This window comes from Pseudomonas sp. PDM22, assembly GCF_014851965.1.
Lineage (GTDB): Bacteria > Pseudomonadota > Gammaproteobacteria > Pseudomonadales > Pseudomonadaceae > Pseudomonas.
In genome coordinates this window covers 57,672-113,817 of sequence record NZ_JACVAR010000007.1, presented here as the reverse complement: position 1 = coordinate 113,817, position 56,146 = coordinate 57,672, and the positions used below count along the sequence as shown (strand labels likewise).

Annotated in this window: 52 protein-coding genes (1 of these 52 running past the window's edge); 23 read left to right on the top strand and 29 right to left on the bottom strand. The window is 66.1% G+C overall.

Annotated elements, in window-relative coordinates:
* Window positions 1-72: 72 nt before the first annotated feature.
* Together IB255_RS23860 and IB255_RS23855 are read right to left on the bottom strand one after the other, a co-directional pair.
* Window positions 73-900, bottom strand: a complete 828-nt coding sequence (locus tag IB255_RS23860) for an ABC transporter ATP-binding protein (RefSeq protein ID WP_081520534.1) — start codon at window positions 898-900, stop codon at window positions 73-75.
* Window positions 897-2,513 carry an ABC transporter permease gene (locus tag IB255_RS23855; RefSeq protein WP_412548132.1) on the bottom strand — a complete coding sequence of 539 codons (1,617 nt, stop codon included), beginning with the start codon at window positions 2,511-2,513 and terminating at the stop codon, window positions 897-899. The genes IB255_RS23860 and IB255_RS23855 overlap by 4 nt, the downstream gene beginning before the upstream one ends.
* A gap of 258 nt (window positions 2,514-2,771) precedes the next feature.
* Between IB255_RS23855 and IB255_RS23850 the strand changes: the two genes are divergently transcribed.
* On the top strand, window positions 2,772-3,833 hold the full coding sequence (locus IB255_RS23850; protein ID WP_081520536.1) for an ABC transporter substrate-binding protein: 1,062 nt from the start codon (window positions 2,772-2,774) through the stop codon (window positions 3,831-3,833).
* Between the two features lie 32 nt (window positions 3,834-3,865).
* Here the strand turns inward: IB255_RS23850 and IB255_RS23845 are convergent, their stop codons facing one another.
* Entirely contained in the window at window positions 3,866-5,245 is a 1,380-nt protein-coding gene (locus IB255_RS23845; RefSeq protein WP_192210943.1) for an ATP-binding protein, read from the bottom strand.
* A gap of 204 nt (window positions 5,246-5,449) precedes the next feature.
* Entirely contained in the window at window positions 5,450-6,406 is a 957-nt protein-coding gene (locus IB255_RS23840) for a GlxA family transcriptional regulator (protein ID WP_192210942.1), read from the bottom strand.
* 348 nt (window positions 6,407-6,754) lie between these two features.
* Here IB255_RS23840 and IB255_RS23835 point away from each other — a divergent pair, with 348 nt between their 5' ends.
* The 3 genes from IB255_RS23835 to IB255_RS23825 are packed head-to-tail and all read left to right on the top strand — an operon-like array spanning window position 6,755 to window position 9,149.
* Entirely contained in the window at window positions 6,755-7,411 is a 657-nt protein-coding gene (locus tag IB255_RS23835) for a hydrolase (RefSeq protein ID WP_151187302.1), read from the top strand.
* 59 nt (window positions 7,412-7,470) lie between these two features.
* Window positions 7,471-7,887 (top strand): DoxX family protein, encoded by a 417-nt coding sequence (locus IB255_RS23830; protein ID WP_192210941.1) that lies wholly within the window; start codon window positions 7,471-7,473, stop codon window positions 7,885-7,887.
* The gene (locus IB255_RS23825) at window positions 7,884-9,149 is read left to right on the top strand and encodes an OprD family porin (protein WP_192210940.1); all 1,266 of its coding nucleotides are present in this window, start codon (window positions 7,884-7,886) and stop codon (window positions 9,147-9,149) included. The genes IB255_RS23830 and IB255_RS23825 overlap by 4 nt, the downstream gene beginning before the upstream one ends.
* A gap of 1 nt (window position 9,150) precedes the next feature.
* Here IB255_RS23825 and IB255_RS23820 read toward each other — a convergent pair whose 3' ends face one another.
* On the bottom strand, window positions 9,151-10,359 hold the full coding sequence (locus tag IB255_RS23820) for a YbfB/YjiJ family MFS transporter (RefSeq protein ID WP_192210939.1): 1,209 nt from the start codon (window positions 10,357-10,359) through the stop codon (window positions 9,151-9,153).
* Window positions 10,360-10,493: 134 nt separating this feature from the next.
* Between IB255_RS23820 and IB255_RS23815 the strand changes: the two genes are divergently transcribed.
* The gene (locus IB255_RS23815) at window positions 10,494-11,366 is read left to right on the top strand and encodes a LysR family transcriptional regulator (RefSeq protein ID WP_081520574.1); all 873 of its coding nucleotides are present in this window, start codon (window positions 10,494-10,496) and stop codon (window positions 11,364-11,366) included.
* 479 nt (window positions 11,367-11,845) lie between these two features.
* On the opposite strand, the gene IB255_RS23810 is transcribed toward IB255_RS23815, so the two are convergent.
* The 3 genes from IB255_RS23810 to IB255_RS23800 form a co-directional block, all read right to left on the bottom strand.
* A complete protein-coding gene (locus IB255_RS23810) occupies window positions 11,846-13,684 on the bottom strand; it encodes an amidohydrolase (RefSeq protein ID WP_081520543.1) in 1,839 nt (612 codons plus the stop codon).
* A gap of 19 nt (window positions 13,685-13,703) precedes the next feature.
* Window positions 13,704-14,258, bottom strand: a complete 555-nt coding sequence (locus IB255_RS23805) for an antibiotic biosynthesis monooxygenase (protein ID WP_081520544.1) — start codon at window positions 14,256-14,258, stop codon at window positions 13,704-13,706.
* 73 nt (window positions 14,259-14,331) lie between these two features.
* Complete coding sequence (locus tag IB255_RS23800; RefSeq protein ID WP_081520545.1) at window positions 14,332-15,348, bottom strand: alpha/beta hydrolase; 1,017 nt, start codon at window positions 15,346-15,348, stop codon at window positions 14,332-14,334.
* A 432-nt stretch (window positions 15,349-15,780) separates the two neighbouring features.
* Between IB255_RS23800 and IB255_RS23795 the strand changes: the two genes are divergently transcribed.
* Window positions 15,781-17,784 carry a peptidase U32 family protein gene (locus IB255_RS23795; RefSeq protein WP_081520546.1) on the top strand — a complete coding sequence of 668 codons (2,004 nt, stop codon included), beginning with the start codon at window positions 15,781-15,783 and terminating at the stop codon, window positions 17,782-17,784.
* 156 nt (window positions 17,785-17,940) lie between these two features.
* On the top strand, window positions 17,941-18,342 hold the full coding sequence (locus IB255_RS23790; RefSeq protein WP_081520547.1) for a hypothetical protein: 402 nt from the start codon (window positions 17,941-17,943) through the stop codon (window positions 18,340-18,342).
* Here IB255_RS23790 and IB255_RS23785 read toward each other — a convergent pair whose 3' ends face one another.
* The 3 genes from IB255_RS23785 to IB255_RS23775 all read right to left on the bottom strand — a co-directional run bounded on the left by IB255_RS23785 (window position 18,343) and on the right by IB255_RS23775 (window position 21,580).
* Window positions 18,343-19,674 carry an OprD family porin gene (locus tag IB255_RS23785; RefSeq protein WP_230986171.1) on the bottom strand — a complete coding sequence of 444 codons (1,332 nt, stop codon included), beginning with the start codon at window positions 19,672-19,674 and terminating at the stop codon, window positions 18,343-18,345.
* Entirely contained in the window at window positions 19,671-20,849 is a 1,179-nt protein-coding gene (locus tag IB255_RS23780; RefSeq protein ID WP_081520548.1) for a DUF1624 domain-containing protein, read from the bottom strand. Before IB255_RS23780 ends, IB255_RS23785 begins: the two co-directional genes overlap by 4 nt.
* A gap of 110 nt (window positions 20,850-20,959) precedes the next feature.
* The gene (locus IB255_RS23775; RefSeq protein ID WP_081520549.1) at window positions 20,960-21,580 is read right to left on the bottom strand and encodes an FMN-binding negative transcriptional regulator; all 621 of its coding nucleotides are present in this window, start codon (window positions 21,578-21,580) and stop codon (window positions 20,960-20,962) included.
* 214 nt (window positions 21,581-21,794) lie between these two features.
* Here IB255_RS23775 and IB255_RS23770 point away from each other — a divergent pair, with 214 nt between their 5' ends.
* The 3 genes from IB255_RS23770 (at window position 21,795) to IB255_RS23760 (ending at window position 25,378) form a co-directional block, all read left to right on the top strand.
* Window positions 21,795-22,991 (top strand): GGDEF domain-containing protein, encoded by a 1,197-nt coding sequence (locus IB255_RS23770; protein ID WP_081520550.1) that lies wholly within the window; start codon window positions 21,795-21,797, stop codon window positions 22,989-22,991.
* Between the two features lie 108 nt (window positions 22,992-23,099).
* Complete coding sequence (locus IB255_RS23765) at window positions 23,100-24,623, top strand: sensor domain-containing diguanylate cyclase (protein WP_081520551.1); 1,524 nt, start codon at window positions 23,100-23,102, stop codon at window positions 24,621-24,623.
* The gene (locus IB255_RS23760; RefSeq protein WP_225594990.1) at window positions 24,620-25,378 is read left to right on the top strand and encodes an SIR2 family NAD-dependent protein deacylase; all 759 of its coding nucleotides are present in this window, start codon (window positions 24,620-24,622) and stop codon (window positions 25,376-25,378) included. The genes IB255_RS23765 and IB255_RS23760 overlap by 4 nt, the downstream gene beginning before the upstream one ends.
* Before the next feature lie 218 nt (window positions 25,379-25,596).
* Here IB255_RS23760 and IB255_RS23755 read toward each other — a convergent pair whose 3' ends face one another.
* Window positions 25,597-25,812: a hypothetical protein gene (locus IB255_RS23755; protein WP_139791689.1), complete on the bottom strand. Its 216-nt coding sequence runs from the start codon at window positions 25,810-25,812 to the stop codon at window positions 25,597-25,599.
* Between IB255_RS23755 and IB255_RS23750 the strand changes: the two genes are divergently transcribed.
* Genes IB255_RS23750 through IB255_RS23740 form a run of 3 tightly spaced genes read left to right on the top strand, consistent with a single transcriptional unit; the run spans window position 25,798 to window position 29,634 of the window.
* Window positions 25,798-26,523, top strand: a complete 726-nt coding sequence (locus tag IB255_RS23750) for a gluconate 2-dehydrogenase subunit 3 family protein (RefSeq protein WP_081520552.1) — start codon at window positions 25,798-25,800, stop codon at window positions 26,521-26,523. The two genes, IB255_RS23755 and IB255_RS23750, sit on opposite strands and share 15 nt — an antisense overlap.
* Window positions 26,524-26,552: 29 nt before the next feature.
* Window positions 26,553-28,325, top strand: coding sequence for a GMC family oxidoreductase (locus IB255_RS23745; RefSeq protein WP_081520553.1), 1,773 nt, complete (start codon window positions 26,553-26,555; stop codon window positions 28,323-28,325).
* Window positions 28,326-28,335: 10 nt separating this feature from the next.
* Window positions 28,336-29,634, top strand: a complete 1,299-nt coding sequence (locus IB255_RS23740; protein ID WP_081520554.1) for a cytochrome c — start codon at window positions 28,336-28,338, stop codon at window positions 29,632-29,634.
* A gap of 1 nt (window position 29,635) precedes the next feature.
* Here IB255_RS23740 and IB255_RS23735 read toward each other — a convergent pair whose 3' ends face one another.
* From IB255_RS23735 to IB255_RS23720, 4 genes are read right to left on the bottom strand one after another with little or no spacing between them, the layout of a single operon-like run.
* Entirely contained in the window at window positions 29,636-30,739 is a 1,104-nt protein-coding gene (locus IB255_RS23735) for an agmatine/peptidylarginine deiminase (protein ID WP_081520555.1), read from the bottom strand.
* Between the two features lie 10 nt (window positions 30,740-30,749).
* Window positions 30,750-31,847 carry an extracellular solute-binding protein gene (locus tag IB255_RS23730; protein ID WP_081520556.1) on the bottom strand — a complete coding sequence of 366 codons (1,098 nt, stop codon included), beginning with the start codon at window positions 31,845-31,847 and terminating at the stop codon, window positions 30,750-30,752.
* Between the two features lie 2 nt (window positions 31,848-31,849).
* On the bottom strand, window positions 31,850-32,752 hold the full coding sequence (aguB, locus tag IB255_RS23725) for an N-carbamoylputrescine amidase (RefSeq protein WP_081520557.1): 903 nt from the start codon (window positions 32,750-32,752) through the stop codon (window positions 31,850-31,852).
* On the bottom strand, window positions 32,752-33,807 hold the full coding sequence (locus IB255_RS23720) for an agmatine/peptidylarginine deiminase (RefSeq protein WP_081520558.1): 1,056 nt from the start codon (window positions 33,805-33,807) through the stop codon (window positions 32,752-32,754). The genes aguB and IB255_RS23720 overlap by 1 nt, the downstream gene beginning before the upstream one ends.
* Window positions 33,808-33,940: 133 nt before the next feature.
* Between IB255_RS23720 and IB255_RS23715 the strand changes: the two genes are divergently transcribed.
* On the top strand, window positions 33,941-34,804 hold the full coding sequence (locus tag IB255_RS23715; protein ID WP_081520559.1) for a LysR substrate-binding domain-containing protein: 864 nt from the start codon (window positions 33,941-33,943) through the stop codon (window positions 34,802-34,804).
* A gap of 206 nt (window positions 34,805-35,010) precedes the next feature.
* Here the strand turns inward: IB255_RS23715 and IB255_RS23710 are convergent, their stop codons facing one another.
* Window positions 35,011-35,448: a helix-turn-helix domain-containing protein gene (locus IB255_RS23710; RefSeq protein WP_081520560.1), complete on the bottom strand. Its 438-nt coding sequence runs from the start codon at window positions 35,446-35,448 to the stop codon at window positions 35,011-35,013.
* 108 nt (window positions 35,449-35,556) lie between these two features.
* On the opposite strand from IB255_RS23710, the gene IB255_RS23705 reads away from it, so the two are divergent.
* Entirely contained in the window at window positions 35,557-36,147 is a 591-nt protein-coding gene (locus IB255_RS23705) for a flavodoxin family protein (RefSeq protein WP_081520561.1), read from the top strand.
* Window positions 36,144-36,368 carry a DUF2798 domain-containing protein gene (locus IB255_RS23700; RefSeq protein ID WP_081520562.1) on the top strand — a complete coding sequence of 75 codons (225 nt, stop codon included), beginning with the start codon at window positions 36,144-36,146 and terminating at the stop codon, window positions 36,366-36,368. Before IB255_RS23705 ends, IB255_RS23700 begins: the two co-directional genes overlap by 4 nt.
* 182 nt (window positions 36,369-36,550) lie before the next feature.
* On the opposite strand, the gene IB255_RS23695 is transcribed toward IB255_RS23700, so the two are convergent.
* Window positions 36,551-36,967 (bottom strand): hypothetical protein, encoded by a 417-nt coding sequence (locus IB255_RS23695; protein ID WP_184596142.1) that lies wholly within the window; start codon window positions 36,965-36,967, stop codon window positions 36,551-36,553.
* 542 nt (window positions 36,968-37,509) lie between these two features.
* Between IB255_RS23695 and IB255_RS23690 the strand changes: the two genes are divergently transcribed.
* From IB255_RS23690 to IB255_RS23680, 3 genes are all read left to right on the top strand, one after another.
* Entirely contained in the window at window positions 37,510-38,127 is a 618-nt protein-coding gene (locus IB255_RS23690; protein WP_081520564.1) for a hypothetical protein, read from the top strand.
* Window positions 38,128-38,176: 49 nt separating this feature from the next.
* A complete protein-coding gene (locus IB255_RS23685) occupies window positions 38,177-38,920 on the top strand; it encodes a hypothetical protein (protein ID WP_081520565.1) in 744 nt (247 codons plus the stop codon).
* Window positions 38,921-39,272: 352 nt separating this feature from the next.
* Complete coding sequence (locus IB255_RS23680; RefSeq protein ID WP_081520566.1) at window positions 39,273-39,788, top strand: Bro-N domain-containing protein; 516 nt, start codon at window positions 39,273-39,275, stop codon at window positions 39,786-39,788.
* Between the two features lie 47 nt (window positions 39,789-39,835).
* Here IB255_RS23680 and IB255_RS23675 read toward each other — a convergent pair whose 3' ends face one another.
* The 7 genes from IB255_RS23675 to IB255_RS23645 all read right to left on the bottom strand — a co-directional run bounded on the left by IB255_RS23675 (window position 39,836) and on the right by IB255_RS23645 (window position 47,898).
* Entirely contained in the window at window positions 39,836-41,086 is a 1,251-nt protein-coding gene (locus IB255_RS23675) for an OprD family porin (protein WP_081520567.1), read from the bottom strand.
* A gap of 80 nt (window positions 41,087-41,166) precedes the next feature.
* Entirely contained in the window at window positions 41,167-42,096 is a 930-nt protein-coding gene (locus IB255_RS23670) for an electron transfer flavoprotein subunit alpha/FixB family protein (RefSeq protein WP_192210938.1), read from the bottom strand.
* Window positions 42,096-42,860 carry an electron transfer flavoprotein subunit beta/FixA family protein gene (locus tag IB255_RS23665; protein ID WP_192210937.1) on the bottom strand — a complete coding sequence of 255 codons (765 nt, stop codon included), beginning with the start codon at window positions 42,858-42,860 and terminating at the stop codon, window positions 42,096-42,098. Before IB255_RS23665 ends, IB255_RS23670 begins: the two co-directional genes overlap by 1 nt.
* Window positions 42,861-43,086: 226 nt before the next feature.
* Window positions 43,087-44,325 carry a CaiB/BaiF CoA transferase family protein gene (locus IB255_RS23660; protein ID WP_081520820.1) on the bottom strand — a complete coding sequence of 413 codons (1,239 nt, stop codon included), beginning with the start codon at window positions 44,323-44,325 and terminating at the stop codon, window positions 43,087-43,089.
* A gap of 22 nt (window positions 44,326-44,347) precedes the next feature.
* Window positions 44,348-45,550, bottom strand: a complete 1,203-nt coding sequence (locus IB255_RS23655) for a 3-oxoadipyl-CoA thiolase (RefSeq protein ID WP_192210936.1) — start codon at window positions 45,548-45,550, stop codon at window positions 44,348-44,350.
* Window positions 45,551-45,583: 33 nt separating this feature from the next.
* On the bottom strand, window positions 45,584-47,125 hold the full coding sequence (locus tag IB255_RS23650; RefSeq protein WP_192210935.1) for a 3-hydroxyacyl-CoA dehydrogenase: 1,542 nt from the start codon (window positions 47,123-47,125) through the stop codon (window positions 45,584-45,586).
* On the bottom strand, window positions 47,122-47,898 hold the full coding sequence (locus IB255_RS23645) for an enoyl-CoA hydratase (RefSeq protein ID WP_192210934.1): 777 nt from the start codon (window positions 47,896-47,898) through the stop codon (window positions 47,122-47,124). Before IB255_RS23645 ends, IB255_RS23650 begins: the two co-directional genes overlap by 4 nt.
* A gap of 243 nt (window positions 47,899-48,141) precedes the next feature.
* Between IB255_RS23645 and IB255_RS23640 the strand changes: the two genes are divergently transcribed.
* From IB255_RS23640 to IB255_RS23630, 3 genes are all read left to right on the top strand, one after another.
* On the top strand, window positions 48,142-49,008 hold the full coding sequence (locus IB255_RS23640) for an IclR family transcriptional regulator (protein WP_081520824.1): 867 nt from the start codon (window positions 48,142-48,144) through the stop codon (window positions 49,006-49,008).
* Between the two features lie 59 nt (window positions 49,009-49,067).
* A complete protein-coding gene (locus IB255_RS23635) occupies window positions 49,068-50,222 on the top strand; it encodes an acyl-CoA dehydrogenase family protein (protein ID WP_081520825.1) in 1,155 nt (384 codons plus the stop codon).
* Window positions 50,223-50,353: 131 nt separating this feature from the next.
* Entirely contained in the window at window positions 50,354-51,634 is a 1,281-nt protein-coding gene (locus IB255_RS23630; protein WP_081520826.1) for an MFS transporter, read from the top strand.
* A 155-nt stretch (window positions 51,635-51,789) separates the two neighbouring features.
* On the opposite strand, the gene IB255_RS23625 is transcribed toward IB255_RS23630, so the two are convergent.
* Window positions 51,790-51,999 carry a cold-shock protein gene (locus tag IB255_RS23625; protein WP_017518411.1) on the bottom strand — a complete coding sequence of 70 codons (210 nt, stop codon included), beginning with the start codon at window positions 51,997-51,999 and terminating at the stop codon, window positions 51,790-51,792.
* A 290-nt stretch (window positions 52,000-52,289) separates the two neighbouring features.
* Between IB255_RS23625 and IB255_RS23620 the strand changes: the two genes are divergently transcribed.
* A complete protein-coding gene (locus IB255_RS23620) occupies window positions 52,290-52,457 on the top strand; it encodes a hypothetical protein (RefSeq protein ID WP_167523180.1) in 168 nt (55 codons plus the stop codon).
* 47 nt (window positions 52,458-52,504) lie between these two features.
* Here the strand turns inward: IB255_RS23620 and otsA are convergent, their stop codons facing one another.
* The 3 genes in view from otsA to otsB are tightly spaced (each overlapping or abutting the next) and all read right to left on the bottom strand, a layout consistent with a single transcriptional unit that may run on beyond the window.
* Entirely contained in the window at window positions 52,505-53,914 is a 1,410-nt protein-coding gene (gene otsA / locus IB255_RS23615) for an alpha,alpha-trehalose-phosphate synthase (UDP-forming) (protein ID WP_192210933.1), read from the bottom strand.
* Entirely contained in the window at window positions 53,896-55,695 is a 1,800-nt protein-coding gene (locus tag IB255_RS23610) for a glycoside hydrolase family 15 protein (protein ID WP_192210932.1), read from the bottom strand. The genes otsA and IB255_RS23610 overlap by 19 nt, the downstream gene beginning before the upstream one ends.
* Window positions 55,692-56,146, bottom strand: the 3' portion of a protein-coding gene (gene otsB, locus IB255_RS23605) for a trehalose-phosphatase (protein ID WP_225594989.1). It continues 358 nt past the right edge of the window; 455 of the gene's 813 nt are visible here — the last part of the coding sequence; the start codon falls outside the window, past its right edge; its stop codon occupies window positions 55,692-55,694. Before otsB ends, IB255_RS23610 begins: the two co-directional genes overlap by 4 nt.

The window sequence follows — 56,146 nt, the reverse complement described above, 5'->3', positions numbered from 1 at the left end:
ACCGTGGTTTCAACCTGCTCCGATCAGTCCCCTCTCCCTCCGGGAGAGGGTTAGGGTGAGGGGCTCTTGTCTTCAGCAGGCAATGAACTCGAACGGCAGGTCTTCCACCCGCTTGAGCTGCGGCGCGACGTAGTCGCCCTCGCCTGTCAACTCGTGCAGCAGCGCCTCGCGCTGGCGCAGGAAGTCGTAGCCACCGCGCTCGCGCGGATGCGCCAGCGGCACCTCGACGATGCGCTTGATGCGCCCCGGACGCGGCGCCATGACCACCACGCGGTCGGCGAGGAACAGCGCCTCTTCGACGTCGTGGGTCACCAGTACGGTGGTAATGCGTTCGCGCTGGCGGATGCGCAGCAGCTCCTCCTGCAACTGCTGGCGGGTCAGCGCATCGAGCGCGCCGAAGGGCTCGTCCAGCAGCAGGATGCGCGGGCTGGCCACCAGGCCGCGGGCAATTGCCACGCGCTGCGCCATGCCGCCGGAAAGCTGATGCGGGTAGGCGCGGGCGAAGGCCGTCAGGCCTACCAGCTGCAGATAATCGGCGACCCTGGCGGCCTTGCCGGTCTCGCTCAGCGGTTCGTTGACCAGGCCGAGGGCGACGTTCTGCTCCACGCTCAGCCAGGGGAACAGCCGATGCTCCTGGAACACGATGCCGCGCTCGCCGCCAATGCCGTCGATGAGCGCGCCGTCGATGCGGATCTCGCCCTGGAATTCGCGGTCCAGCCCCACCAGCAGCCGCAGCAGCGTGGACTTGCCACAACCGCTGGCGCCGACGATGGCGATGAACTCACCGTCGGCGATCTCCAGGTCGAAGCGTTCGATGGCCTGTAGCTCGCGGCCGTCCACGGGGAAACTCTTGGCGACCTGGCGAAAGCTCACCAGTGCCTGCGATGCGAATGCGTTCATGCGTGCCTCCAGCGCGTCACCCGCGCTTCGATGCGCTGGCCGAGCGCGGCCAGCAGGGCTCCGGTGAGGCCAACCAGCAACATGCCGGCACCGACCAGGTCCATGCGGAAGAGTTGTTGCGCGCCGATCATCAGGCTGCCGATACCGCCGTCCGATGGCATGAAGTACTCGGCGCCGATGGTGCCGAGCCAGGCGTAGATCAGCGCCAGGCGCACCCCGGCGAACACCGAGGGCGCGGCGCCCGGCAGCACCAAGCGGCGCAACCGTTGCCAGGGCGAGAGGCGCAGGGCGATGGCCGCCTCGCTCAGTTGCGCCGGCAGGCTGGCGATGCCGCGCTGGGTCGCCAGCAGCAGCGGAAAGAATGCAGCCAGGCCAACGAACACCACCTTGGCCAGCTCGCCCAAACCAAACCAGGCGGTGAGCAGCGGCACCCAGGCGAAGATCGCCACCTGCCGCAGCGCGGCGAAGGACGGACCGAGCAGCCGCTCCGCCGGGCGCCACAGGCCCAGTCCCAGGCCGAGCAGGAAGCCCATCGAGCCGCCCAACAGCAGGCCGGCGAGCGTGCGTTGCAGGCTGGCCAGCAACGCGACGGTCAGGCTGCCATCCAGCAATCCATCCCACAGCGCGACAGCTACCGACGCGGGGCTGGCGAGAATGGCGGGATCGACCCACTCCGACGCGCTCGCCGCCTGCCAGATCGCCAGCAGCGCCAGCGGCAGCAGCCAGGGTTGCAGGCGTTCCCAACCCTGCCCTGCTCCGCTGCGGTGGAACGCTGCGCGGCGCAGCTCCCCTGCTGCCTGCTGTGGCCAGTGCACCAGACGCCGGTCCAGCGCCTGGATGCCGCGGTCCATCGCAGCCCCCACCAGGCCGATGACCAGGATGCAGACAAACACGATATCGAGCATGAACAGCTGGCGCGCCTGCACCATCAGGTAGCCGACGCCTTCGCTGGAGGCCAGCAACTCCACGGCCAGCAATGAGGTCCAGCCCTGCGCAAGTGCCAGGCGTACGCCGGTAAGGAACGCCGGCAGCGCCGCCGGCAGGATCAACCGCCACAGCAACAGCCGGTGCGGCAGGCGCAGCACGGCAGCGGCCTCGCGCAGGCGCGGCTGGGCATCGCGCACGCCGACCAGGGTGTGCAGCGTCACCGGCACGATGATGGCCTTGATCAGCACAACCAGCTTGAGCAGTTCGCCAATGCCGAAGAACAGCATGAACAGCGGAATCCAGGCCAGGGTCGGGACCTGCGCCAAAGCACTGAAGGTGGGCAGCACCAGACGCTCGGCGCGGCGGCTGAAGCCGAGCCAGGCGCCCAGTGCCAGCCCGCTGAGGATGCCGGCCAGCAGGCCCCAGAGCAGACGTTTCAGGCTGATGCCCAGTTGCTGCCAGAGCTCGCCGGCAAGCAGCTCGCGGCCGGCCTGCAGCACCAGTTCGGGCGTGGGCAGGATCTGCGCGGACATCCAGTGACGGTGGCTGGCGAACCACCAGAGCATGCCGATGGCCAGTGGCACCAGCCACGGCAGGATGGGTGCGAGCCCGCGCCAGCCGAAGATGGAAGGCCTCAGGCGGGGGCTGGGAAGAGCAAGGCGATACGGCTTCGTAATATTCTTCATTGGAATATAAATAGTTATATCAATGCATTTATGAGCTAACACAGGCCATTTAAGGGAAGGCCCGCACGCTCATCCAATGCATTCGCCGAATATTTTTTATGCCCGCAGGGCATCTGCCCGCAGAGGCCTGCGGCTGCTCGCTTAGCTCGAATAATTACTAAAAAATCACTTTTTATTATTTTGTTGATGAGCAGCCCCATGCCTTTAGTGCGGGCGCCGGAGCCACACGCGCTCCCCCCTCTGCAGGAGGCAGGCGCCATGAAGGCCCTCACTACTCAATTGCTGTCCCTCTTCGCTGCGCCGGTATTGGCCGGCCTGCTCGGCGCCTATCCGCTGGTCACCCAGGCCGCCGACCCGGTGAAGGAAATCCGCATCGCTGTGCCCGACGTCAGCGCCGGGCAGAACCACTCCGGCGGCGGCGTGGTGGACATCCTCTACACCCGCCAGCTGCTGGAGCAGGAATTCGCCAAGGACGGTATCCAGGTGAAATGGAGCTTCTTCAAGGGAGCCGGCCCGGTGGTCAATGAAGCCTTCGCCAATGGCCAGGTGGACTTCGCCTACCTGGGCGACCTGGCGGCGATCATCGGCAAATCCAGCGGCCTGGACAGCCGCGTGCTGGCCGCCACCGCGCGCGGCGTGAACCATTACCTGGGCGTGCAGCCGGGATCGGGGATCAAGACCCTGGCCGACCTCAAGGGCAAGCGCGTGGGCATCTTCCGCGGCACTGCCAGCCAACTCTCCTTCGACAACGCCCTGGCCAGCGCCGGCCTCACCGAGAAGGACCTGAAGGTGATCAACCTCGACTTCAGCGCAGCCCTCGCGGCGCTGGCGGCCAAGCAGATCGACGCCACCTGGGGCCTGGCCGGCCTGTTCGCCCTGCGCGACAAGGGCCTGGCAGAAATCCCGCTGAACACCCGCGACCTCGGCGGCGCCGGCACCCTGCAGGCGCTGCTGGTGGGCAACGGCGAATTCGTCGACGCCCACCCGGACATCACCGAGCGCCTGCTCAAGGTGCAGCTGCAGGCCGTGCAATGGGCCAGTGCGGAGGCCAACCGCGATGCCTATATCGAACTGGTGTCGAAGCAGGCCAGCTACCCGGCGGTGATCTTCAAGAGCGAGTACCAGGACCGGCCGCTGGTGGAAGTACTGTCGCCGAAGCTGGACGCCGACTTTCTCGGTCGCCTGGATGCGTCCATCACGGCCGCGAAGAGCTACGGCCTGATCCGCCGCGACTTCAAGGCCGCCGACTGGGCCAACCCCGCCCCGCAGGAAGCGGCAAGCCGGCAGGTAGCCGGGCAGCCGGTGGCGGCGATTCAGTAGCCGCCCGGACTCACCTGTGGGAAGGGGAACGTTTACACGGTGGTGATGGCAAGCTCCGGCAAGGTCACCTGGCGCATATAGGCACGCGCCGTATGCGGCACTCGGTAGCGCACTTCGCTCTCGCCCTGCTCCACCCACAACAAGGACTTGTCTGCCAGTTGTCGCACGGCGGCGAACACGCACTCTCGGCACCAGCGCTTGTCGTCCAGCGAGGCGACGGCGGTGTCCAGGGTGAAGCCGTCCGCCAGCTGCGCGAGCAAGCCCAGGCAGCGCTGCTCGACGGCGTCCAGCAGCGCGTAGCTCCAGTCGTAGGTCGCCCGCAGGCTCTGCTGTCGGGCTGGCGCGGTGCGGCGGCCGGGCATCAGCAGTTGCATGGGCGTGTCCAGCAGTGCCGGCAGCCCGGCGAGGCCAAGGATGCCCACCTGCCGCGCGGCCATCTCGATGGCCAGGGGAATACCGTCCAGGCGCCGACAGACGTCGATGATCGCGCGCACCTGGCCGGACTTGAGTTCGAAGCGGTCGCAGACCTCCCGCGCGCGCATCACGAACAGCTGCACCGCCGAACTGCACATGGCCAGTGCCAGTGGCGCATCGTCCTGCGCGGGCACCTCCAGCGGCGGCAGGCGCAGCACACGTTCTCCTTCCGCGCGCAGCGGCTCGCGGCTGGTGGCGAGGATGCTCAGTGCCGGGTGCAGGCGCAGCAGGTGCTCCACCGCCTCGGCGCAGCGGTCGGCGAGGTGCTCGCAGTTGTCCAGCAACAGCAGGGTCGGTTCATAGGCCGGCTCGCGCAGGAGAACGGCGAGGCTCTGGCTGAGGGAGACGCCATCCGGGTCGGCGGAGAGGTCGAGAAAGCGCACCTGGCTGAAATGCCTGCCGAGCTGCTCGGCAGCGTGGATCGCCAGGGAGGTCTTGCCCATGCCACCGGGGCCGACCAGGGTCATCAGGCGCGTGGCGGGCATCTGCTTCACCACCCGCTCGAGCAACGCCTGGCGGCCGACCAGGCCCATCAGCAGGACCGGCAGGTTGCTCGCGCGCACTTCACACGGCGGTGCCACAGCCTGCGCCGGAGCGACCACGCTCTCCACCACGCCGACGAAGCCATAGCCGCGCAACGGCACGTTGGCGATGTAGCGCTCACCCGTGCGGCCCTCGCCGAGTGCACGTCGCAGGGCGGCGATGTGCACGCGCAGGTTGATCTCCTCGACCACGGTATCGCCCCAGACCTGGGCAATGATCCTGTCCTTGCCGATGATTTCGCCGGGTTGGCGGATCAGCACCTGGAGAATATCCAGCGCCCGGCTGCCGATGCGCACCGGGCGATCCCCCTGCAGCAACTGGCGCTTGTAGGGATGGAACTGGAAGCGACCGAACTGCAGGATGGTCTCGGTGCGGTTTTCCGTGCTTGCGCTCATGTCCTGCTCACGTCTGCGGATCTGACGGATCGCTCTACAACGGGTCCTCCAGGCGATCTGGCCAGTACCGAGGTGACGCGCCCCTGATGATTGGTCAGGGTATTTTCCCGCCCTCGTTTGACAGCGCAATTCCCGCAGGGGGAAGGATTCGGCCAACTTGGGTGCGCCGGACGGTCAACCGGCCAAAAATGCGGCTTGCTGCCATCAGGCAAAGCCGAATTGCTCGCGGTACTGGCTCGGCGTCATGCCGATCCGCTCGCCGAAAACCGTGCGCATGTGCCGGGGGCTGCCAAAGCCGCTGCGGCTGGCCACCTGCTTGAGCGGCAGGTCGCTGCTTTCCAGCAGCTTGCGCGCATGGTCGATTCGCGCGCTCTGCACGTACTGCATGGGCGTCATGCTGGTCTCGCGCTGGAAGGCGCGGGCGAAGTTGCGTGGGCTCATGGCCACCAGCTCGGCCAGGCGATTCACTGTCAGCGGCTCGTCGATGTGGTCCACCACGTGGGCCTGGGCACGGGCGATCACCGAGCCGTCGCGCACCACCGAGACCAGCAGCGGGCCGAACGGCGTCTGCCCGCCCTGGCGCTTGAGCACCACCAGCAGCACCTTGGCGACTTCCAGGGCAACGTCCTTGCCGTGGTCCTCGGCGACCACCGCCAACGCCATGTCGATGCCGGCGGTGACGCCGCCGGAGGTGATCAGGTTGCGGTCGATGACGTAGATGCGCTCGGCCTGCACCTCGGCACGGGGATACAGCTGCGCCAGGCGATCCAGGTAGTTCCAGTGAGTGGTGCAGCGGTAGCCGTCGAGCAGCCCGGCCGCGCCGAGCAGGAAGGCGCCGGTACACACCGCGCCGTAGCGTTTCGCCACGCGCGCCGCCGCCGGCAACCAGGCGTTGAGCGCCTCGTTGCTGCCGTTGTAGGCACCGGGCCCGCCGGGCACCAGCAGCAGGTCCACGCCGGCGAGCAGCGCTTCCAGCGGCAGGTCGGCGCTCATCTTCAGGCCGCTGGAGGCGCGCACGCCCTCGGGCTTCGCCGCCACCGTGAGCAAACGGTAATGCCGCTCCGGCGGCAGGTAGCGGTTGGCCATGGAGAACACCTCCATCGGCCCCGTCACATCCAGCGCCAGCACATCGTCGTACAGCACCATGGCCACTGTTTTCATTCTTCTACTCGCACGCAAACGGGGCTTGGCGGTCTCGCGTGCCCCGGTATAGGAAAAAACCACTGTACCCATTCGCCGCGCCGGCGAATCGCACGTTTGCATCATTCTCCGCCAGGCGGGCCGAGCACACAGGTCCAATAAATGCCGTGGCGGCGAAACCATAGTCTGCCCATCGAAGCGCCCCGGACGCCCTTGCAGAACTGCAAAGCCACCCTGCAGGGCTGTCTGTTCCGCGCCTCGCAGCGTTCGGCAAAGATGTGTCCACGGTTTGCAGCCAAGTCCTGCAGGCCGAAAAGACACTCCAGACGCCCTCTTCCCACTCCACGCAATCCACCAGGAAATCCGACCATGACCGCCATCGCCAAAGCCGTTCCCGGCAAGACCCTGCTCAACCCCACCGACCACACCCTGATCATGATCGACCACCAGTCGCAGATGTCCTTCGCGACCAAGTCCATCGACGCGGTAACCCTGCGCAACAACGCAGCGCTGGTGTCCAAGGCGGCCAGGGAATTCGGTGTTTCCACCATCCTCACCACCGTTGCCGAGAAGAGTTTCTCCGGCCCTATCTTCGACGAGATCAAGTCGGTCTTCCCCGAACACAACGTCATCGACCGCACCAGCATGAACACCTGGGAAGACCCGCGCATCGCCGTGGAAGTGAACAAGTTCGGCAAGCAGAAGATCGTCCTGGCCGGCCTCTGGACCTCCGTGTGCATCGTCGGCCCGGCCCTGTCGGCCATCGACCAGGGCTTCGAGGTCTACGTGATCGCCGACGCCTGTGGCGACGTGTCCACCGAAGCCCACGAGATGGCCCTGCAACGAATGATCCAGCTGGGCGCGCGCCCCATGACCTCCCTGCAGTACCTGCTGGAACTGCAACGCGACTGGGCCCGCGGCGAAACCTACGATGCGACCGTGAAGACCTCCATCGAGCACGGCGGCGCCTACGGCCTCGGCCTGATCTACGCCAAGACCATGTTCAACGCCAGCGAAGGCCACTGAGCCTGAGCAGCAGAAAGGGGCGGCATTGCCGCCCCTTTTTCATTTCCGGGATACCCACCATGCCGACCCAAGACCGTTCCGGCGCCCTGCCGCTGCTGTTCATGCGCGTAGCCGCCGCCCTCCTGCTGCTCCAGGTGCATGGGCTGCCCAAGCTGCTGCACTGGCAGAACGAGCTGCAGCACATCGAAGACCCCTTCGGCCTCGGCGCCACGCCGACCCTGGCACTGGCGGTGTTCGCCGAAGTGCTCTGCCCGATCCTGCTGATCCTCGGCGTGTTCGCCCGCCTCGCCTGCCTGCCGGTAATCGCCGTGCTCCTGGTGGCACTGCTGTTCGTGCACCCTCAATGGTCGCTGGAAGAAGGCCAGTTCGCCTGGTGGATGCTGATCCTCTTCGCCGGCCTGGCGATGGCCGGCCCTGGCAGCTATCGCCTCGCCCTGCCCCGTCTGGGTGAACTTCGGACGGAGCCCCGACCGTGAAAAACGCCCTGCTCCCCTGCGCACTGGCGCTTGCCTGTGTCCAGGCCCACGCCGCCGACTGGTCGTTGTTGTCACGCAACTACTTCCTCGACAACGACTACCGCAGCCCTGGCCCCAACGGCCAGAGCCTGCGCCGTGAATGGGCGCAGGGTTTCATCGGCAAGTTCAGCAGCGACGTCACACCCGGCACCGTCGGCCTGGGTGTCGATGCCCATGCCTTCCTCGGCCTGAAGCTCGACGGCGGGCGCGGCCACGCCGGCACCGGCCTGTTGCCACTGGACAGCGACGGCCGCAGCGAGAGCGAGTATTCCGACGCCGGCGCCGCGCTGCGCCTGGTGCATGAAAAGACTTCCCTCGCCTGGGGCGAGATGGAAGTGGAGACCCCGGTGTTCGACACCGGTGACAAGCGCCTGCAACCCGAATACGCCACCGGCTGGTTCCTCGACGACCGCAGCCTGCCCAACCTGCGACTGCAGGCCGGGCGCTTCACTGCGTTCAAGAACCAGGACTCCAGCTCCAGCCACGGCGAGTTCGAAGGCTACGGCGCCAGCACCCGCTTCGGCGGCCTGAGCCTGGCCGGCGCCACCTGGAGCGCACCCGACGCCAACTGGGGCGGCGCGCTCTACGCCAGCCAGCTGGACGACGTCTGGCACCAGGCCTACGCCAACCTCAACGGCCACTTCGGACGCTGGTCGGTGGACGCCAACCTGTACAAGACCGGCGATACCGGCAGCGCCCGCGCCGGCGAGATCGACACCCTGGCCTGGAGCCTGCTGGGCAAGGTCGCCCTGGGCAGCCATGCGCTGAGTCTTGCCTACCAGAAGATCGGTGGCGACACGCCCTTCGACTTCGTCGGCGGCGACTCCATCTACCTCGCCAACTCGATCAAGTACGCCGACTTCAACGGCCCCGGCGAGCACTCCTGGCAGGCGCGCTACCAGTGGGACGGCGCCAGCGCCGGCCTCGCCGGCCTGACCTTTTCCACGCGCTACGTGCGCGGCAGCGGCATCGACGGCACTCACGCCCCGTGCGGCGGCGCCTACAACCCCATGGACGGCGGGGCCTGCCAGCCTGCCTATGGCGACGGCGGGCGCCACTGGGAGCGCGATCTCGACCTGCGCTACGTGGTGCAATCCGGCCCAGCCAAGGACCTGGCGCTGAGCTTCGCGCAGGTCTCGCACCGTGCCAACGACGCCCAGGGTGGCGCGGATATCGACCGCATCTACGTGATCGTCGAGTACCCGCTCAAGGGCATGTTCTGAGTCAGCCGCGGGCCGGCACGCCGGACTGGGGCGAGGCCTTGAACAGCAGCGCCGTCTCCATCAGCAGGGCCAGCACTATGGCTCCCGCTGCCACCGCGAAGAGCAGCGCGTAATGCCCGTGGCTTGCACTGAACAGCGCCGAGTAGGCGTAGCCGGCGATGGCCTGGAAGCTGGCGAAGGACACCGTCGCGCGGCTCCAGGTAGCGTTCTGCGCAGCATGACCGGGCACCAGCTGATGCACCCGCGCCAGCGCGAGCGGCACGATGCCCGGCGGGAACGAACCGATCACCACGCTCGCCACGCCCAGCAGGCGCAGGTCGCCGGTTTCCAGCAGCAGGCCGAGGGCAATGCATTGCGCCACCAGCACCAGGCGGATCGCCGCCCGCGCACCGAGATGGTCAGCGAGGAAGCCGTAGACCACCGGCCCGACGATGGCGCCGACACCATACAGCGTCCAGATCAGCGCGCCGCCGTGGGTACCGGCGCCCAGGCCCCGGGCCACGTAGTCCACCAGGAACATCATCGGCGCCACCAGTGCCGCGGCCATCAGCGCGTACTGGGCGAACAACACGTAGATGCCCGCCGAGGCGCGCACGCCCTCAACGCTGTGCGCCTGGGGATGAGCCTGCTCCTGTGGCCAGCCGAACCAGCTGCTCAGGCTGAGCACCAGGGCCAACAAACCGAGGCCGAGCCAGGTCTGCACCAGCCCCAGCGCCAGCAACAGCGGCACCAGGGTGCCAGAGGCGGCGATGCCCAGGCCGATGCCGAGGAAGATCGCCCCGCTCGCCAGCCCACGCCGATTGGCGGCCACGTGCGGGAGGATGGTGCTGGCGGCCAGCACCATGATCACCCCGCCGGAAATCCCCGAGACCAGCCGCCAGAAGAAGAACCACGCCTGGTTCAGCGGCCAGGCGCAGGCGAAGAACGACAGCGTGACCAGCAGCATCATGCCGCGCAGCACCGCCGTGCTCGACCAGCGCGCCGCCAGCGGGCGCCCGGCCAGCGCCCCGACGAGGTAGCCGGCAAGATTGGCGGCGCCCAGATAAACCACGGCGGAAGCCGAGAACCAGTGCGCCTCGATCAGCGCCGGGATCAGCGGCGTGTAGGCGAAACGCGCCAGGCCGATGCCGACCAGGCTGGCGCAGAGGCCCGCCCAGATCGGCAACCAGAGGGAGCCTCGGCTGGCGAGGCGGGAAGCATCGGTATTCATGACAACCCCTATCGCGCCGTCAGGGCGGCGCCGTTGAGTGGTGATGGGGGGATCATAAAGTCGCGCGAAGATGAAATAATGCAGCGAGTTTTCATCTCAGCACCGCATTTTTGCATCAAGAGGATTTCGCCATGATGAACTGGGACGACGCGCGGGTGTTCCTCGCCCTGTGCCGCGAACAGACCCTGCGCGGCGCCGCCCGCGTGCTCGCGGTGGACCAGGCGACCGTGGGCCGGCGCCTGGCGTCGCTGGAACGTTCGCTGGAGGCGACGCTGTTCCTGCGCACCTCGGCGGGCTACAGCCTGACCGCCGCCGGCGAGATCGCCCTGGCGGCAGCGCAGGCCATGGAGTCGTCCGCTGCCGAGCTGCAACGGCGGATCCTCGGCATGGACGACCGCATGAGCGGCGTGGTGCGGGTCACCACCACCGACTCCTTCGCCGCCGATTTCATCATCCCCGCGGTCGCCGCCCTGCACCGCGAGGAACCGGGCATCGAAGTGCAACTGCAGACCTCCACGCAGATGCTCAACCTGAGCAAGCGCGAAGCCGACATCGCCGTGCGTACCCACCAGCCGGAAAACCCTGACCTGATCGTACGACGCCTGGCACGCTGGGGCAGCGGACTGTTCGCCTCCGCGCAGTATGTCGAGCAACGCGGGGCTCCCGAACCGGGGAGCGCCTTCGCCGGGCACGACCTGGTGATCTATCAGCCGTATATCGACGCGGGCAAGGAAGTATTTCTCGCCTGCGAGCCGATTATCCACGGACGCATCGCCATGACCTGCACTTCCGGCTTCATGGTCCGCCGCGCCCTGGCCGCCGGCCTTGGCGTAGGGGAATTGCCGCTGCCGATGGGCGAGACGGACGGACTGGTCCGCCTGTGGCCGGAGCGCCCGCCCCAGCCCTACGACGTGTGGCTGGTGACCCACAAGGACGTGCGCCATACCGCGCGGGTACGAGCGGTGATCGACGCCATCGCGCGGGCGTTCAGCGCCGTCGCGCCGTAGCGAGCGGCCATTGCAGGAGCGGGATATGCCCGGCACTGACGCACTCCGCTGGGCGTGGACTTTGTCCGCGATCGCGGGCCTGGCCCGCACCTGCAAGGGTGCTCTGCTCAGTTCGCAGGGCGCACAACGCGCCAGCGTTGTCCGCCGCAACTGAACCGGCGGATAACCTGTTCCAGGTTATTCGCCCTACGAGCTACAAGGGTGCCTGGTAAGTCTTCAGGAGAAACACACCGTAGGAGCTGGCCATGCCTGCGACCGAGCCCGCGCCGGAACAACGCGGACGCAGTCCACTGGAGCAAACGTAGGATGGGTGGAGCGAAGCGATACCCATGCTGTCGGTGCGCGGATCGATGGGTATCGCTGCGCTCCACGCCATCCTACAAAGAGTCAGTCGGTGGAAATGCAGCGGCGGTTAGCGCGGACGTTGTCCGCAGGTCGCGGCATGGCCCGCTCCTCCAAGGAGCGGGCCATCGTTTGGGTCAGAAGGCGAAGCAGGAACAGCCGAAGGCGCCCCAGAAGCCCTGGAAATCACTCACCGGCACGCTCGACTGGCGGGCGCGTTCGTGGCTGTGGCCATGCACGCCGCAGGAGCCGACGCACTGGTGCACGGCATTCTGCAGCGGTGCCTGCGGGCGCCAGTGGCCGGGGACCTTGGCTACCGGCGACCAGTCCGGCAGTACCGGAATGGCGCTCGGCGCCTGGCGCTCGAAGTCGCCGCTGCCGAACACCACGCGGCCGTCCACCACGGTCAGCACTGACTCGATGGCCTTGATCTCTTCCTCCGGCACGTTGAAGTAGTCCGCCGAGAGCACCGCCAGGTCGGCCATCTGTCCGACCTTGAGCATTCCCTTTTTGCCCTGCTCGTTGGAGAACCACGCGCTGCCGTGGGTGTACAGCTCCAGCGCTGTGCTGCGAGGCAGTCCTTCCGGGTACAGCTCCATGCCGCCAACGGTCTTGCCGCTGACCATCCAGTACAGCGAGGTCCAGGGGTTGTAGCTGGAGACACGGGTGGCGTCGGTACCGGCGCCAACGGGCACGCCTTCGGCCAGCATGCGCTTGATCGGCGGCGTGGCTTCGGCGGCCTGTTTGCCATAGCGGTCGACGAAGTATTCGCCCTGGAACGCCATGCGGTCCTGGATGGCGATACCGCCGCCCAGCGCCCTCACCCGCTCGATGTTCTTTGGCGAGATGGTTTCACAGTGGTCGAAGAACCAGTGCAGGCCGTTGAACGGGATGTCCCGATTGACCTTCTCGAACACGTCGAGCATCCGCGAGATGGATTCGTCGTAGGTGGCGTGGAGGCGGAACGGCCAGCGCTGCTCGACGAGGTGGCGCACCACCGGCTCCAGTTCGGCTTCCATTGTGCCGGGCAGGTCCGGGCGCGGTTCGAGGAAGTCCTCGAAGTCGGCGGCGGAGAACACCAGCATCTCGCCGGCGCCGTTGTGCCGCAGGAAGTCGCTGCCCTGCCCGTACTGGACGCTGCTGGTCCAGTTCTTGAAGTCGGCCAGTTCTTCCTTGGGCTTCTGGGTGAACAGGTTGTAGGCAATGCGCACGGTGAGCTGGTTGTCTTTCTCCAGCTGTTCGATCACCTGGTAGTCGTCCGGGTAGTTCTGGAAGCCGCCGCCGGCGTCGATGGCGCTGGTGACACCCAGGCGGTTCAGCTCGCGCATGAACTGGCGGGTGGAGTTGACCTGGTAGTCGAACGGCAGCTTCGGCCCCTTGGCCAGGGTCGCATAGAGGATCATCGCGTTGGGCCGTGCCACCAGCATGCCGGTGGGCTCGCCCTTGCTGTCGCGGACGATCTCGCCGCCGGGTGGGTTCGGCGTGTCTTTCGTGTAGCCGACGACGCGCAGTGCGGCACGGTTGAGCAGCGCGCGGTCGTACAGGTGCAGGACGAACACGGGGGTGTCCGGCGCCGCCTGGTTCAGCTCCTCGATGGTCGGCATGCGCCTCTCGGCGAACTGGAATTCGTTCCAGCCGCCTACCACTCGCACCCATTGCGGCGACGGCGTGCGCAGGGCCTGCTCCTTGAGCAGGCGCAGGGCGTCGGCCAGGGACGGCACGCCTTCCCAGCGCAGTTCGAGGTTGTAGTTCAGCCCGCCACGGATCAGGTGCAGGTGCGAGTCGTTGAGGCCGGGGATCGCGGTGCGCCCCTTGAGGTCGATGACGCGGGTGGCGCCGGCGCGGAAGGCCATGGCCTCGGCTTCCGTGCCCACGGCGATGAACTTGCCGTCGGCGATGGCCACGGCGGTGGCCTCGGGTTTCTCGCGGTCGACGGTGTGGAAGCGGCCGTTGGTCAGGATCAGGTCGGCGTACATGGCGATGTTCCTCTTTCGATCAGCGGGCATTGAGCCAGGCGGAGAACAGGCGCGTGGCCCGTGGCATGAAAACGTAGACCACCAGCAGGACGATGGTCGCGACGATGAGCATGTTGGCCGGGACGAAGCCGCCCAGCAGCGGGACCTGGGCGAACAGAGGGCGCCAGAGCTGCGGCACCAGCATCACCAGCGGCAGGATCACCAGGTAGGAGATGGCCGCCTGCTTCCAGCGCGGCGGCTGCTTGTGGGGGGTGTCCGGGGTGGTGAACCAGAATTCGTGGGCGGTGTGCAGTTCCTTCTGCTCGACGTCGATCAGGTGCGGGTTGGCGCGGTCGATCAGCTCGTGGCGCTGCGGCGAGTCGAGCCAGGCCTGCAGTTCATTGGCGCTGGCGAAGCGCAGGACCGAGGTGAAATGGTCGCCCTGGCGCATCACGTCCACGCCCAGATGGCCAGGGAACTCGCTGGCGGCACGGGTCAGCTCGCGCAGGATGGCTTCATAGGCGGCGACGCTGTCGGGGCGGGCGCGGTGGCGGATGATCAGGGTGACGGATTCTTGCGGCGTGGGCTGGCTCAAGGGGGTTCCCTCCGGAGAAGTGGCCTCCCCCGCCCGGCGGCGAGGGAGGAAAGCGGCTGGTTGGATAAGCGGCTTACTGCAGGTGAACCTTCAGCTCTTCACCGGCCTGGCGCATGGCGGCCTGTACCGCGGGCACCTTGCTCACCACGTTGAGCAGACCGTAGTCGTGGATCATTCCGTTGTAGCGCACGGAAGTGACAGCCACACCGGCGGCGTCGAGTTTGCGACCGTAGGCTTCACCTTCGTCACGCAGCACGTCGGATTCGGCGGTCTGGATCAGGGTCGGCGGCAGGCCCTTGAGCTGGTCGGTGGTGGCGCGCAGGGGCGATGCGTAGATCTCGGCGCGCTGCTTCGGGTCGGTGGTGTAGCTGTCCCAAAACCACTGCATCATCGGCTTGGTGAGGAAGTGTCCCTGGGCGAACTGGTTGTACGAGCCGGTCTCGAAGCTGGCGTCGGTCACCGGCCACAGCAGCGCCTGGAAGCGCAGCTTGGGCGTGCCCTTGTCCTTGGCCATCAGCGCGACTACCGCTGCCATGTTGCCGCCGACACTGTTGCCGGCCACAGCCAGGCGCTTGCCGTCGACGTTGATCTCCTTGCCGTGTTCGGCGACCCATTGGGTCGCGGCGTAGGCCTGGTTGATCGCGACCGGGTAATGCGCCTCGGGGGACGGGGTGTAATCGACGTAGACAGCAACCGCGCCGGAGTTCACCACCAGGTCGTGGATCAGGCGGGCGTGGGTCGGGTAGTCACCCAGCACCCAGCCACCGCCGTGGAAGAACATGAACACCGGCAGAGTGCCCTTCACGCCGGCCGGGCGGACGATGGTCAGCTTCACCGGGCCGACGTCGGTCTGCACGGTCTTCTCGCTGACCTGGGTGCCGGAGAGATCGACCTTCACCGAAGCCTGGGCACCAGTCAGTACTGCGCGGGCATCTTTGGGCGAGAGGGTTTCCAGCGGCTGGCCCTTGCCGGCTTCCAGCGCTTCGAGGAAGGCCTGGGTGTTGTGTTCGACGGTGGGATTGCCGGCGGCGAAGACGTTGCCGATAGCCAGGGTGAGGGAGGCGGCGAGCAGGGATTTCTTGGCGTTCATGATTCGGTTCCTTGAAAGTGGGGAGAGGTGTTCCGAGAGGACGAACGAATCTTGATCCATGCCCGCAAAGCGCGGAATAGACAGGGTTGCAGGGTCACTTTGCAGTTCTGCAAGGGCATCTCAAGGGCCTTGCAGAATTGCCGGAGCTGGCGGTGCGACCCGTAGGAACTGGCCATGCCTGCCCGCGCCGAAACAACGCGGACATAGTCCGCTGGCACGCCATCCTACAAAGGGTTAGCCGATGGGATCGGAGCGGCAGTTGGCGCGGACGTTGTCCGCGGTTCGCGGGCATGGCCCGCTCCTGCAGGGGCAGCCGGGACGACCGGGGGTTACGCCGCCCGGCACGCCACGGGTGCCGGCGCGGCGTTTGGCCGGTACAATGCGCGATTGCCCGTGTCATACCTGACAAGCACGCCTGATAAAGAAGAAATCATGTCCTTGCCCAAACACCATCTGGAACTGCTCAGCCCTGCCCGCGATGTGCATATCGCCCGCGAGGCCATCCTGCATGGCGCCGACGCCGTCTACATCGGCGGCCCGAGCTTCGGCGCGCGGCACAATGCCTGCAACGAGGTGAGCGATATCGCCCAGCTGGTGGAGTTCGCCCACCGCTACCACGCGCGGGTGTTCACCACGATCAACACCATCCTCCACGACAACGAGCTGGAGCCGGCGCGCGCGCTGATCCACCAGCTCTACGACGCCGGCGTCGATGCGCTGATCGTGCAGGACCTGGGCATCATGGAGCTGGACATCCCGCCGATCGAGCTGCACGCCAGCACCCAGACCGACATCCGCACCCTGGAGCGGGCGAAGTTCCTCGATCAGGCCGGCTTCTCCCAGCTGGTGCTGGCCCGTGAGCTGAACCTCAAGGAAATCCGCGCCATCGCCGACGAGACCGATGCCGCCATCGAGTTCTTCATCCACGGCGCGCTGTGCGTGGCCTTCTCCGGCCAGTGCAACATCTCCCACGCCCAGACCGGCCGCAGCGCCAACCGCGGCGACTGCTCCCAGGCCTGCCGCCTGCCCTACACCCTGAAGGATGACCAGGGCCGCGTGGTGGCCTTCGAGAAGCACCTGCTGTCGATGAAGGACAACAACCAGAGCGCCAACCTCAGCGCCCTGGTGGACGCCGGCGTGCGCTCCTTCAAGATCGAAGGGCGCTACAAGGACATGGGCTACGTGAAGAACATCACCGCCTATTACCGCCAGCGCCTGGACGGCATTCTCGCCGAGCGCCCGGACCTGGCCCGCGCCTCCAGCGGCCGCACCGATCACTTCTTCGTGCCGGACCCGGACAAGACCTTCCACCGCGGCAGCACCGACTACTTCGTCAGCGACCGCAAGATCGACATCGGCGCCTTCGACTCGCCGACCTTCACCGGCCTGCCGGTGGGCACCGTGGAGAAAGTCGGCAAGCGCGACCTGCTGGTGGTGACCAAGGACCCGCTGTCCAACGGCGACGGCCTCAACGTGCTGGTCAAGCGCGAAGTGGTCGGTTTCCGCGCCAACATCGCCGAGCCGAAAGGTGAATTCGAAGAGGACGGCGAGAAGCGCTACCGCTACCGCGTCGAGCCCAACGAGATGCCCGAGGGACTCTACCGCCTGCGCCCGAACCACCCGCTGTCACGCAACCTCGACCACAACTGGCAGCAGGCGCTGCAGAAGACCTCCGCCGAGCGTCGCGTCGGCCTGTCGTGGGTCGCAAAACTGCGCGAAGAGCGCCTGGAACTGACCGCCACCAGCGAGGAAGGCGTCAGCGCCAGCGTCGCCCTGGACGGCCCGTTCGGCGCCGCCAACAAGCCGGAACAGGCGCTGGACCAGTTGCACGACCTGCTCGGCCAACTGGGCACCACCCAGTACCACGCCGACCAGATCGAGCTGGACGCCCCGCAGGCGTTCTTCATTCCCAATTCCCAGCTCAAGTCGCTGCGCCGCGAAGCCATCGAAGCGCTCACCGAAGCCCGCGTGCAGGCCCACCCGCGCGGTGGCCGCAAGGCCGAAACCAGTCCGCCGCCGGTGTACCCGGAGTCGCACCTGTCGTTCCTGTACAACGTCTACAACGAGAAGGCCCGCGAGTTTTACCACCGCCACGGCGTACAGCTGATCGACGCGGCCTACGAGGCCCACGAAGAGACAGGCGAAGTGCCGGTGATGATCACCAAGCACTGCCTGCGCTTCTCCTTCAACCTGTGCCCGAAACAGGCCAAGGGCGTCACCGGCGTGCGCACCAAGGTGCAGCCGATGCAGCTGATCCACGGCGACGAAGTGCTGACCCTGAAGTTCGACTGCAAGCCGTGCGAGATGCACGTGATCGGCAAGATCAAGGGCCACATCCTCGGCCTGCCGCAACCGGGCAGCGAAGGCGTGAGCAACATCGTCGGGCAGATCAGCCCGGAAGACCTGCTCAAGACCATTCGCAAGCCGGCGCACTGAGGCTGACCTGGACGTGTAGGAGCGAGCTTGCTCGCGAACAGCCCAGCATCTGAGGTGCCGGGAAATTCGTTCGCGAGCAAGAACCAGGCGTCACCCTCGCTCCTACAAAGAGCAATCTCCCTGCGCAATTCCCCGATCCCCCGCTATGATCGGGACATGACCGCCACTCCCCCGCTCCGCCAGCAATGCCCGCCCGGCGCCTGCAACTGCGACCGGGAACGCCTGCTGGAACAGCCCGACGCCGACCTGCGCATCCTGCTGCTCACCCGGCACGAGGAGCAGCGCCTGCTGGAGCGGCTGGAGAACCTCAAGGACCTGTCCGACCTGCAGCGCATGCAGCACAAGCTCTACGAGCAGCTTGGCATCCGCCTGCACATCGCCCCCGGCTTCAACGAAGTGCGCACCATGCGCGGCATCGAATTCGACTTCGACGAGCAGCCCGGTCTCTGTCGCAAGACCCGCCAGGCCATACCCGCCGCGATCCGCCGGGGCCTGGAGAGGAACCCGGAGATCGCCTGGCGCCTGCTCGACGCCCACGACCTGCTCGGCGGGCTCTGATCAGAAGCCGCCGTCCAGCGGGTATTCCACGGCAACCCTCAGCTGATCGGTATTGAGCTCCGCCTGCGCAGCATTGGCGCGGTGGCTGTTGTGCATCAGCACCAGCCGCAGCCCCTTGGCCGGGCCTTCCGGCACGCGGTATTGCAGCATCAGGTCGCGCTCCCAGTGCTTGCCGCCCTCGCCGTACCCCAGGTACGCGTAGCCGCCACGCGGGTCGACGTGGCTGCCATCGATGTCCGTGCCACGCACGTAGGCCGCCGCCATCGACAACCCCCGCGCGCCGAAGCAAGCCAGGTCCAGGTCATAGCGCAACTGCCAGGAGCGTTCGTTGGGCGCATTGAAGTCCGATAGCTGCACTGCGTTGGTGAGGAAGATCGCCCCACGCGTCACGTAGTCGAACGGCGTGTCGCCCTCGACCTGCTGGTAACCGACACTGAGCCGGTGTGCGCCGAAACCGTAGCCGCCGAGCAGGCTCCAGGTGGTGTTGTCGATGCGCCCGGAGAGCGCCTGACCGGTGTCTCGGGTGCGGTAGAGGTTGAGGTTCAGCGACAGGTCCTGCCCCGCGCCCAGTGGTTGGCTGAAGGTGCCGCCCAGGTAGTCCTGGCGCCAGCTGTCCTCGTAGCGCGAGGTGAAGAGGCTCAGGCTTGCCGACTTGGCTGGCGCGTAGGTGAAGCCCGCGAGATCGAAGGCATCGCCCTGGCGGGCGTTGGAGTAGTTCACCACGAAGCCTCGATCATGGCTGGAGGCATTGCGGTCGGTGCTTTCGGTGAAGTGCCCGGCCACCAGTCGCAGCCCGGAGAGCTCCTCGCTGGAGAGGAAGAAACCGGTCGCCGTTTCCGGCAGCAGGCGGCTGTCGGACGAGCTGAACACCGGCGTCTTCACCCGCTGCTCGCCCCACCAAAGGGTGGTCGAAGACATCCGCGCCTTCAACGCCGCGCCGCCGCGGGCGAAGCTGTCCTTGGGGTGGCCTTCGTTATCCAGGCCCACCAGCCGTGCCTTGCCGGCACGCCCACCGCCGCTGTCCAGCAGCACGCCCTGGTAGAGGTGGGCGTCCAACCCCAATCCGACGCTGCCCCGGGTGAAGCCTGACTGCAGGCTGCCCATCAGCCCGTATGCCCACTCCTCCGCATAGCCATTGCGCTCGCTGCGCGGCTTGTAGGCATTGCGCGCGCCACTGTTGCGATCGCCGTGGCGGTACTCGCGCTGGTCGAACACCGTGCGGTTGAGCAGGCTCCAGCGGCTGTCCTCGACGAAACCGCCGGACTCCTCCTGCGCCGCGCCGAACGCCGGCGCGGACAGCGCCAGCAGCACAGCGGAACTGCGCAGCCTCACAGGTACTTCAGCCAGGTGATATCGCGACGACGGGCCTTGAGCCCGGCGAACCAGTGCACCGGCGGGTACAGGGCGACGATCAGCACCAGCGCACCAACCCAGACCGCCCACACCGAATCGAAGCCGAAGTACTGCCCGTGGTTCAGCCCCCAGATTGCCGCGGCGGCCAGGTACAGCAGCTTCAGCACATAGAGGTGCAGCAGGTAGAAGAACATCGGCGCCGCACCGAACACCGCCAGCCAGCGCGCCAGTGCGCCCTGCCCTCGGCGCTCGAAGCACACCAGCAGGAGCAGGCCGATGCCCAGGGTCAGCGCCAGGAACAGCAGCGACGGTGGGTACTTGGTGATGTTGAAGAAGCTCATCAGCAGTTGCAGGTCGGTATCGCCATCGCCCCAGGGCTTCTCGCCATAACCGTTGTTCAGGCGCAGGGCGATGAATCCGCCCAGCGCGATGGCCGCCGCCAGCAGCAGGTTGCGGGTGCGCCGGGCAGCATCGGCAGAACGACCGAACCAGGGGCCGACGGCATACCCGAGGGCAATCACCCCGATCCACGGCAGCAACGGATAGGACGTGCGCAAGCGCAGCGCATCGCCCACCTCGATCCAGCCGCGGTCATGCAGCACCGCCCAGGGCACGTGTGCCCAGTGGCCGGGCGCGAAGTGCAGCCCATCGAGGAGGTTGTGCCCGGCCACCAGCGCCACTCCCAGCACCACCAGCGTGGCGCGCGGCAGCCAGACCAGTGCGGAAAGCGCCAGCATGCTCAGGCCGATGGCCCAGATCACCTGCAGGTAGATGACCTGCGGCGGAAACTGGAAGGTCCAGGCGAAGTTCACCAGGGTGATTTCCAGCAGCACCAGGAACAGCCCGCGCTTGAACAGGAAGGCCGAGACCGCCGCGCGGCCCTCGTGTTTCTCGCCATAGAGGAAAGCGGAAAGCCCGGTGAGGAAGACGAACACCGGCGCGCACAGGTGCGCCAGGGTGCGGCTGAAGAACAGCGCGGGGTCGGTCTGGGTCACGTCCATCGGGTCGCTCACCTGCAGGTGCAGGTAGAACGTCTCTCGGACGTGGTCCAGCAGCATGAAGAGGATCACCAGCCCGCGCAGGGCGTCGATGGAGTGGAGTCGCGTGGCGGTTTTGGCAATAGAAGGTATTGCGGGGCTCAGTGCGGAGGTCATGGGCGAGATCGATTGCGAGTGAATTGTAATATTATTACATTCCACGCAACCGATCCGCCAACCCTTCGAAACATGCGGACATGTCTGGAACGGGCCTCACCGGCACGGACTCAGCCCAGCGCGCCCTTCATCGCTGCGGAAAGCTCGCCACTGCCGAGCTGCTCCAGCCGCTCGGCGGCACCCAGGCGATCTCGCTCTTCCTTGTTCTGGCTGAGCTTCGACTTGCCGATGATCTCGCCGATCTCCACCTCGATGCCGACGATGTTCGCCAGCATGCCGCTGATGAATTCCGGGGTGGAGTCGCTCATCTTCCAGGGCTTCTCCTCGCTCGCTTCGTGGGTGCGCGTCAGGCGGCCGACCACACCGCGCACGAAGCGCTCCTCGTCCATGACCTTGAGGCGACCACGAACGTGCACCACCTGGTAGTTCCAGGTCGGCACCTGGCGGTGCGCCTCGTGCTTGCTCGGGTACCAGTTGGGCGAGACGTAGGCATGCTCGCCACGGAAGATCACCAGCACCTCCTCGCCGTCGGCCTCCTGCCAGACCGGGTTGTTGCGGGCGACGTGGGCGCGCAGCAGCGGCTTCTCGCCGGTGAGCTCCAGCTCGAACGGCAGGTGGTTGGCGTCCAGCAGGCCGTCATGGCCGGTGACCAGGATGCCCAGGGGATAGTCGCGGATCAGCCGGTGCAGCTCGTCCGGGCGGGCTTCCTCGAAATGCGCAGGTACGTACATGTCAGGCCTCGACAGCAGATGATGGCGGTCATCATGCCGCCGCATTGGCTCCCTATAAAGATCCATTAGCGACCCCGTTGACAGAGCCAATCCGCGGGAACCGACGTTTTGGTACAGCCTGTGCATCGCCCCGCTGGACGGCGATGGTGCCGCACCCTACTCTAGCCCTTGGCCAGCATTCGCCCTGGATGGCAGACACAGGCTCCCACTCTCGATGACCGCACCCGAGTTCCCCGCCGTTCCTCCCCGGCAGCAGTACCAGGGGAGAATTCCACCGCGCCTGCAGGATGCCTACAAGGCGTATGTGATCCAGCATTACCGGCGCTTCCTGCTGGCGATCAACTTCATCGCCATGGCCGCCTACGACTCCTACGTACTGGCCGACGCGCTGCTCATCCCGGACATGGCCAGGGAATCGCTGTTCCTGCGCACAGGCCTCAGCCTGATCGGCCTGATCAACATCTTCCTGGTGTTCCGCTTCAGCCGCAGCGTGCTGGTGATGGACCTGCTGATGCCGGTGCACGACATCATCTCCACCATCGCCTGGTTCGAACTGCTCAAGCGCAGCGCCTCGCCGGACGTGCCCTTCTTCCTCTACGCCTCGGTGGTGTTCGTGCTGCTGGGCAATCTCGGCGTGCGCTACTCCTTCAAGGGCATCGCGCTGGTCTCGGCGATCATCACGGCGATCATTCTCTACAACGTCTGGCTGATCCACGACGGCGCCGCCAAGCCGCTGCTGATCTTCACCCTGGTCTACCTGCCTATCGCGCTGTTCAGCCTGTTCATCAGTTGGACCAACATCAAGGGCGTGCGCCAGGCCTTCCTCGCCGACCTCGAAGAAAAACGCCAGCGCACCGAGCTGGCCGCACTCAACCTGCGCCTGCAGGAGCTGGCCGCCACCGACGGCCTCACCGGCGTGGGCAACCGCCGCTCGCTGGACCTGCAGCTCAACGAGAGCTGGCACGGCATGCGTGCCCACGGGCGGCCCTTCGCCCTGCTGATGGCCGACATCGACTACTTCAAGCCCTACAACGACCACTACGGCCACCAGGCCGGCGACCGCTGCCTGTGCCAGGTGGCCGAAAGCCTGGTGGGCACCCTGCGCGGCGGGCGCGCCAACGTCTATCGTTATGGCGGCGAGGAGTTCGCCATCCTGCTGGAGGCGACCAGCGCCGAGGACCTGCGCTGCGTCGCCGAACGGCTGCGCGAACAGGTGGCGAGCCTGGGCATCGAGCACTTCTACCGGCCCGACAGCCTGCGCCACCTGACCATCAGCCTCGGCGCAGCCATGGCCAACGAAAGCGGGCTGCAGGAGCCACGCGAGTTGCTCGCCCGCTGCGACCAGCACCTGTACGTCGCCAAGCAGAAAGGTCGCAACCGTGTGCAACTCAGCGGTATGCAGGGCGTCTGACGAACGACACGTAACCCGGTGAGCGCGGCCGGCGTCTCCCTGCACTCGCTGCGGACGATGCCCGCCAAGCACGGCAACCGCCACAGGGACCGACCCAACGAGGCCAGAGTGAAACGCGACATCCGTCTTGCCATCCTCCTGCTGTCGATCATCAGCCTTGCCGTGGCCGCCGCCACGGCGTGGGAGCTGTGGTCGGCGCGCGAGCGCACGCTGGCGGAAACCACCACGCACAACCTCAACCTCACCCAGGCGCTGGATACCTACGTCGAAGGCATCGTCACCCAGAGTTCCATGCTGCTGCTCGGCCTGGCCGAACGCCTGGAGCACGAGGGACGCGGCGCGCCCCAGCTGCAACGGCTGAACGACCTGGTGCGGAGCCAGCAACACCTGCTCGCACAGCTCAACGGCGTCGGCATCTACGATGCCCAGGGCAACTGGCTGATGACTTCCAACGGCCCCTTCCCGCCCGGTGCCAACAGCGCCGACCGCGGTTACTTCATCCACCACCGCGACAATCCCTCGCTGGACGCCTATATCGGCGAACCGATCCACAGCCGCGCCACCGGCGTCTGGGTAATCACGGTCAGCCGCCGCTACAACGACGCCCAGGGCAACTTCGCCGGAGTGATAGTCGCCACCCTCGGCGTGCAGGACTTCCTCCGCCTGTTCGGCAAGATCGACATCGGCAAGACCGGCGCCATCGGCGTGGCCACCAGCAACGGCCAGGTGCTGGTGCGCTACCCCTTCCGCGAAAGCGACATGGGCCGCGTGCTGTCGCGCTCGCCGATCTTCACCCAGTATCTGGAGAGCGCCACGGTCGGCAGCGCGACCTTCGCCTCCTCGCTGGACGGCATCGAGCGCATCTACGCCTTCCGCAAGAACGAGCGCTACCCGCTGGTCACCTCGGTCGCCCTCGGCAAGGACGAAGCCCTCGCCGCCTGGGCCGCCGACGCCCTGCGCACGGTGGCCATCGCCTTCGGCCTGCTGATGGTCATCGTGGTCATCGGCAGCCTGCTGATCCTCGCCATCCAGCGCCGCATCGGCACCGAGCGCCTGCTGCGCGACGCCCGCGAGGACCTGCTCAAGGCCAACCGGCAGCTGGAAGTGCTCGCCTCGCGGGACCCGCTCACCGGCCTGGAGAACCGCCGCAGCTTCGACGAGCACCTGCTCGCCGAACTGCGCCGCGCCCACCGCGAACGTTCGCCACTGGGGCTGCTGCTGATCGACGTGGATCATTTCAAACGCTTCAACGACACCTATGGCCATCCGGCCGGCGACGACTGCCTGCGGCGCATCGGCCGCGTCCTCGCCGACAGCGTGCGGCGTCCCGCCGATCTGGCCGCGCGCTACGGCGGCGAGGAACTCGCGGTGATCCTGCCCAACACCGGTCCTGACGGCGCCCTGGCCGTGGCCCAGCAATTCATGCAGCGCCTGCAGGGCGCCAACCTCACCCACGCCGGCAGCCCCCTGGGCCGCATCACCGCGAGCATCGGCATCGCCACCCTGCCGAGCGGCAGCGACAGCAGCCCACAGGCCCTCATCGAAGCCGCCGACCGCGCGCTGTACCGCGCCAAGGCCGCCGGGCGCAATCGCCTGGAAAGCGCGCCCACGCCCCAGGAAGCCCCGCAATGATCCTCGATTCCGCGTTCATCGATGCACTGCGCAAGGCCCGTCACGTCGTGGTGTTCACCGGTGCTGGTGTTTCCGCCGAGAGCGGCATTCCCACCTTCCGCGACCGCCTTACCGGGCTGTGGGAGCGTTTCGACGCGGCCTCCCTGGCCACCGCCGGAGCCTTCCGCGCGGACCCGACGCTGGTCTGGGGCTGGTACGAATGGCGCCGCAGCGTCGTCCACCGTGCCCAGCCCAACCCGGCGCACCTGGCCATCGCCGCGCTGGCGAGCAAGGTGCCCAGGCTCACGCTGATCACCCAGAACGTCGACGACCTCCACGAGCGCGCCGGCAGCCAGGACGTCACCCATCTGCACGGCCAGCTGGAACGCCCGCGCTGCTTCCAGTGCCAGCGCGAGCCGGTTGCGCCGCTGCCGGTACCGGACGAACCCGAGGCCGGCCGCCGCGTGCAACCGCCGGCCTGTGCCCATTGCGGCGGCCCGCTGCGCCCCGGCGTGGTGTGGTTCGGCGAAAGCCTGCCGCTGGACGCCATCACCCACGCCTTCCAGGCTGCCGAACAATGCGACCTGCTGATCTCCGTCGGGACCTCCGGCGTGGTCTACCCCGCAGCGGAGATTCCCGAGATCGCCTGGCGCCTGCGCGCGAGCGTCCTGCACGTCAACCCCGCCCCCGGCCCGTTGCACGGCGAGCGTGATTTCGCCCTCGCCAGTGCAGCGGGCGTCGCCTTGCCGGCCCTGTTGAACGCGGCATTCGGCTGACGCCGCGCCGACAGGATGCTCTACCCATCCCATGAAGCTGGTAGCGCTCGATTGATTCATGCGCGTTCAATTAATGGACGCCACACCCGGAACTTCCTTCGGCGCAGTTAATTATCTGCAGCGTTATAAAGAACAACAAAAGCAGTCTTTCAAACCATAAACTTCCCAGGACTTTTCCTGCGGCTCCTACAACACGCCTTTCATATCAACCAACAACTTCACAACTTCAGTCCGCCCCACTTCCCCCGCCACTGCCCCAGCGCGACGCTGCTCCAGGCGTTCGCTGCGTTCATTCGCTGCGGCTGCATCCACGGCACGCTCCTGCATTTCAACGACATCGGTCCTCGAGCCCCGGCCATGAACCCCTGGCCGTCCGCCTGTTCGATCACCACGGCCGATGCGTACTGGAGAAATACTTCATGAATCGTCGACATACACTGAAGTCCGGACTCATCCTGATTGGCAGCGCTACGCTCGCCACCCTGCTGCGCCCCGCCGGCGCCGCCAGCCAGATCCTCACAGGCAGCCGGCGCTGGACCGCCGCCGATACCGCGCCGCCCTTGCCGGTCGACCCGCGTCTGCGGGTGTTCTTCAACGAGCACGAGGCTGCCCAGATCAAGGCCATCTTCGACCGGCTGATCCCCGCCGACGAGCTGTCCATCAGCGCCTCCGAAGCGGGCTGCGTCACCTTCATCGACCACCAACTGGCCGGCGACTATGGCAAGGGGACGGCGCGCTACTCGTCATCCCCCTTTCTGCCGGGAAGCGCGCAACAGGGCGAGCAGGGTCCGCTGACGCCGGCCGACCGCTACCGGACCGGGCTGGCTGAAGTCGAGAAGGACTGCCGGGCCCGCTTCGAGAAGTCCTTCTCGCAACTCTCCACCGATGACCAGGACCGCTACCTGGAAGACCTGGAAGCCGGGCGCGTCGCCTTCTCGCTGCAGCCCTCCGACACCTTCTTCGCCCTGCTGCTGGCCAACGTCCGCGAAGGTTTCCTCGCCGACCCCGTGTACGGCGGCAATCGCGACATGGCGGGCTGGAAGATGATCGGTTTTCCCGGCGCCCGCTACGACTACCGCGACGTCGCAGCCCTGAAGGGGCAGCCACTGGATATCCAGCCCGTCAGCCTCATCGGGCGCATCTGAGTCCGCGTTCCGCGAAAGGAGCCACCGTCATGCATTACACCCGTGAAAAGGCCGATGTGGTCATCGTCGGATTGGGCTGGTCCGGTTCACTCATGGCCGAGGAGCTGACCCGCGCCGGGCTGAATGTGGTCGCCATCGACCGCGGGGCCTGGGAGCAGGCCCATCGCAACTACCCGCCGAACATCGCAGCGGACGAACTGCGCTACGGCGTGCGCCGCGAGGCGCTGCGGCCGCCAGGCGTGGAAACCCTGACCTTCCGCAATGCACCCTCGGAGACCGCCCTGCCGGGGCGCGACTGGAACAGCTGGCAAATGGGCAACAGCGTCGGTGGCGCCGGCAAGCACTGGGCGGCCAACACCTGGCGCTTCTCGCCGGCAGACTTCCAGATGGCCACGCGGGTGCGCGAGCGCTACGCCGGCATGCCCCTGGCCGATGGCCTGATCCTGCAGGACTGGGGCGTCAGCTACGACGACCTGGAGCCGCATTACGACCGCTTCGAGAAGATCGCCGGCATTTCCGGCAAGGCCGGCGTGCTGGACGGGCACGCCGTTGCCGGCGGCAACCCGTTCGAAGGCTCGCGCAGCAGCGAATACCCGACCCCGCCACTGGAGCGCTCGCACTGGAACGAACTGTTCCACACGGCCACCCAGCGCATGGGCTACCACCCCTTCCCCATCCCCGCCGGCACCCTCGGAGCGCCGTACACCAACCCGCTGGGGATCAACCTCGCGCCCTGCACCTACTGCGGCTACTGCGGCTTCTACGGCTGCGGCAACTGGTCCAAGTCCTCTCCGAACGCCTGCGTGATACCGGCGCTGATGGACCGCCACAACTTCACCCTGCTCACCGAATGCACGGTGCTCAGGGTGGAAAAGCTCCGGGCTGACCACCGCGTTTCCGGCGTCACCTTCCTCGACTCGGCGGGCGGCGTCGGCTTCCAGCCGGCCGATATCGTGGTGATCGCCGCCTACCAGCTGGACAACGTGCGCTTGCTGTTGCTCTCCGGGATCGGCCAGCCCTACGACCCGGCGAATCGCAGCGGCACCCTGGGCCGTGCCTACAGCTACCAGACCATGTCGTACGGGTTCCTGTACTTCGACAATGAGTACATGAACCCCTTCATCTCCACCGGCGCGCTGTCCACCCAGATCGATGATTTCAACGGCGACAACTTCGACCACACGGGCCTGGGCTTCATCGGCGGCGCCGGCATCCAGGCACTGTCCGACCAGGGCACGCCGATCGGCATGGCCGACCGTATCCCTCCCGGCACACGGCAATGGGGCAGCGAGTGGAAGAAAGCCTTCCGTCACAGCTACCAGAACTACGCGAAGATCCAGGGCCAGGGTACGTCCTACTCCCACGCCGACAGCTACCTCTCGCTGGACCCGACCTACCGCGACGCCAATGGCCTACCGCTGCTGCGCATGACCTTCGACTACAACGAGAACGACCGGCGCATGGCCGAGTTCATCCGCCTGAAGATCGAGGACATCTGCCGCGAACTCGGTGCCCGCAGCTGGGAAACCGTCGCCTTCCCCGCCCAGCACAATTCACCTTTCCGCGCCTACGACAGCTCACACACCATCGGTGGAGCGGTGATGGGAAGCGACCCCGGCACCTCGGTGCTCAACCCGTTCCAGCAGCACTGGGACGCCCACAACCTGTTCGTCCTGGGTGCTTCGTCGTTCCCCAACAACGCCGGCTACAACCCCACCGGCACCCTGTGCGCCCTGGCCTTGTGGACCGCCAGGGCCATCGTCGGCGACTACCTGCGGCAACCCCGCCCACTGGTGAGCTGAGGGACATCCCATGAAAACAACCACGAAACGTGCGCTGTCCATCCTCGCGGTGACTGCACTGCTCGTCGGGCTGGGCTATGCCGGCGCAGTGGCCTACGACCTGCAGCAACGCTACCCGCAGACCCGCGGAAGCCTCGCCGCCTCCGCCCTGAAAACACAGCTGGAGCGCGGCCGCTACATCGCCGATCTGGCGGACTGCGTCGCCTGCCACAGCGCACCGGGCGGCCAACCCTTCGCTGGCGGCTATCGTCTGGAAACTCCCTTCGGCCCACTGCTGTCCTCCAACATCACCTCCGACCCGCAGACCGGCATCGGCGGCTGGACCCAGGAGCAGTTCGACCGCGCGGTCCGCCACGGCAAAGGCAGCCACGGCTATCTCTACCCGGCGATGCCCTACACCGCGTATGGCCGCCTGACCGACCAGGACCTGGCGGACCTGTGGCAGTACATCAGGACCTTGCCGCCGGTCAGCAACGCAGTGGTCGAGAACCAGCTGCCGTTCCCCTTCGACCAGCGCTGGCTGCTCGCCGGCTGGAACCTGCTGTTCTTCCGCGCGACGCCCTTCGAGCCCGATCCGCGCCGGAGCGACGCGTTCAATCGCGGTGACTACCTGGTCAACGGCCCCGGCCACTGCACGGTCTGCCACACCGCGGTGAACTTCCTCGGCGGCGACAGCGAGGACTCCCTGCAAGGCGCCGTACTCGCCGGCTGGCACGCCCCGGACCTGACAGGCAACCTGCATACCGGGCTTGGCCACTGGACCACCGATGACATCGTCCTGTACCTGAAGACCGGCACCAACCGGCTCAGCGTGGCCTCCGGCCCGATGACCGAGGCCATCGAGAATTCGACCCAATACCTGACCGAGGAAGACCTCGCCGCCATCGCCGAATACCTCAAGACCCTCCCCGCCAGCGTCAAGCCACGGGCCGAGCAGTTGTCCTCCGTTGCACCCGCCATGGTTTCGGGCAAGCGGATCTACGACAGCCAGTGCAGCGCCTGCCACGTCAGCGACGGTTCCGGTGTGCGGCAGATGATCCCCACGCTCGCCGGCAACCCGGTGGTCAACGCGCGCGATCCGGCTTCGCTGCTGCGCATGCTGCTCAACGGCAGCGATGGCCCGCGCACCGCTGGCAACCCCACCGGAGCGGGGATGCCGGCGTTCGACTGGCGACTGGCCGACGATCAGGTCGCTGCCGTGCTGACCTACATCCGCAATACCTGGGGCAACGCCGCGCCCGGAGTCGACGCCCGGCAGGCGGAGCAATCCCGCCAGGAAACCGGTGCGCGTCCCTGGGCCGGCGGCTGATTCACACTGCCGGCATCTGCAACGTCACGCAGTGGATGCCACCGCCCCCGGCAGCAATCGGGTCGATGTTCAGCTGCACGATCTCGCGGTCCGGGTACAGCTCGCGGAGCAAGGCATGGCAATGCTCGTCCGCCGCCGCATCACCGAACTTCGGCGCGATCACCCCGCCATTCACCGGCAGGTAGTTGATGTAGCCGGCAGCGAAGTCCGGGTTGTCGCGGTTGTAGGCGTTCGGCTTGGGGTTCATCGGCGGTGGCAGGCCGTGCAGTTCAAGCTTGCGACCATCGGCGTCGGTGGCGTTCTTCAGGATCTCCAGGTGCCGGCGGGTGACCTGGTAGTCGTAGGAACGCTTGTCGTTGTCCAGGTTGACCACCACCACGCCCGGCTCGACGAAGCGCGCATAGAAGTCCACGTGCGCATCGGTGATGTCCTTGCCGCGAATGCCCGGCAACCAGATCACCTTCCGCAGCCCCAGCATGCGCTTGAGCTCCGCTTCGATACGCGGACGCGTCCAGCCCGGGTTGCGGTTGTCGTTGAGCCAGCAGCTCTCGGTGAAGATAGCCGTGCCGTGGCCGTCCACCTCGATGCCGCCGCCCTCCCCGCACAGTTCGCTGACGAGGGCTTTGGCCTCCACGTCCTCGGCCAGCGCTGCCGACACTTCACGGTCGCGCTCGGCGTGCTGCTTGCCGCCCCAGCCGTTGAAATTGAAGTCGGCCAGCGCCAGGCCGCCCGGCGCATCATTGACCAGGAAGCAGCCGCCGTAGTCGCGCACCCAGATGTCATCCACCGGCACCGGCAGGAAGTCGATGTTCTGGCCAGCGCACGCGCGCTTGGCCTCGGCCTGCTGCTCCGGCCGGCAGAGCACCGTCACCGGCTGGAACTCGGCGATGGCGCGGGCCAGCCGCGCCACCGTGGCATTGACGTCCGGAGCGATGTCTTCCCAGACGTCAGGGCTCGCCGCGTAAGCAACGAACACCCGCTCCTGCTTGCGGTGCTCGTCGGGCATGTACCAGGGCTTCGCCGCCAGGGCGACGCGGCCCAGGCCAAGCCCGAGGCCCGTCGCCAGCGTCATGCCGGCGCCGAGCAGGTTCCTGCGTGTCATCATCTTCGCCTCCTCAACCACCGGTGCCGGTCTTGAAACTGGTCCAGGTGCGCATCCGCGAACGCATGTCGCGCTGCGGGATGTCCTTGCCGGGGAACAGTCGCGCGTAGGCCTTCTCATCAAGATAGATGTCCGGGTTGTCGCGCAGGCTCGCCTCGACCATCGGCCGCGCCTTGGCGTTGGACGTCGGGTAGCCGGTGGCGTTGCTGATCGCCGCCATCACGTCCGGGCGCATCAGGTAGTTGATCAGCGCGTAGGCGTACTCGGGGTGCGGCGCGTCGGCCGGGATGGCCATGGTGTCCATCCACACCGAAGTGCCTTCGCGCGGTACGCGGTACTCGAAGCGTTCGGGCTTCTTCGCATCAATGGCGGCGCGTTGCGACTGGATCACGTCGCCGCTGTAGCCCAGCGACAGGCACAGGTCGCCATTCACCAGCTGGGTCACCGGCTGCGACTGGAACTTGCGGATGTACGGGCGGATGCCATTGAGTACCGCCAGCGCATCGCTCAGGTCCTGCGGCTTGCCGCTGCGCGGGTCGCGGCCGAGGTAGTTGAGCACCACGGCGAGCACCTCATCCGGCGAGTCGATCATCGAGATGCCGCAGTCGGCGAAGTGCTTGGCAAGCTCCGGCTTGAACATCAGGTCGAGGCTGTTCACCGGTGCGCCGGGCATGCGCTGCTCGATCTTCGCCTGGTTGTAGGTCAGGCCGATGCTGCCCCAGGTGTAGGGCACTACGGCATGCCGCGAGTACGGGTACTTGGTCTGCAGGCTCTGCAGGCCCGGCTCGATATCGCCAAGGTGCTCCAGCTTGCTCTCGTCGAGCTTCTGCAAGGCGCCGGCGCGCATCAGGCGCTCGGCCACGGTATCGCCGGGGAAGATCAGGTCGTAGCCGCTGTGCCCGGCCATCATCTTGGCCTCCAGCGTCTCGCTGCTGTCCATCACGTCGTAGATGACGCGGATGCCGGTTTCCTGGGTGAAGTTCGCCAGCGTGTCGGGGGCGAAGTAATCCGCCCAGTTGAACAGGCGCAGGACCTTCTCTTCGGCTGCGGCCGGTTGCAGGGTGCATGCCAGGGATAGCCCCAGCGCGCCAATCAGCAGGTGCTTGTTCATGGTCAGACTCCTTGCCAGCGCGGGTGCAGGTGGCGGCCGTCGAGGCCGAGCAGCGGGCCGTACATTTCCGGGCGGCGGTCGCGGTACACGCCCCAGGTCAGGCGCTCCTCGCGGGCCAGGCCGAGGTCCAGCTCGCGTACCAGCACGGCGGCCTCGTTGCGCCCGGCCTCGGCCAGCAGCGCGCCCTTGTGGTCGGTGATGAAGGACGAGCCGTAGAAGCGCATGCGCAGCGCGTCATCGCTGGGCGCTACCTCCTCGCCGATGCGGTTGGCCGCCAGTACCGGCAGCAGGTTGGCGGCGGCGTGGCCGCGCTGAGCGGTCTGCCAGTGATCGCGGGAATCCAGCTGCTCGGCGCCTGGCTCGGAGCCGATGGCGGTGGGGAACAGCAGCATCTCCGCGCCCTGCAGCGCCAGGCAGCGGGCGGTCTCGGGGAACCACTGGTCCCAGCAGATGCCCACGCCGAGGCGGCCGACAGCGGTGTCCCAGACGCGGAAGCCAGTGTCGCCGGGGCTGAAGTATTCCTTCTCCTGGTAGCCGATGGCGTTGGGGATATGCGTCTTGCGGTACACCCCGAGCAGGCGGCCGTCGGCATCGGCCACCGTCAGCGAGTTGAAGTAGGCGTTGCCGGCCCGCTCGAACCAACTGATCGGCAGCACCACGTTGAGCTCCGCCGCCAGGTTGGCGAAGCGCTGTAGCAGCGGGCTGTCCTCATACGGCTGGGCCAGGGCGAGGTGGGCGTGGTCCTGCTCGATGCAGAAGTACGGCGTGGCGAACAGCTCGGGCAGGAGGATCAGCTTCGCCCCCGCCGCTGCAGCCGCGCGCACGTGGCGCTCGGCTTCGGCGAGGTTGCGCGGCAGGTCCCAGCTGCAGGAAAACTGCAGGACAGCGACAGTCAGCTTGCCCATCACAGGCCTCCCAGCGGCCAGGCCGGCTGCTGCTGGGTGATGCAGTGCACGCCGCCACCGCCATGGGCCAGGTTGTTGATGCGCACCGGCACCACTTCGCGGCCGGGGAAGGCGCGGGCCAGCACGGCGGCGGCTTCGTCGTCGGCGGCGATGCCATAGGCCGGCATGATCACCGCGCCATTGGCCAGGTAGAAGTTGGTGTAGGACGCGCAGAAGACTTCCGCTTCCGGGTCCACCGCTGCGCTGGCTTCGAACAGTTCGATCAGCTCGAAGGAACGGCCCTGGGCATCGGTGGCCAGCTCCAGTGCGCGACGGTTCTCCCGCGCCACCTCGGCGTAGGTGCTGGAGGCGTCGTGGGTCGCATCCACCAGCAGCACGCCGGGGCGGGCGAAGGCGCAGACGCCATCGACGTGGCCGTCGGTCATGTCGCCAGTGACGTACTGCGGGTCGCCCGGCAGCCAGATGGTTTTGGTCACGCCCAGCAGGCGGCCGAAGATTTCTTCCATCTCACGCTTGCTGACGCCGGGATTGCGGTTGGGGTTGAGCAGCACTGATTCGGTGGTGATCAGCGTGCCCTCGCCATCTACGTGAATCGCGCCGCCCTCGTTGGACAGCGGTGTGCCAAAGCAATCGAACCCGAGGTTGTTGAGGATGCGCCGGCCCAGGCCTTCGTCCAGGGTGTGCTCGGACTTGCCGCCCCAGGCGTTGAAACGCCAGCTCACGCCGGCCACGCCGTGCTGCGGATGGCAGACGAAGGTCGGCCCGGAATCACGGCACCAGCTGTCGTCGATGGGCAGCGGCACCAGTTCGACGTTGGCCCCGCACAGCTCGGCGGCGCGGGCCATGGCGGACGGGTCCACCACCAGTTTCACCGGCTCGAAGCGGGCGATGGCGTTGGCGACGCGGGCAAAGTCTTCCTGCACCTGCTCCAGGGTCACGTGCCAGCCGCCCTCCCAGAGCGGACGGTTATGCGGGAATGCCATCCAGGTGGCCGCGTGGTTGACCCATTCGGCAGGCATGCGCCAGCCGTTCTGCATGTCGTCGTTGCGATGCATACTCAAGCCTTTGGTAAGTAATTTTTATCGGAAGGAAAAGGTTCAGCGGCGCCTGACAACCATGCTAGGCCTGTAAAAATGTCAGAACAAACGATAGATTTTGCGCAAATCTGATTAGACAGGCTTATCGATCATGCTCAAACACTGGCCACCCCTGAATGCCCTGCGTGGTTTCGAAGCCGCTGCGCGCCTGGGCAGCTTCCACAAGGCTGCCGAGGAACTGCACCTCACCCAGTCGGCTATCAGCCAGCAGATCCGCAGCCTGGAAAGCTTCGTCGAACAGCCACTGTTCTATCGTTCCGGGCGCAAGGTAGCGCTGACCGACGCTGGCGCCGACCTGCTCAGCACCACGCAATCCATGCTCCAGCAACTGGCCGTAGGCATCCGGCGCCTGGACCAGTACCGCAAGCCCAACCAACTGGTGGTCAACACCACCCCGGCCTTCGCCCGCCACTGGCTGGTGCCGCGCCTGGGCGACTTCCACGCGCGCCACCCGCAGATCGACCTCTGGCTGCTGACCACCGACGAAACCCCGGACATGGCCACCCAGACCATCGATATCGCCGTGCGCGACGACCTCACCGCCCAGGCCGAGTGCCGCTTCCGCGTGCTGCTGGAGGATCGCCTCTACCCGGCCTGCCATCCCTCATTGCTGGCGCAGCCGGAACCGGCGCGCACCACCCTGCACGGCGAACGGGAAATGGACTGGGCGCACTGGCAGCTGCAAGGTGGCGCCGACGTCGGCCAGCGCAGCGAGGGCCTGAACTTCTCCGATCCCGGCCTGCTGCTGGATGCCGCCAGTCAGGGGCTGGGCGTTGCCCTGGTGAGCCGGCTGCTGGCCGGCGATGCCCGTAGCAATGGCCTGCTGGCCCCGCTCAGCGAGCAGACCGTGCGCGGGCCGAACTGGTCGCTGCTGGTACACCAGCAGAGCGAGCGCAATGCCCAGGCGATGGGCTTCTGCGAGTGGCTATCCGCCGCGCTGGGCGTCTCCCTGTAGGGCGCATAACGCCTACGGCGTTATCCGCCAAGCCGGCGGATAAGCCGTTCCGGGTTATTCGCCCTACGAATTTGTAGGAGCGGGCCATGCCCGCGATCCGCCGGCAGGGCCGGCGGTTGGCTGGGTTCGCGAGCATGAACCGGGCATCCGCTCGCAATTGCAAAGCATCCTGCCAGCCGATACCACCCTCCCCCCACTCAAATCCCTCAGACCGCACCCTTCCCCTTCCTCAACCTCCCCCGCTCCCTCTTCCCCTCCAGCGCACTCTCCCCCGCCGCCTTGACCAGTTTCTGGAAAGTCGGGCACTCCGCATGACTGGGAGCCGGGCACGCCGCCGCATGCCGCAGCCCCCGGCTCATCGCGCGCAGACGCCTGATCGTGGCATCCAGCTCATCCGCCTTGGCCGCCAGCATCTGTCGGTCGATATTCGTCCCGCCGTCGCCGGCGAACATCGAGCGGATTTCCTCCAGGCTGAACCCCGCCGACTGCCCGAGCGTGATCAACGCCAGCTGGTCGAGAATCTGCGGCGCGAACTGGCGGCGCGCGCCGGGTTTGGCGAGCGAAACGATCAGCCCCTTCTCCTCGTAGAACCGCAGGGTCGATGCCGGCACGCCGGAGCGCCTGGCCACGTCAGCGATATCCATGGAACACCTCTTGACCTCAAGTTCGCTTGAACTTGTAGGTTCACGCCAAAGGTCGCCGAGGTCAATCCACGCGCGACCCTCCCCTTGCGTGCAACCTGCGGAGAAACCATGAAAACCATCGCCATCGTCTACCACAGCGCCAGCGGCCGTACCGAGCGCATCGCCCAGACCATCGCCAGCGGCGCCCGCCAGGTGCCCGGCTGCGAAGTGCACCTGCTCAAGGCGCAGGAGTTGATCGAACAGCCACAAGCGCTGCTCGCCTACCACGGGCTGATTCTTGGGTCGCCAACCTACCTGGGCGGCGTCTCGGCGCCGCTGAAAGCCCTGATGGATGCCACCGGGCCCTTGTGGCGCCAGCAGAAGCTGCGCGGCCGCCTCGCCGCCGGCTTCACCGCGTCGGCGCTGCCGGCGGGCGACAAGCAGTCCACATTGATCTCGCTGTTCACCTTCTGCATGCAGCACGGGATGCTCTGGGCCGGCAACCCGATCCTCCCCGAGCAGCACCTGGGCGTGCCCGCCGAGGAAGCCGCCAACCGCCTCGGCTCCTGGTCCGGGCTGATGGCCCAGGCGGACAAGACTGCCGCGGACTTCTGCCCCGGCGACCTGAAGACCGCCCGGCTGTTCGGCCAGCACTTCGCCGAAACCCTCGGCCACCTGCACCAGCCGCAGGTCGAGCACGCGCAGGAGACCCACGCATGATCGCCCCCCGCTATGGCCCGCTGCTGTTCGCGCTGATCCTGTCCTGCGTGATGACCTTGCTGGTCTCCGGGCTCTCCACCTGGCGCGCCGTCGGCCTGGCCCCGGCCTTCGCCCAGCTCTGGCTGGATGCGTGGCTCACCAGCTGGAGCATCGCCTTCCCGCTGGTGCTGGTCGTCGCCCCACTGACACGCCGCCTCGTGGAAAGGCTGGTCCGCGCGTAGGCTCAGGAATATCAGGGAACCTCGAACGTAGGATGGCGTGGAGCGCAGCGATACCCATCGCCTCGTACCACGCCACAGCATGGGTATCGCTGCGCTCCACCCATCCTACAAACCAAGCTTCCTGTGGGAGCGGGCCATGCCCGCGATCGCGCGCATGGCGCGCTCCTGCACGAGGCTACCGATTACTGCCGAATCCCGTCGGTGAACCGGCAGAAGCCGTCACGCACCGCGCCTTCGGTGGTGTACATGCCGCCCAGGGTGACGAAGACATAGCTTACCTTGGAGCCGGAGCCCGACTTTTCCACCACGACGTTCAACGGTGCGTTGCGGCTGCTCAGGATCACGCCCTGGTAGGCGGAGATGGTGCCGCTCTTCTCGTCGGCGTTCTGGATGGTGAAGCCTTCCTTCACCAGCGTCTTCTGCGCCCGGTCGAAGACCTTGGCCACCGGCATGTCCAGCTGGACGTTGGACGTGAAGGTCTTGCCGGCGATGAAGCCCCCTTCGGTGTTGAAGTTGTCTTCGCACTGGTTGCCGGTCTTCTGGTGCGCACAGCCCTGCAACAGGGCGGCAGCGAGCAGAATCATCGTGACTCGTCGCATCATCGTTCCTTGATCTCGTGGGGCCGCCATCCCTGCGGGTCTACAGCGGCGAAGGGGTTTTATAAGCCGAGGGCGCAGGCCCTGACCAGACTTTTCCTCGCCCAGTGAGACAGCCAGCACGTAGGAAATATCCCCTCACTCGCTCAAGCACGGGCTTTCACGCCGTTCGTCCCGGATATTTCCTTCCGAGCTTTACTTGGCCGCCCAGACAGAGACCGACTGCCTCCGCCGAAGCAAAGTTCGGTGCCAGATGACGGGCGGGAAGAAAAAGCCCCAGAGTCCTGAAGGGCTGTCAAACCGGAGCAGCAAGACCTGAGTGGTAGGTGTTTCCTACGCAAAACTCAGCATTCCCTGCTCATTCTGTGCAGTTGAACGCAGCAAACTGAGCCACTCGATACCCGGCTTTGCGACAGCGACGGCATTCATCCACAACGCCACACCACACAGGGGCGAGGCGAGGCCTGGCCCCGACAACATTGACCTTTCCTGCACGCCCCCGAGCCGACAATTTCCGGCACCTGCGTCACACAATGAGCCCTTGCATGACCAACCACTGTCCAGAGCCTGCCGAGCAAGACATCGGTGCCGTCTACTACCACTTGATCAGTCCCCCCCCTATCGGCTTCAAGCGCTATTTGCGCTTGCAGCGGCTGCTTAGCAGGTCGATCACCACGCGCAGCAACAAGCTCGCTGAAATAGCCTGGATCGGCATAACCTCGGCAGGGCTCGGATGTGTCCTGGTCTATTTCTTCAACCCCAGCGACACCCTGCTGATCCTCGACCGAGGCCGCACCACACTCTCCGGCGTCGAGGCCTGGCTGATCTTCTGCCTCGCCCTGGCCTTGATGCTGCTCGATCACAATCTGATTCTGCGACGCAGGCAGAACAACTTCCTGCGGCGCCTCCATGGCGCGTGGGACGGAAAACTGCGCTGTATCGAATTCGGCGAATATGGCATTCGCCTTGCCCACCGAGACTTCACGCTCATCACTCCCTGGAGGTCGGTAGGCCAGATCCATGTCGAAGCAGACTGCTGCTACCTGCTCATCGGCCAGTTCGGCCAGGCCTACACGATTGACGCCTTTCCAACCCGGCAAGCCTATGAAGAGTGGAAAGACTTCGTACTCCAGCAGCAGAGCGCCGCCCGGCAGCAAGCCTGACCATCACACACTCAACGATCCAGCCCCTGACACCCGGAACAAAACTATCATGCTGCCCCCCTTCCCCACAGGCTCGCCCTTGCCGATCGCTTTGGTCGTCAGTCTCAGCACCATGCTGCCCCCTGCGGCCAACGCCGAAGAGGATTTCCCTCCTGCGGTTTACCCCACACTGCCCAGCAGCGCCAACTCGGCACAGGATTTCGTCCCGTCAGGCTGGCAGATCGAGAAACAAGCCAGCGGCGACCTCAATGGCGACCACAGGTCGGACCTTGTGCTGGTCCTGCACCAGAACACCACGGCCAACTTCATCGACAACAACGGCGATGGCGGCAACCCGCTGAATACCAATCCACGCATGCTGGTCATTGCCTTTGCCAATACCAAGGGCGGTTATGATCTGGTAGCGGAAAATCACAGCCTGATCGAACGCCACCTGGACCGCTACGCGCAAGACAGCTTCGGCGAGGTCTCGGTGGATCGAGGCACTCTGGCCGTCTCCCTCTATTACCGCTCCGGTCGATGGGATACTACTGACACCTATACCTTCCGTTGGCAAAACATGCAGTTCGGCCTGATCGGCTATGACCACATCCAATCCAACGGCTACAAGCCCGTGCTTAACAGCGGTATCAGCATCAACTACAGCACTGCCAAGGCCAACACCTGGGCGACGCTGGGCAATGGCCCGGAACAGACCGCGTGGCTAAAGCTGCCCAAGCTCCCCGCCTGGACGCTCGACAACATGGGCGAGGCTACGCACTTCGACCCTCTGAGCCAGGACGCACCTCAGTAGCAATACTCAGTGCCACCAAGCGATCAGAGTTCTCATACGCCAGTCTGCGCAGCGGGCCTACAAGGTGCGCTCTTATTCTCGCCCGGCCAGGTAAATACCGTGGCCGGGTTTGACAGCCCGCAAATCAGGCGCGATGCGCCAAACCGGTGCATGTGAAAGTGGCGTGATCGCTTTCGCAGGCCCCCGCGCGACTGCAGCAATGCCTGCAACGCTACAATGGCGGACCGCGCGGGGAGACCCACAAGGTCTGCCGGTTTCCTGATTCCGGTCTGTCAACCCCGCGCGGCCCGCCACCCTTCGATGACAGCGGCGAGTGGCATCTCTCTTAGCGGACTAATCAGGAGCTTTGCCCATGCAAGACCATCTCTACACCCCCACCACCTTCCAGAGGCACAACCACCACCTGCGCGGCATCCTGATCGACGACCAGCCGTGGTTCGTCGCCAGCGACCTCGCGCGGCTACTGGCCATGGAATATCCGCAGACGCTGTCGCGGCGGGTGGAGTCTTATGAAGTGCAGGAAGTGCGGCTGCTGGCCGCCAGCGGCGCGGAGCACCTCACCGATGTCATTAACGAGGCGGCGCTGTACAAGGCGCTGATCCGTTTCGGCCACCCGGAGTGCCGCACGCTCGGGCGCTGGTTGTCGGAACAGGTGATTCCACTGCTGCGCGATGTGGGCAAGGACGCCGCGGAACAGCCGCGCCGGCTGCTGATGAGCTGGGCGTCGCAGCGGGTGGCGGTGCTGGATTGGCAGGGGGAACTCTGGGTGCCCTTCCAGCAGGTGCCGACCTTCAGCCCGTTCAAGGGGCGGCGCAGTTGGCTGGGCCGGCTCAAGGGCAGCGCGCCGAGCCATGACGCAGGCATCTGAAAATCTGCCAGCACCTCCCCGGCGTGCCGGGGAGGTTTCTGTCGCACTTACCAGATCGGCAAGGTGTAGCTGACGATGAAGCGGGTCTCGTCCATGTCGTTGCCGAAGCTGCTGCGGAAGGTGCTGTTGCGCAGCTTGAAGCCGACGTTCTTCAGCGGGCCGCTCTGCACCAGGTAACCGACGTCGGTGTCGCGCTCCCACTCCTTGCCGTTGCCCTGCCCGTTCAGCAGGTCGATGTTGTCGCCGCGCAGGTAGCGGGTCATCAGGCTCAGGCCGGGCAGCCCGTAGGAGGCGAAATTGAAGTCGTAGCGCAGTTGCCAGGAGCGCTCGTCCTTGTTGGCGAAGTCGCCGATCTGCACGTAGTTGACCAGGTACGGGTCGGTGCCGGACAGGTAGGCGAAGCCGGTGTCGCCGGACATGCGCTGCAGGCCGAGGGCGAACGCCTGGTTGCCGAGCTTGTAGGTGAACATGGCGTTGAGCGCGCGGTTGTCGACGTTGCTGCCGCCATCGTCGGTGGAGCGCGCCCAGCGGATGTCGGACTTCAGCGACTGGCCTTCGGCGATCGGCAGCGTGTGCACCAGGCTCACGTAGTGCTGGCGATAGAGGTCTTCGAGGTTGGCGTAGTGGTAGCTGGTGCTGAGCTGGTTGCTCCAGCGGTAGGTGCCGCCAGCGAGGTTGAAGCGGTCGCTGGTGAGGTGGCTGCCGGCCACGATGTTGCGCTTGTTGCCACGGGTCATCGACAGGTCTTCGTCGTTGGACGAATCACGCTGCTTCACCTCGCGCAGCTGGCCGAGCTGCAGGTCGAGGTCGTCGAGTTCCTTCGACTCCACCAGCGCGCCCTGGAAGGTCTGCGGCAGCAGGCGGGTGTCGTTGTACTGCACCACCGGCAGCTTGGGCAGCAGCGTGCCGACTTTCAGGGTACTTTTGGAGACACGCAGCTTGGCGGTCAGGCCCAGGTCGCTGTAATCATCGGCGGCGCGTTTGTCGCTGGCGGAGTACGGCAGCAGGCCGGAGCCGGAGCGATCCGGGCTGGAGTCGAGCTTCAGGCCCAGCAGGCCGAGGGCATCGACGCCAACGCCAACGGTGCCGTCGGTGTAGCCCGACTCGTAGCGCAGCAGGAAGCCCTGCGCCCACTCCTCGGATTTCGACTGGGCGGCGCCGCTCTGGCGGTAGTCGCGGTTGAAGTAGAAGTTGCGAGTTTCGATGCTGGCCTTGCTGTCGGCGAGGAAATCGGCGTGGACGAACGGGGGCAGCAGCGCCAGTCCGGAGACCAGCACGGGGAGTCGACGAGTATTCATTGTTCTTGTTTCTTTCTACTTGAGGTGTTGGCAAAACGCCGGGCCGATGACGGCTGGCCCGGCCAGGGGAATGAGCGGGATCAGATAGTCCGTTCCAGCTCCGGTACGGCTTCGAACAGGTCGGCGACCAGGCCGTAGTCGGCAACCTGGAAGATCGGCGCCTCTTCGTCCTTGTTGATCGCCACGATCACTTTCGAGTCCTTCATGCCCGCCAGGTGCTGGATGGCGCCGGAGATACCGACGGCCACGTACAGCTGCGGAGCGACGATCTTGCCGGTCTGGCCGACCTGCATGTCGTTCGGCACGAAGCCGGCATCCACCGCAGCGCGGGAAGCGCCGACGGCAGCGCCCAGCTTGTCAGCCAGGGAGTAGAGGATGCTGAAGTTGTCGCCATTGCCCATGCCACGGCCGCCGGAAACGACGATCTTGGCAGCGGTCAGTTCCGGACGGTCGGACTTGGCCAGTTCTTCGCCCACGAAGGCGGACTTGCCGGCATCGGCCGGGCCGGAAACGGTTTCAACAGCGGCGGAGCCACCTTCGGCAGCAACGGCGTCGAAGCCGGTGCCACGCACGGTGATGACCTTGACGGCGGCCGAGGATTGCACGGTAGCGATGGCGTTACCGGCATAGATCGGACGCTTGAAGGTGTCGGCGCTGACCACTTCGATGATCTCGGAGATCTGGTCGACGTCCAGCAGAGCGGCGACGCGCGGCAGGAAGTTCTTGCCGTTGGTGGTCGCCGGGGCCAGCACATGGCTGAAATTGCCGGCGATGGACGCGATCAGCGGCGCCACACTCTCCGGCAGCTGGTGGACGTAGGCAGCGTTGTCGGCGACCAGCACCTTGGCAACACAGGCGATCCTGGCAGCGGCTTCGGCCGCGCCAGCGACATTCTGGCCTGCGACCAGCACAGCGATGTCGCCACCAATCTTCTGCGCAGCGGCGACAGTGTTCAGCGTCGCCGAGCCCAGCGCGCCATTGGAATGTTCTGCAATAACCAGGACCGCCATCAGATCACCTTCGCTTCGTTCTTCAGTTTCTCGACCAGTTCGGCCACCGATTTCACCTTGATGCCGGCACTGCGCGCGGCGGGCGCTTCGACCTTGAGGGTTTTCACGGTGGAGGCCGTGGAGACGCCCAGCGCATCAGGAGTGAGGGTTTCCAGCGGCTTCTTCTTCGCCTTCATGATGTTGGGCAGCGACGCGTAGCGCGGCTCGTTCAGGCGCAGGTCGGTGGTGACGATTGCCGGCAGGTTCAGGGCAACGGTCTGCAGGCCGCCGTCGATTTCACGGGTGACCTTGACCTTGTCGCCAGCGACTTCGACCTTGGAGGCGAAAGTGCCCTGGGCGTAGCCGGTCAGCGCAGCCAGCATCTGGCCGGTCTGGTTGTTGTCGCTGTCGATGGCCTGCTTGCCGAGGATGACCAGCTGCGGCTGCTCTTTGTCGACGAGGGCTTTAAGCGACTTGGCGATGGCCAGGGAGCTCAGTTCTTCGTTGCCCTCACCCTTGACGGCCTCAACGAGGATGGCGCGATCAGCACCCAGAGCCAGCGCGGTACGCAGTTGCTCCTGCGCGCCACTGGGGCCGACCGAGACCACCACGATCTCGCTGGCGACGCCCTTCTCTTTCAGGCGTACGGCCTCTTCCACGGCGATTTCGCAGAAGGGGTTCATGGACATCTTGACGTTGGCCAGATCGACGCCGGAGTGGTCCGCCTTGACGCGGACCTTGACGTTGTAATCGACCACGCGTTTTACCGCGACCAGCACTTTCATTCGGTTGTTTCCTTGGCTGACGCCGGTTTGCCTCGGCGCTGCAGTTGGGGTGGGTTCGCGAGCAAACCCGCTCCTGCGAAGAGCAATGGGGGAACACTTGCAGGAGCGGGCCTGCCCGCGAACGGACTCAACGACCGTAGGGCGCATAACCGCTTGCGGTTATCCGCCGTCATACGGGGTGGCGGCGGATAACGCTGGCGCGTTATGCGCCCTACGATCTGTGCGATCAGGGCTTGTTCAGCTGTTCGATCACACCCTCGGCCTTGAGCGCGGCCAGGCGCGCGTCATCGAGCCCCAGGCGGCGCTTGAGCACCTCGTCGGTGTGTTCGCCGAGCATCGGCGCCGGGCGCTGGTATTCCACCGGGGTGTCGGACAGTTTCAGCGGGCTGCCGACCATGCGGAACGCGGGGTTCTGCGCGTGGGGAATCTCCACCAGCATGTCCCGGGCGACCACCTGCGGCTCGTCCAGCGCGCGGCCGATATCGTTGATCACGCCGACCGGCACCTTCATCGCGTGGATGCGGCGCACCCAGTTGTCGGCGGTGTCGCCCTGGAAGTGCTCGGCCAGCTTGCCGACGATCACGTCGCGGTTGCGCACGCGGTCGGCGTTACGGGTGAAACGCGGGTCCTTCGGCAGTTCGGGCAGGCCGATGGCGTCGCACAGCGAGACGAACTGGCTGTCGTTGCCGCAGGCGATGATGAAATCCATGTCCTGCGCGCTGAACACCTGGTACGGCACGATGTTGACGTGGGCGTTGCCCTGGCGGCCCGGCGAGCGGCCGGTGGCGAGGTAGTTCTGGCTCTGGTTGCCGAGCATGGCGACCTGCACGTCGAGCAGCGCCATGTCGCAGTGCTGGCCGCGACCGGTCTTCTCCCGCGCCAGCAGCGCGGCCTGGATGGCGACCACCGAGTACAGGCCGGTCATTACGTCGGACACGGCGACACCGACTTTCTGCGGGCTGGCGCCGGGCACGCCGTCCTTCTCGCCGGTGATGCTCATCAGCCCGCCCATGCCCTGGATGATGAAGTCGTAGCCGGGCTCCTCGGCGCGCGGGCCGGTCTGGCCGAAGCCGGTGATGGAGCAGTAGACCAGGCGCGGATTGACCTTGGACAGGCTGTCGTAATCCAGCCCGTACTTGGCCAGCGAGCCGGCCTTGTAGTTCTCGATCAGCACGTCGCACTCGCAGGCCAGGGCGCGCACCAGCGCCTGGCCTTCTTCCGTCGCCAGGTTCAGCGCCACCGACAGCTTGTTGCGGTTGGTCGACTGGTAGTACGCCGCCTCGGAACTGTCCGAGCCGTCGGCAGCCTTCATGTAAGGCGGGCCCCAGCCGCGGGTGTCGTCACCCACGCCGGGACGTTCGATCTTGATCACTTCCGCGCCCAGGTCGGCCAGCACCTGGCCGCACCAGGGGCCGGCCAGCACGCGGCTGAGGTCGAGTACGCGGTATCCGCTCAAAGCACCCATCTTCAATTCCTCGCAGGCGCGCTTACGCGCGCTCGATAACCATGGCGAGCCCCTGGCCCACACCGATGCACAGGCTGATAACCGCATAGCGTTGACCACTGCGCTGCAGTTGTCGCGCGACGCTCAGCGCCAGCCGCGCGCCGGAAGCGCCCAGCGGGTGGCCGACGGCGATGGCGCCGCCGTTGGGGTTGACCCGCGCATCGTCGAAGTCCACGCCCAGGCCGTGCAGGCAGCCGAGCACCTGGGAGGCGAAGGCCTCGTTGATCTCGATGATGTCCATGTCAGCCAGGGTCAGTTCGGCGCGGGCAAGCGCCTTGTTGATCGCCTCCACCGGGCCGACGCCCATGATGCGTGGCTCCACGCCGACCGCCGCTGCCGAGAGAATCCGCGCGAGCGGCTTGAGGCCGTGGCGTTCGCCCGCCGCAGCCGAGCCGATCAGCAGCGCGGCCGCGCCATCGTTGACGCCGGAAGCGTTGCCGGCGGTGACCACGCCGCCTTCGGACAGTGGCTTCAGCCGTGCCAGCGCGGCCTCGTCGGAAGATGGTCGCGGATGCTCGTCCTGCTCGATCACGTTCGGCGGAGTCTTGCGCCCGGTGGGCACGCTGACCGGGAGGATTTCCCCGGCGAAGAAACCGGCCTGGCTGGCGGCTTCATAGTTGGCCTGGGAACGGGCGGCGAAACGGTCGGCCTGTTCGCGGCTGATGCCGAACTCGCGGGCTACGTTGTCGCCGGTCTCCGGCATGCTGTCGTTGCCGAACCCGGCGATGATCTTCGGGTTGGGGAAGCGCGCGCCGATGGTGCTGTCGAACACCGTCAGGTCGCGGCTGAAGGCGGCCTCGGCCTTGGCCATGACGAAGGGCGCGCGGGACATGCTTTCCACGCCGCCAGCGACGAACAGTTCGCCTTCGCCACAGGTCACGGCACGCGCCGCGTCGATGACGGCCGCCAGGCCGCTGGCGCACAGGCGGTTCACCGTCTGTCCCGGTACGGTCACCGGCAGGCCGGCGAGCAGCGCGGCATGGCGGGCGATATTGCGGCTGTCTTCGCCGGCCTGGTTGGTGTTGCCGAGGATCACGTCCTCGATGGCTTCACCGGGCACGCTGGTGCGGGCCAGCAGCTCGCGGATCACCTGGGCGATCAGATCGTCCGGGCGTACCGGGGCCAGGGCGCCGCCATGGCGCCCGAAGGGGGTGCGCAGGCCGGCGTAGATAAAGGCATTGAGCATGGAGGTCTCCTTGAAAGAGGTGGACGTTGGGCGTCAGCCCAGCGCGGGGTCGGCATGGCGCAGCGACAACCCCAGCGCGGCGCGGCGGCGCAGCCAGGGGCCGGGGCGATAGCGGGCGTCGCCGGTCAGACCGGTCATGCGTTCGAGAATGGTCAGCAGGCGCGCTGGGCCGACGCTGTCGCCCCAGGCCAGCGGGCCCTGCGGGTAGCCCAGGCCACGGCGCACGCCTTCGTCGAGGTCATCGACGCTGGCGATGCGCTGCTGGACGATGTCGCCAGCCAGGTTGACGATCAGCGCCAGTACGCGCTGGGCGACGAAGCCGACGCTGTCATTGATGACGGTGACGCCCACGCCGTCAGCCGCCAGCAGCGCATGGGCGGCGTCACGCATGACGCTGGAAGTCGCCGGGTTCTGCATCAGGCAGCGGTGACGTTGCAGATCCAGCAGCAGGTCGATGCACAGGGTGCGCGCCGGGTCGGTACCGAAGTTCCGGCACGCCGTGGTGGCGTCAACGCCATAGGGAGCCAGCAGGCACAGCGCCTCGCTGCTTGGCTGGGCGCCCTGCTCCAGGGTCGCGCCAAGCTTCTTCAGCAGTTCGCCGAGCAGTTCGCGATCCTGGTCGTTCTCCGCACCGATCCACACCGGCGGCAGGGCGGCCACGTTCGGCACCGGTTGCGGAGCAGGCGCATCGATCATCTTGCCGTCGGCATAGCGATAGAAGCCGCGCCCGACCTTGCGCCCGACGAAACCGGCCTCGAGCATCTGCCGGGTCAGCGCCGCCGGGCGATAGCGCGGCTCCTGGTAGAACTGGTTGTAGATGGACTCGATCACCGGGTGGGACACATCCAGCGCGGTCAGGTCGAACAGCTCCAGCGGGCCCATGCGGAAGCCCAGGCCCTCGCGCAGGATGCGGTCGATGTCAGCGGGCTCGGCGATGGCTTCCTTGAGCATCTGCAGGGCTTCGGTGCTGTAGGCGCGGCCGGCGTGGTTGATGATGAAGCCGGGGGTGTCCTTGGCGCGGATGCCGCGATGGCCCATGCGCGCGGCCAGCGCCACCAGGCTGTCGCCGACCTGCGGGTCGCTGGCCAGGCCGTCGATCACCTCGACCACTTTCATCAGCGGCACCGGGTTGAAGAAGTGGAAGCCTGCCACCCGCTGCGGATGCTGGCAGCCACGGGCGATGCTGGTGACCGACAGCGACGAGGTATTGGTCGCGAGAATGCACTCGGCACTGACCACGGCTTCCAGCTCGGCCAGCAGCGCCTGCTTGGCATCCAGGCGCTCGATGATCGCTTCGACCACCAGGTCGGAATCCGCCAGCTCGCTCAGGGAGCCGGCGACCAGCAGGCGCGCCAAGGTGGCGTCGGCCTCGGCGGTGGTGATCTTGCCCTTCTCCGCCAGTTTGGCGAGGGTCCGGCCGAGGTTGTCGCGGGCGGTTTGTGCGGCGCCGTCACGGGCGTCGAAGAGTTTCACCTGGATGCCGGCCTGGGCGGCGATCTGGGCGATGCCGCTGCCCATGACGCCGGTGCCGACGATGGCCATGCGCTCGATGTGGAAAGAAAGGGTCATGCTCATTCCCCCAGGAAACTGGCTTTGCGTTTTTCCAGGAAGGCGGCGGTGCCCTCCTTCTGGTCCTGCGAATCGAACAGCAGCTGGAAGGCCTTGCGCTCCAGGGTCAGAGCGCTCTCCAGCGGCAGGTCGGCGCCGGCGAGCATCACTTCCTTGATCTGCGCTACGGCCAGCGGCGGCAGCGCGGCGATCTCGGCGGCCAGCTCCAGCGCGCGGGGCAGCGTGCGCCCGTCTTCCACCACTTCGCTGAGCATGCCGATGGCCAGGGCTTCCGGCGCCTTGATCAGGCAGCCGGTCAGGGCAATGCGCATCGCCTGGAACTTGCCCACGGCGCGGATCAGCCGCTGGGTGCCACCCGCGCCGGGCATCAGTCCGAGCTTCACTTCCGGCTGGCCGAAGCGTGCCGACTCACCGGCGACGATGATGTCGCAGTGCATCGCCAGCTCGCAGCCGCCGCCCAGGGCGAAGCCATTCACGGCGGCGATCACCGGTTTCGGGCAGCGCGAGATGGCCTCCCACAGCAGCTCGGTATGGCGGCGGTACATCTCGATGGGGCTGGCCTGGGCGAATTCGCGGATGTCCGCCCCGGCGACGAAGCACTCCTCTCCCCCGGTCAGCACCACCGCGCGAACGTCGCGATTATCGCTCAGGGCACGGAAGTGCTCGGCCAGCTGCTGGCGCACGGCAGCATTCAAGGCGTTCTTGGCTTCCGGTCGGTCGATGCGGACGACCGCCACACCATCGGCCTGGATATCGAGATGAACCACGCTGGTATTCATTGGAGCTCTGACCTCTTAGATGTTTCGTCTGACGAAACTACATTCCGTATTTCGATTTCATCATAGTGACACCTCATCCAGCCTGTAAACGGTGAAGATCGACACACCCTCTAAAAGCCTTTAAATACGCGGCTTTGAATATTTTTAAGGGTACGCCTGTACTAACCAGTCCAGACCCATTACAATTTCTCCTGACGAAACTGCATTTTATTTTATTGATTTTCCGTGAATAGGGGTTCTACCATGCGCCGCAACAAGACGGAGATGGACTCGGCTGCGCCGACGAAAAACGAAGGTGAGATCGGCCTGCTGGAACGGGGACTGTATGACCCCGCCACGGCACTGAGCGAAGAGGAAAACAGCGGCCAGTTCGTGACGGCCCTGGCTCGCGGCCTGGAGATCCTGCGTTGCTTCACGCCACGGGAAAACGTGCTGAGCAACCAGGACCTGGCCCGCAAGACCGACCTGCCCAAGCCGACCGTGACACGCCTGACCAACACCTTGATGCGCCTGGGTTGCCTCAAGCGCGAGGTGCACTCAGGCAAGTACCAGCTGGACGTCGGCGTACTGGGTTTCGGCTACGCGATGCTGTCGAACCTGTCGATCCGCGCGGTGGCCCATCCGCTGATGGAGGAACTGGCCAACCACGCCCAGGCGGCGGTGGCCATGGCCGCCCGCGACCGCCTGCAGATGGTCTACGTGGACGTCGTGCAGGGCCAGGGAAACATGACGATGCGCCGGCAGATCGGCAGTTACCTGCCGCTGGCGGCGAGCTCGGTGGGCCGCGCGTGCCTCGCGGCGATGCCGGAGAACGAACGGGAATTCCTGCTCGACCACGTTCGCCAGCGCGAACCGGAAAACTGGCCGGCCATCCGCAAGGGTCTGGACCGTGCTTTCAGGGACTTCACCGATTACGGCTACTGCCTGTCGATCGGCGAATGGCACCGCGACGTCAACTCCGTCGCCGTGCCCTTGGTACATCCGCAGTACGGGCTCCTGGCCTTCAACTGCGGCGGCCCGAGCTTCCAGCTGACACGCGAGAAGCTCGAGGACGACATCGGGCCCCGCCTGATCAACATGGTCAACAACATAGGTGCCGCCGCTCGCTGAATCTCGGGTGACGGTGCCTCGGAAGACAGGCCCGCTCGCGGGCCTTTTGAGGAGTGCACATGATCCGAGACCCAGAAACGCTGCAGATACTTCTGGATTCCATCCACCAGTTCGTCGGCGAAGTGCTGATCCCGCGGGAGAACGAGGTCGCCGAGACCGACGCAATCCCGCAGGACATCGTCCAGCAGATGCGCGAGATGGGCCTGTTCGGCCTGACCATCCCCGAAGAGTTCGGCGGCCTGGGCGTGACCATGGAAGAAGAGGTGAACATCACCTTCGAACTCGGCCGCACCTCCCCCGCCTTCCGCTCCTACATCGGCACCAACAACGGCATCGGTTCCATCGGCATCCTGATCGACGGCACGCCGGAGCAGAAAGCCCACTATCTGCCCAGGCTCGCCAGCGGCGAACTGCTCAGCGCCTTCTGCCTGACCGAGCCGGACTCGGGCTCCGATGCCGCCTCGCTGAAGACCACCGCCGTGCGCGATGGCGACTTCTACGTGCTCAACGGCACCAAGCGCTTCATCACCAACGCCCCGCATGCCGGCATCTATACCGTGATGGCCCGCACCAACCCGGCGATCAAGGGCTCCGGCGGCATCAGCGCGTTCATCGTCGAGCGCGGCACCCCGGGCATTTCCCTGGGCAAGCCGGACCACAAGATGGGCCAGAAAGGCGCGCACACCAGCGACGTGATCTTCGACAACGTGCGCATCCCCGCCAGCCAACTGATCGGCGGCGTCGAGGGCGTGGGCTTCAAGACCGCCATGAAAGTGCTCGACAAGGGCCGCCTGCACATCGCCGCGCTGAGCGTCGGCGCCGCCGAGCGCATGCTCGCCGACGCGCTGCAATATGCCCTGGAGCGCAAGCAGTTCGGCCAGCCGATCGCCGAGTTCCAGTTGATCCAGGCAATGCTGGCCGACAGCAAGGCCGAGATCTACGCCGCCCGCTGCATGGTGCTGGACGCCGCACGCAAGCGCGATGAGGGACGCAACGTCAGCACCGAGGCCTCCTGCGCGAAGATGTTCGCCACCGAGATGTGCGGCCGCGTGGCCGACCGCTGCGTACAGATCCACGGCGGCGCCGGCTACGTCAGCGAGTACGCCATCGAGCGCTTCTACCGCGACGTCCGCCTGTTCCGACTCTACGAGGGCACCACCCAGATCCAGCAGGTGATCATCGCCCGCAACATGATCCGCGAAGCCCAGTCCTGATGCACCAGTTCTGAGGCACCCGATTCGGCAGCGCGTGGCCACGCACCACGCGCCTGCCGGCAGGATTCGCACGCACGCTTACCGAGGGTCGGCCAACCGCCCCGCCAACAACTACAACAGGTAATTCGTTCATGGAAAACACTGCTTCCGCACCGGCTGCGAGCGCCGCCACCCAGAGCAAGACCTGGGTCCTGGTCTTCGCCTTCTGCTTCATCGGCCTGCTGATCGATGGCGCAGACCTGATGCTCCTCTCCTACAGCCTCACCAGCCTCAAGGCCGAGTTCGGCCTGAGCAACCTCCAGGCCGGCAGCCTGGGCAGCGTCACCCTGGCCGGCATGGCCTTCGGCGGCATCTACGGCGGCTGGGCCTGCGACCGCTTCGGCCGGGTCAAGACCGTGGTCTGGACCATCGTGCTGTTCTCGGTCGGCACCGCAGTGCTCGGGCTGACCCACAACTACTGGCAGTTCGCCGCCGCGCGCTTCGTCGCCTCGCTGGGCCTCGGCGCCCTGTACGTGGCCTGCAACACGCTGATGGCCGAATACGTGCCGACCAAATACCGCACCACCGTGCTCGGCACCCTGCAGGCCGGCTGGTCGGTGGGCTACATCGTCGCCACCCTGCTGGCTGGCTGGATTCTGCCGGACCATGGCTGGCGCTACCTGTTCTACATCGCCATCATCCCGGTGGTGCTGGCCGTGGCGATGCGCAAGCTGATCCCCGAGCCCGCCGCCTGGGTCCAGGCGCAAGCAGAACGCCAGCAGCGCAAGGCCGAAGGCTCGTCCGGCCGCGCAGCCACTGCACCCCGGCAGAATGCCTTCAAGCAGATCTTCGCCGACCCGAAGGCCAGCCGCATGTTCCTGTTCTGGGCACTGACCGCCGGTTTCCTGCAGTTCGGCTACTACGGTGTGAACAACTGGATGCCGTCGTACCTGGAAACCGAGATGGGCATGAATTTCAAGGCCATGACCTCGTACCTGGTGGGCACCTACGCCGCGATGATCCTCGGCAAGGTACTGGCCGGCGTCGCCGCCGACTGGTTCGGCCGCCGCACCGTGTTCTCCTTCGGCGCCCTGGGCACCGCCGTGTTCCTGCCGGTGATCGTGCTGTTCCACAGCCCCGAGAACATTCTCTGGATGCTGGTGGTATTCGGCTTCCTCTATGGCATCCCGTACGGCGTGAACGCGACCTACATGACCGAAAGCTTTGCCGCCGCTTTCCGTGGCACGGCAGTCGGCGGTGCGTACAACATCGGCCGTATCGGCGCAGCCATCGCCCCGGCGGTGATCGGCTTCCTCGCTACGCAGATGTCCATTGGCGTCGGCTTCCTGGTGATGGGTGCGGCGTACTTCATCTGCGGCGTCATCCCCGCCCTGCTGATCCGCGACAAACAGTTCGACCCGCAACAGGAATGACCTGAGCGCTCAGCGCCCAGCCACGAAAAACGCCCGGTGCACTGCACCGGGCGTTTTTGTTTGTGCTCCCGAAAGCATCATCAAGAGTCAGCGGGGCAAATCGCAGGCAAAAAAAAAGCCCCGCCGAAGCGGGGCTCTTTCGTCAGCGATGTCGATTAGACAGCGCGAACTTGTTCAGCTTGCGGGCCTTTCTGGCCGGCAGTCACAACGAAGCTGACCTTCTGGCCTTCGTCGAGGGACTTGTAGCCGTTGCCTTCGATCTGACGGAAGTGAACGAATACGTCCGGGCCGCTTTCCGGGGTGATGAAGCCGAAGCCCTTCTCAGCGTTGAACCACTTGACGATGCCGTTTTGACGATCGGACATGATGTTGTCTCCTAAAAGAATGCTAAAGGCCGGCCGAAAGCCGACCGGCGATGAGCTGAATGCGTAGTGAAGAGGTGCCGAGGAGATGGAGCATCTTGTAGAAGAACATCAAGTCGCGGAACTCGTTACTGGGCAGGCAGCCCATGCAGAATACAAGGTTTGGCGCTAATTCATAGCTTTTTTTCACGACCAGTGGTGATTTTGACAAATGGTCGAGCAATTACGACGCGACAGGTCAAAGACGTGTAGGCTGGCCGGGCCGGTTTGGCGCCCAACGCAAAGGTGACTTCATGACTGATTCACAGCTGATTCGCGAACGTTCGGAGCTCGATGAAAAGATTGCCGCTTTCCTCTCCCAGGGTGGCGAAATCCAGGAAATCCCCGTTGGCCAACTGGCAGTGAAGGTCGAGCGGAAGTCGCAATGGGCAAAGTCCGATGGGAAGAAACCGGCGCCCTGAGCGTTTGAATGCATGAAGAAAACCCCGCCATGGCGGGGTTTTGCGTTTCAGTGGCTGAGGTAGTGGTTCGACAGCCAGTTCAGCGCCCTGCCCGGCCGCGTCAGCGCGTCGATGAAACTCGGCCCCCAGAAGCGGATGTCGTTGGCCTCCAACACCGCATACATGTCGCGATGACGTGCCTGGCGCTCCTTGAGCGGCATGCTCAGGGCCCGTTGCATGGCGTCGGCCAGGGCGTCGCGGTCGTGAGGATTGATGATCAGCGCGCCGCCCAGCTCGGCGGCGGCGCCGGCGAACTGGGAGAGGATCAGCACGCCGGGATCGTCCGGGTCCTGGGCGGCAACGAACTCCTTGGCGACCAGGTTCATCCCGTCGCGCAGCGGCGTCACCAGGCCGATCCGCGCGTGGCGCATGACCATGGCGATGTCGGCGCGCTGGTGGTTGCGCGCCACATAACGCAGCGGCACCCAGGACACGGCGCCGAAGCGCCCGTTGATGTGCCCTACCCGCGCGCTCACAGCGGCGTCGATGTCGGCATATTCGGGGATGTCCTGGCGGCTGCCCGGTGATATCTGCAGGCAGGTGACGCGGTTGTGCCAGTCCGGATTGCGCTCGAGGAAGCGCTCGTAGCCGTCCAGCCGGTTGACGATGCCCTTGGAGTAGTCGAGACGGTCCACCCCCACCATCAGCGCGCGACCGCCCAGGCTTTCGCGCAGATCCTCGGCTGCCTGGCTCTGCGAAGCCTCTTCGGCCAGTCGGCGGAAACCGGCCGCGTCCACGCCCACCGGGAAGACGCCGACGCGAAAATGCTGGTCCTCCAGGTGATAGCGCTGGCCATCGGGAGTCGCCGCGCCAACCACGCGGGTCAGATAGCGGGCGAAGTTGCTGGCGTCGTTTTCAGTCTGGAAGCCGATCAGGTTGTACTCGGTGAGCGCGCGGATCAGTTCGTCGTGATGCGGCAGCGCGGTGATGAGGTCGGCCGGCGGCATGGGGATGTGCAGGAAGAAGCCGATGCGGTTGCCATGCCCGCGTTGCCTCAGGGCCGAAGCCAGGGGGATCAGGTGGTAGTCGTGGACCCAGAGGACGTCGTCCTCCTCCAGCAGCGGGCTCAGGCGTTCGGCGAAGAACTCGTTGACCCGCTGGTAGCCGCCGAACTCGGCCTCGTTGAACTCGGCCAGGTCCACCCGGTAATGCAGGATCGGCCAGAGCACGCGGTTGGCAAAGCCGTTGTAGTACTCGTCGAAGTCCTGCGGATGCAGGTCGGTGAGGATGTACTGCAGGTTGTCGCGCTGGACCATGGTCGGCGGGCCGGGCTCCTCGGCTTTCTCGCCGCTCCAGCCGAACCAGATGCCCTCGCGGTTGCGCATGGCGGCGTCCACCGCCACGGCCAGCCCGCCCGGCGCCGGGCCGTTCTCGTCGGGGATCGCGACCCGGTTGGATATCACCACGAGGCGCGGCATAGACCTTCCTCCCAGCCAATGGAAAGACGCATGGCGGAATTGATCAGCCCGGCCATGGAGTAGGTCTGTGGAATGTTCCCCCAGAGTTCGCCGGTGTCCGGGTGCAGGTCCTCGGAAAGCAGTCCGTAACGATTGCGCGAGGCGATCAGCTGCTCGAACAACTCGCGCGCTTCATCGACGCGGCCGATGGCCGCCAGCGCGTCGAGGTACCAGAACTTCACCACCAGGAAGGCGGTTTCCGGCACGCCGAAATCATCCGCCGCGGCATAGCGCAGCATTTGCCCGTTGACGTTGAGCTCACGACCGATGCACTCGACCGTGGCGATGAAGCGCGGGTCATCGGCCTCGATGATGCCCAGCTCGTTCATCAGCAGCACGCTGGCATCGAGGTCGTCATGGCCGAAAGCGCCAGTGAAACATTGCTTCTTCTCGCTCCAGGCCTCGGCGAGGATGCGTTCGCGCAGGTTGGCCGCCTTGTCCATCCAGTCGCCGGCTTCCTCGCCGCGGCCCAGGCGTTTGGCGATGCGCCCGACGCGGTCGCAAGCGACCCAGCAGAGCAGCGCGGAATGGGTATGGATGCGTTGCCGGCCGCGGTACTCCCAGATGCCGGCGTCAGGTTCGAACGCCGCGTGCACGGCCTTGGCGGCCAGGTTCCCCAACAGTTGCAGCATGCCCTCGCTGCTGGGATTGGGCAGGCGCTCGTCGACAAAACTCTGCAGCACCGCCAGCGCCACCGATCCGAACACGTCATGCTGGTTCTGCTCCACCGCCTGGTTGCCGACACGCACCGGCGCGTGATTGAGGAAGCCGGCGAGGTCCGGCTCGATGCGTTCGGTGAGGTCCTGGTTGGGGATTATCCCGTACAACGGCTTGAGCTCGGCGTCGCCGCTGGCCACGGTGGTGATGAAATCGATGTAGCCCTCCATGGTCCGCGTGGCGCCCAGGCGGTTGAGGGCGAGGATCACGAAGTAGGCATCGCGCAGCCAGCAGTAGCGGTAGTCCCAGTTGCGCTGCGAGTCGGGCGCCTCCGGCACGGAGGTGGTGGCAGCGGCGATGATCGCCCCGGTGTCCTCGAAATTGCAGAGTTTCAGGGTAATCGCCGAGCGGATCACCACCGGCTGCCATTCGAAGCAGATGGCCAGCCCGCGCACCCAGTCGTGCCAGTGGTTCTGGGTGCGTTTGAGATAATCGCGGACCACTTCGCCGGGAGCGTTGTCGAGCGGTTCATCGAGGCCGATCACCAGGCTCACGGGATGGCGCAGGGCGAATGGCGTTTCGTGCTGGATATAGGCCAGCGGCGCGTCGGTGGTCAGGCGCAGCGGCTCATCACCTTCCAGGTAGCGGATATGGCTGGAACCGGTGGCGCCCCGGCTCGGCTTGCCGTAGCCGTGGGTCGGACGCACACGCAGGGTGATCTTCGGTACGCCCTCGATGGGCTCGACCAACCGGCACAGCTGCGCCGGGCGGTAGACATGGCCGTGCTGCAGGAAACGCGGAGCGAAATCGGTGATGCGCACCGCGCCGCCGTTGTCGTCCCGCAGCACGGTGGTGATGATCGCCGTGTTGCGTTGGTAGTCGGACGTGCTGCTGGCCTGGTTCTCCAGCACCACATCGGCAAAGCCTTTCTCGTCATCGCCGGCCAGTAGCCGGGAAAAAGCCGGATCGCTATCGAAGTTCGGGTAGCACCACCAGACCAGCCGTGCCTGCGGATTGACCAGCGCGGCCACCCGGCAGTTGCCGATCAGGCCCAGTTCCAGAGCACCTTCGTGCCGGTTCGTCATCGGTTGATTCCTCCTGCTTGCATCAGAGCGGCGCGGACATCCGCCGCGTCGCTGAACACCGCGCTGGCACCGGGCAAGGCACGCCCGACCGAAAGGCCGAGGCCGCCCAGCGCCGGCATCAACGCGATGGCGGGCTCGTCGGTGACGTCGTCGCCGATATACAGCGGCAGCCGTCCCGCGAAGCCAGGCATACCCAGCAGCCGCTGGATCGCCTGGGCCTTGTCGACGCCTTCGGGGACGACTTCGTAGACCTGCTTGCCATTGAGCAAACGCAGCCCTGCGCCCTCCGGCGCGCGCAGCAAAGCCTGCAACTCGACATGCAGTGCTGCGGCGAGCGAAGGTGCGGAGCGGTAGTGCAGCGCGTAGCTGCTGCCCTTGTCCTCGGCCTGGATTCCGACATGCCGGTTCGCCAGGGCGTTCAACTGCACTCGCACCCAGGCAGGCAGGTCTT

Bases quoted from the DNA above. Each gene is read 5' to 3' on its own strand.
- IB255_RS23860 (WP_081520534.1), bottom strand. From the start codon at position 900: ATGAACGCATTCGCATCGCAGGCACTGGTGAGCTTTCGCCAGGTCGCC.
- IB255_RS23855 (WP_412548132.1), bottom strand. From the start codon at position 2,513: ATGAAGAATATTACGAAGCCGTATCGCCTTGCTCTTCCCAGCCCCCGC.
- IB255_RS23850 (WP_081520536.1), top strand. From the start codon at position 2,772: ATGAAGGCCCTCACTACTCAATTGCTGTCCCTCTTCGCTGCGCCGGTA.
- IB255_RS23845 (WP_192210943.1), bottom strand. From the start codon at position 5,245: ATGAGCGCAAGCACGGAAAACCGCACCGAGACCATCCTGCAGTTCGGT.
- IB255_RS23840 (WP_192210942.1), bottom strand. From the start codon at position 6,406: ATGAAAACAGTGGCCATGGTGCTGTACGACGATGTGCTGGCGCTGGAT.
- IB255_RS23835 (WP_151187302.1), top strand. From the start codon at position 6,755: ATGACCGCCATCGCCAAAGCCGTTCCCGGCAAGACCCTGCTCAACCCC.
- IB255_RS23830 (WP_192210941.1), top strand. From the start codon at position 7,471: ATGCCGACCCAAGACCGTTCCGGCGCCCTGCCGCTGCTGTTCATGCGC.
- IB255_RS23820 (WP_192210939.1), bottom strand. From the start codon at position 10,359: ATGAATACCGATGCTTCCCGCCTCGCCAGCCGAGGCTCCCTCTGGTTG.
- IB255_RS23815 (WP_081520574.1), top strand. From the start codon at position 10,494: ATGAACTGGGACGACGCGCGGGTGTTCCTCGCCCTGTGCCGCGAACAG.
- IB255_RS23810 (WP_081520543.1), bottom strand. From the start codon at position 13,684: ATGTACGCCGACCTGATCCTGACCAACGGCCGCTTCCACACCGTCGAC.
- IB255_RS23800 (WP_081520545.1), bottom strand. From the start codon at position 15,348: ATGAACGCCAAGAAATCCCTGCTCGCCGCCTCCCTCACCCTGGCTATC.
- IB255_RS23795 (WP_081520546.1), top strand. From the start codon at position 15,781: ATGTCCTTGCCCAAACACCATCTGGAACTGCTCAGCCCTGCCCGCGAT.
- IB255_RS23790 (WP_081520547.1), top strand. From the start codon at position 17,941: ATGACCGCCACTCCCCCGCTCCGCCAGCAATGCCCGCCCGGCGCCTGC.
- IB255_RS23780 (WP_081520548.1), bottom strand. From the start codon at position 20,849: ATGACCTCCGCACTGAGCCCCGCAATACCTTCTATTGCCAAAACCGCC.
- IB255_RS23775 (WP_081520549.1), bottom strand. From the start codon at position 21,580: ATGTACGTACCTGCGCATTTCGAGGAAGCCCGCCCGGACGAGCTGCAC.
- IB255_RS23770 (WP_081520550.1), top strand. From the start codon at position 21,795: ATGACCGCACCCGAGTTCCCCGCCGTTCCTCCCCGGCAGCAGTACCAG.
- IB255_RS23760 (WP_225594990.1), top strand. From the start codon at position 24,620: ATGATCCTCGATTCCGCGTTCATCGATGCACTGCGCAAGGCCCGTCAC.
- IB255_RS23750 (WP_081520552.1), top strand. From the start codon at position 25,798: ATGAATCGTCGACATACACTGAAGTCCGGACTCATCCTGATTGGCAGC.
- IB255_RS23755 (WP_139791689.1), bottom strand. From the start codon at position 25,812: ATGTCGACGATTCATGAAGTATTTCTCCAGTACGCATCGGCCGTGGTG.
- IB255_RS23745 (WP_081520553.1), top strand. From the start codon at position 26,553: ATGCATTACACCCGTGAAAAGGCCGATGTGGTCATCGTCGGATTGGGC.
- IB255_RS23740 (WP_081520554.1), top strand. From the start codon at position 28,336: ATGAAAACAACCACGAAACGTGCGCTGTCCATCCTCGCGGTGACTGCA.
- IB255_RS23735 (WP_081520555.1), bottom strand. From the start codon at position 30,739: ATGATGACACGCAGGAACCTGCTCGGCGCCGGCATGACGCTGGCGACG.
- IB255_RS23730 (WP_081520556.1), bottom strand. From the start codon at position 31,847: ATGAACAAGCACCTGCTGATTGGCGCGCTGGGGCTATCCCTGGCATGC.
- aguB (WP_081520557.1), bottom strand. From the start codon at position 32,752: ATGGGCAAGCTGACTGTCGCTGTCCTGCAGTTTTCCTGCAGCTGGGAC.
- IB255_RS23720 (WP_081520558.1), bottom strand. From the start codon at position 33,807: ATGCATCGCAACGACGACATGCAGAACGGCTGGCGCATGCCTGCCGAA.
- IB255_RS23715 (WP_081520559.1), top strand. From the start codon at position 33,941: ATGCTCAAACACTGGCCACCCCTGAATGCCCTGCGTGGTTTCGAAGCC.
- IB255_RS23710 (WP_081520560.1), bottom strand. From the start codon at position 35,448: ATGGATATCGCTGACGTGGCCAGGCGCTCCGGCGTGCCGGCATCGACC.
- IB255_RS23705 (WP_081520561.1), top strand. From the start codon at position 35,557: ATGAAAACCATCGCCATCGTCTACCACAGCGCCAGCGGCCGTACCGAG.
- IB255_RS23700 (WP_081520562.1), top strand. From the start codon at position 36,144: ATGATCGCCCCCCGCTATGGCCCGCTGCTGTTCGCGCTGATCCTGTCC.
- IB255_RS23695 (WP_184596142.1), bottom strand. From the start codon at position 36,967: ATGCGACGAGTCACGATGATTCTGCTCGCTGCCGCCCTGTTGCAGGGC.
- IB255_RS23690 (WP_081520564.1), top strand. From the start codon at position 37,510: ATGACCAACCACTGTCCAGAGCCTGCCGAGCAAGACATCGGTGCCGTC.
- IB255_RS23685 (WP_081520565.1), top strand. From the start codon at position 38,177: ATGCTGCCCCCCTTCCCCACAGGCTCGCCCTTGCCGATCGCTTTGGTC.
- IB255_RS23680 (WP_081520566.1), top strand. From the start codon at position 39,273: ATGCAAGACCATCTCTACACCCCCACCACCTTCCAGAGGCACAACCAC.
- IB255_RS23675 (WP_081520567.1), bottom strand. From the start codon at position 41,086: ATGAATACTCGTCGACTCCCCGTGCTGGTCTCCGGACTGGCGCTGCTG.
- IB255_RS23670 (WP_192210938.1), bottom strand. From the start codon at position 42,096: ATGGCGGTCCTGGTTATTGCAGAACATTCCAATGGCGCGCTGGGCTCG.
- IB255_RS23665 (WP_192210937.1), bottom strand. From the start codon at position 42,860: ATGAAAGTGCTGGTCGCGGTAAAACGCGTGGTCGATTACAACGTCAAG.
- IB255_RS23660 (WP_081520820.1), bottom strand. From the start codon at position 44,325: ATGGGTGCTTTGAGCGGATACCGCGTACTCGACCTCAGCCGCGTGCTG.
- IB255_RS23655 (WP_192210936.1), bottom strand. From the start codon at position 45,550: ATGCTCAATGCCTTTATCTACGCCGGCCTGCGCACCCCCTTCGGGCGC.
- IB255_RS23650 (WP_192210935.1), bottom strand. From the start codon at position 47,125: ATGAGCATGACCCTTTCTTTCCACATCGAGCGCATGGCCATCGTCGGC.
- IB255_RS23645 (WP_192210934.1), bottom strand. From the start codon at position 47,898: ATGAATACCAGCGTGGTTCATCTCGATATCCAGGCCGATGGTGTGGCG.
- IB255_RS23640 (WP_081520824.1), top strand. From the start codon at position 48,142: ATGCGCCGCAACAAGACGGAGATGGACTCGGCTGCGCCGACGAAAAAC.
- IB255_RS23635 (WP_081520825.1), top strand. From the start codon at position 49,068: ATGATCCGAGACCCAGAAACGCTGCAGATACTTCTGGATTCCATCCAC.
- IB255_RS23630 (WP_081520826.1), top strand. From the start codon at position 50,354: ATGGAAAACACTGCTTCCGCACCGGCTGCGAGCGCCGCCACCCAGAGC.
- IB255_RS23625 (WP_017518411.1), bottom strand. From the start codon at position 51,999: ATGTCCGATCGTCAAAACGGCATCGTCAAGTGGTTCAACGCTGAGAAG.
- IB255_RS23620 (WP_167523180.1), top strand. From the start codon at position 52,290: ATGACTGATTCACAGCTGATTCGCGAACGTTCGGAGCTCGATGAAAAG.
- otsA (WP_192210933.1), bottom strand. From the start codon at position 53,914: ATGCCGCGCCTCGTGGTGATATCCAACCGGGTCGCGATCCCCGACGAG.
- IB255_RS23610 (WP_192210932.1), bottom strand. From the start codon at position 55,695: ATGACGAACCGGCACGAAGGTGCTCTGGAACTGGGCCTGATCGGCAAC.